The following is a 57,671-nucleotide window of genomic DNA, read 5'->3' on the forward strand; positions in this document are numbered from 1 at the left end:
AGGCGCCATTTCCTTTTTACACGCAGGTACGATTAGTTCCGCGACGGATTCACGTGTCGCTGTTAAATCTCTGGAAATTGCTCGGCATTCAGTTTCTCATCAATCTTGATCAACGGTTTCCCTCGATGCGCTTCCTGCGGCGGTTTTGGGAGCATTATTTGAGCTTCATCATACGTGGCAAAGAAATCTACTACGAGTTTGAGGTCGTCAAGGACGCTTCTGACCGGTTGAGGTAGTCGCATTTTACGTGTTGGGAAATTTAATGCCGAATCTGCATAAGAAATCGGAAACCGCTGCTTGGGAAGGCCTGGTTTTCTCTTCATGTCACTTCATCAAACATGGCGTTTCTTCGGACTATTGGTATTGTCTGACCAGGAGTTGCCGATACGTGGAGCCCCACTGGCATGTTGCTTGACTTCGCTAGGGGCGATTGATAGACTCCGGCTGGGTTATTAGCCAAGGAGCGCCGACCGTATGCCGAAAGCACTGACGCAGGCAACGCTCGAGTATGGTGAGCCGCTGACCCCTGAGGAGCTCTTGCAAATTCCTATCTTCCAGGAAGTCGCTCGCACGTTCCTCGAGAAGAATCAAGGGTCAGTCGTGCGACGGCGGTTCAAGAAGGGCGAGATCATCTGCCGGGAAGGGGAATATGGCTCAACCGCCTTCTACCTGCTGAAAGGCCGTTGCGAAGTGTTTATTTCGTCACCGATCGCTCACGTCAAGAGCCGGAAAGAGGAAGGACGCGGCACGGGCTTCCTGGGGCTTGTTCGCAAGTTCACCAGCGCGTTGGTTGGCCGTCAAGAGCGTCCCCGTGAGGACGGCGTGAGGCAGCAATACATTCCCCTTGATGCTCCATTCGATGTGACGCTGGCTAATCCCGTCGGCATGTTTGGTCCCGGCGATCTATTCGGCGAAATGACTTGCTTGAGCTTTTACCCACGTTCGGCGACCGTGCGCGCCGCTGAGGATTGTGAGCTGCTGGAGATGTTGCGCAACGTGCTGGATTATCTTTACAAGCGCACCAAGACGCTCAAGCAACAACTGGATGATGCCTACCGCTTGCGGGCTATGGATAATCATCTGCGCAGCGTGCCGATCTTCGCGCAGTTGAGCGATGAGTTCATGGATCATTTGCGCCGGCGCGTTGAATTGCTGCGTTTGGAGCCAGGGGAAGTCATCTGTCGAGAAGGCGAGGTGGCCGATAGCTTCTATTTGGTTCGGCTGGGCTTTATCAAAGTGTCGCAACAGCGCCCTGGCGGCGAATTGGTATTGGCCTATCTAGGACGCGGGCAATTTTTCGGCGAAATGGGCTTGCTCACCGGCGAAGCGCGAACGGCCACGTGTCAGGCGCTGGATCACGCTGAAGTTGTCAAAATCAGCAAACAGGACTTCGGCCTGATGCTGCAACGATTCCCTGATGTTCGCGCCCAACTGGAAGCCGAAGCCGCTCGCCGCAAGCAGGCGACACAACTGATTGCGCAATCAGCGCCGGGCGTGCCGCTGGACGAATTTTTAGAGCAAGGATTGATGGAGGCGCAAAACGTGTTGCTCATTGATCTGGAGCGGTGCACACGTTGCGATGATTGTGTGCGCGCCTGCGCCGCTGCGCACGATGGCATCACACGGCTTGTTCGGGATGGGCTGCGCTATGACAAATATCTGGTGGCGACCTCCTGTCGCTCATGCCTCGATCCTGTCTGCATGATCGGCTGCCCGGTCGGTTCGATCCGTCGTCGTGAGACATTGGAAATCGTCATCGAAGATTGGTGTATCGGCTGTGCATTGTGCGCCAAGCAATGTCCCTACGGTAATATCAACATGCACGAATTTGAGCAGTTGGCGCCGGACCCAGAGCACCCCGGTCGCCAGAAAGCGGTTGTGGAAAAGAAAGCCACGACTTGCGATTTGTGTTTGGGATTAGCCGAACCCAGTTGTGTCTATGCCTGTCCGCATCAAGCGGCGTTGCGCGTCAACCCGCGTGAATTTTTCTCTCAACAACTGATCTCGCTTCGCCGCTCACCATAGGTCATCGGATGCTGATTGATCAGACTCACAAGGTGTGGATTCGCTGGACGGTGCTGCTGGCCGTCATCGCCACAGCCGCCTACATTCCGTATCATCTACTGTCGCTCAATGGGCCGTCTGGCGGCAGTTGGCCAGGCTTGATCTATGGCATCGCGGGATCGGCATTGATGCTCTATGCGGGGTTGCTCAGTCTCCGTAAGAAAATTCCTACGTGGCGCATCGGGCGAGCCGAAACGTGGATGCGCGGCCACCTGTGGCTGGGTTTGTTGAGTCTGCTGTTGATCTGCTTTCATGCCGGATTTCGTTTTGGCGGACCATTGACAACGGTGTTAATGTGGTTGCTGATAGGAATCATCCTCAGCGGCGTCTGGGGGCTGGCGCTGCAACAATTCTTGCCACGCCTGATGATGACTCAGGTTCCGGCGGAAACGATATATGAACAGATTGATCACGTCGTTGAGCAGTTAATTCAGGCGACCGATAGTTTGATTGAAGAAGTTTGCGGGCCGCTTGGCCTGCCGACGGAGGAGGCGGCGACCACGACGGTGGCTGCCGCCGTCGTTAAATCGGAAGGAGTGGTTAAGGGCAGGGTCGTTAAGAGTAAAACGAAACGAGCGAGCGGTGAACCCGTTGCCGGCAGTGAGCCATTGAAAGAATTTTACCTGACCGAGGCGCGACCCTTCCTTCAACATGGATCGGCTCGTCTGAGTCGGCTCGGTCAGGCCAAGCCGGCTGCTACATTGTTTGATCATCTGCGGACGTTGCTGCCGACGTCACTGCATCAGACTGTTGATGAATTGGCCGCCGCGTGCGATGAGCGGCGGCAACTGAGCTTGCAGGTCCGCTTGCACCATTGGTTGCATGGGTGGCTGTTTGTGCATGTGCCGCTCTCCATGGCCGTGTTGGTGCTCACCATCTGGCACATTGTCATGGCGCTGCGGTATTGATCCGATAATGGAGACACGTGCTGAGCGAGTCGGTCAGGTTTCATTATGGCGCGCGAACGAACGACGAAAGAGTTAGCCGAACGCATTGACTTGAACTATTTCAAGCGACCTCATCCGCTGCGTGTTCGGCTGCGGCAGACGATCATCGCGTCGGCGCTGCTGGCGGCCCTGTGGTTGATGGTGGAAACAACGCGAGGCCGTCAGCAAGCCTACTTACCTGGCCCGGTTTCTCTGAGCCACAAGATGTTTGAAGGTGATTGTCAGCAGTGTCATGCGCCAAACCAGCAAGGTATCTATTGGCGGCGCGTGTCTGACCAAGCGTGCTTGCGGTGTCATGATGCGCCGGCTCATCACGCGACGCAGACCTTCACGCCCGGCTGCGCCAGTTGCCACGTTGAACATCAAGGCGACGTCGTCCTAACCCGCATGAGCGACCGCCATTGCACGCAATGTCACGCCAGCTTGAAGACGACCGGGGCGTCGTCTCATGCAACTGCCTGTTTAGCTGTTGGGCATACGATTGAGCCAGCGGTTAGTGACTTCAGCCGTCGTCACCCTGAATTTGCCGTGTTGCGGGCGCGTGTGCCAGACCCGGCCAGGATCAAGCTCAATCATCAGGTTCATTTGAAACCGGACTTGAAGCATCTGGACAAACTCAAAGATCGCTCTCATGTAATTATTCGCGATGGCCGTGCGACGTTGGCCTGTAGTTACTGCCATCAACCTGATAGCCAGCGAGCTTACATGCAGCCGATCAATTACGAAAAGCATTGTATGGAGTGTCATCGGCTGGAGTTCAGCGCTCGCTTGCCGGGCGTGGTTGTGCCGCATGAGAAAGTCGAGGTGGTGATCGAGCACGCGCAGGATCGGTTGAGCCAATATGTAATCGAGCACCCCGAAGTGATCAATCAACGCCAGATCGAGTTGATTCGTCGGCTGCCGGGCCAGTCCCGATACGAGCAACTGCCGACGACGCCGCGCGCGTGGGTTGACCGGGAGATGGAAGATGTCAAGAAGTTGTTGTTTCGCAAGACCTGCGTTGAGTGTCACGAGCTGGAGATGAAAGAGCAGGCGTTACCGGCAGTCAGACCGCCCAATATTCCGGTTCGGTGGATGGTGCATAGCGCCTTTAGTCATCAGGCGCATCGCGCGCTGAGCTGCGTTGCCTGTCATACACAAACGCCGTCGAGCCAAAAGACGAGCGATGTGCTGATGCCCGGTATCGAGTCGTGCCGACAATGCCATAGTCCCGCTGGCGGCGCCGATTTTCGCTGCGCTCAATGCCATACGTATCATGACAAAAGCAAGGAACGCTCGCTGGAAGGCGCCGCCACGATTGAACAATTGCGACGCTGAGCGATGTTGGCCGAACCCCGATTTCATCGCCATCACAGCGCAACGAGCAAGGAAAAGATCGAGTGTAATACCATTAGTCCGGAGAAAAGCCATTCTTGAGCCAGAAGCCAGGGGCAAGGAGCCAGGGGCATAATACCAATAGTCTAGAGAAAGGCCGTGTTTGAGTCACTTTATCGCGTGTCGAGAGCTTTCACAAACTTTCGATAAACGCGCGGATTTGCTCAACGCCGCGTTCCAACGCCTCCATCGAGTTGGCGTAGGAAATGCGCAAGTAGCCTTCGACGCCGAATGCGGAACCCGCGGTCAAGGCGACGTGGAAGTCTTCGAGTAATCTGAGTTGAACTTCATCCGATGTCTGCAGTGGCCCGTTGGCCAGCAAGTGTTTGATATTGACAAAGGCATAGAACGCGCCGTCCGGCATGTCGCAGTGAATGCCCGGCAGTTGATTCAGCGCCGGTATGAGGTAATCACGCCGGCGGCGGTATTCGTTCAGCATTGCTTCAACTGGTTCACGCGGGCCACGCAAGGCAGCCAGGGCGGCCTTTTGTGAGATAGACGTGGGATTGGATGTAGAGTGACTGGCCACCTTGACCATCTCGTCAATCCACGCTTGTGGACCGAGCGCGTAGCCGAGTCGCCAGCCGGTCATGGCATAGGTTTTTGATAACGAGCCGCAGATCATGAGATGGGATCGTAGCTCGTTGGGCAACTGACCGGCGCAGAACCGAACAGCGGGTGGATAGACGAACTCACGGTAGCATTCATCAGCGATGATATAGAGGCCGTGCGCCACAGCCGTTTCTACGATCTGCCGATAGGTTTCTGGAGGGATCACCCGTCCGGTCGGATTGCACGGGGAATTGAGGATCAGCAGGCGTGATCGGGGCGTGATGTGAGCCTGCACCAGGTCAGCGGTCAGATGAAAGCCCGTTGGTTCCGTATCAATGTAGACGCTGCGGCCTTGGGCAAACGCAACGATTTCAGGAAATGTGACCCAATAGGGCGAGGGAATGAGCACCTCATCGCCAGGGTTGATCAGCGAAACGATCGCGTTGAAGATGGCCTGCTTGGCTCCGGCTGTGGCAATGACCTGAGCTGGCGTATACTCGACCTGATATTCTGCATAAAGAGATTCGACAATCGCTTGTTTCAGCTCCGGAATGCCGGCAGCCGGCGTGTATTTTGTGAAGTTGTCGGCAATCGCTTGTTGAGCGGCCTGCTTGATATGGTGAGGCGTCGGGAAGTCTGGCTCGCCGGCGCCCAGGTCAATGACTTGAATGCCTTGAGCGCGCAGACGGGCCGCCGCTTGAACGACCAACAGCGTTGAGGAGGGTTGCATGTGACTGACACGCTGCGAACGGGGGAAAGGGGTTGACTGACTCATCATTGGTGATCCTTATTGGTTCTTGCTTGATTACAGGCGACATCGGCGTGGGAAAAGGTTGACTGACTCATCCTCGGTGATCCTTATTGACTCGGTTTGAGCAGATTCAATGACTGATATTTCTCGCGCATGCGTTGCTGAACAACGTCGGGAACTAGCCCGTCCACCGAGCCGCCCAATAAGAAGACCTCTTTGACCAACTGCGAACTCAGATACGAGTATTGTTCAGCCGTGAACAGGAAGATGGTCTCGGTATTCGGATTCAAGCGCCGATTCATCAGCGCCATTTGCATCTCGTATTCATAATCGGAGATGGCACGGATGCCGCGAATAATCGCAGTGGCTTGCTTCAACCGAGCGTATTCAACCAACAAGCCCTCGAACGAATCAATCGTCACGGCTGGCCAGCGATTCACCTGTTGGAGCATGGCGATCCGTTCCTCAACCGTAAAGAGTGGGGCTTTGGTCGAATTTCTCAAAATAGCGATGATCACCTCGTCAAATAGCTTGACGGCTCGATCAATCACGTCCAGATGCCCGTTGGTGACAGGATCAAATGATCCAGGATAAATGGCACGTCGTTTCATGGTCTGACCTCTCAGGCCAACCGGTGGGGCTTCTTGTGAAGCCTCATGCCGGCGGTGGCGGCTTGATCCTCACGCGAAATCCCCGATTGGCGGTCCCAAGTGTGAATGGCTGTATTGCATGAGGCAGCATTTTAAGATACTCTATTGGCACACAGCAAATTTTTTGAGGACAGACGAGCCATGATAGATGAGATACGAGCAACATACGAACCGCTGAAGCTCAAGTTTGATGAGCTGCGGAGGTTTCTTTGACGTTGAGTCCAAGCGGGAGCAGTTGCATCGGCTGGAGCAAATCATTGCCCAACCCGATTTCTGGAACGATCAAGCGCGCGCGCGCCGCCTGCTGACCGAGCGGAGCCGGCTGCAGGCGGATATTGAGCAGGTGGAGCGGTTCGAACGGATGCTCGGTGACATTGACGTGCTGTTTGAATTAGCTGGCGAGGATGAAACGCTGCTGAATGAATTGCGTCAGACAGTAGCTCAGTTGCAGCGCGAGTTGGCCGACGCGGAGGTTCGCTCCATCTTGTCCGGCGAGATGGATCGTAGCAACGCCATCGTCACGATCAAGCCCGGCGCCGGCGGCACTGATGCTCAGGATTGGGCTGAGATGCTGTTGCGGATGTATCTGCGCTGGGCCGAAAAAGCCGGCTACAAAACAGAATTGCTGGACCAACAGCCAGGTCAAGAAGCCGGGATCAAATCAGCAACGTTTCGCGTCGAAGGCGATTACGCCTACGGGTATTTGAAGGCCGAAGCCGGCGTCCACCGGCTGGTGCGCTTGTCACCGTTCAACATCGCGCAAAGCCGCGAGACGAGTTTTGCCTCAGTGTTTGTCACACCGGAGATTGCCGATGATGTGCAAATTGACATCAACGAAGCCGACCTCAAGATAGACACATTCCGTTCCTCCGGCGCCGGCGGCCAGCATGTCAATAAGACGGAATCGGCCGTTCGCATCACGCACTTGCCGACAGGCATCGTTGTCTCCTGTCAGAATCAGCGTTCGCAGCATCAGAACCGCGAGGTGGCAATGCGGGTATTGCGCTCGCGGCTGTATGAGCTGGAGATGGAAAAACGCGCTGCTGAAAAAGAGAAGCTGGAATCCACCAAACGGGAGATCAGCTTCGGTTCGCAGATTCGCAGCTACGTGTTGCATCCTTACAAGCTCGTCAAAGACGTGCGAACCAAGTACGAAACGAGCGACGTGGATGCTGTGCTCGATGGTGAGCTGGATGGTTTCATTCGCGAGTACCTGCTTTCACAGCGCAACGGCGCTTCTGTTGTGACCGAACAGGTCTGGTCAACGCAATCGAAGTAACATGGCAAGATCGGCTGTTAAACTGTCGCCTAGCCAACCCACGCCACCCTCTGCGACCAGCCATCGGCGTGCTGATGAGCTGGTCGGAATTGGGCTGCTGGTGATGTCGTTGGCCTTGTTGTTGAGCTTGATCAGCTTCAACCCGCAGGATGCCGCCTGGAACGTGGCTGCGCCAGCGCATCAAACAAGCAATTGGATTGGCAAAGCTGGCGCCTACGTGGCTGATGTGGTTCTTCAAACGTGTGGTTTGACCGCCTACCTGTTGCCATTGTTTTTCCTCTATCTGGGCTGGCTCAAGTTGCGTAGCCGCGATGTCCGGGCTGTGATGACCCGTTCGCTTGGGTGGATGGCTTGCTGTCTGTCGTTGGCTGCCTTGCTGGCATTGTTCTTCCCCAGCACGTTTGTATTTGAGAATATTCGGGTCGGTGGACTGCTCGGATTGCTCGTCGCCACGGGACTGGCCTCGTACTTAAACACGGTTGGCGCCGCGTTGGTTTTGGTGACGGCGCTCCTGCTAATGCTGATTGTCACTGCCAATATCTCGTTTGTCGAACAAGTAGACCGGTTGCTGCCGCGCCTGTCTCAGCTTGTGAGACGGTGGAAGCTGCCGACGCTCTCACCGTCTACCTGGCAGACTCTCACTGAGCAGGTTGAGCATGAGCTGTTGCTTGATGAATCACTTGATTCGGCTGTGAGTCCGCCACGAGTCAGAACTGAGCAATCACCATCAGAGCGAACAAAGCCCGCACAAGCAGCCTCGCCGCCCATCGTGCCATCAGGGGCAGCCAAAGCGTCAACCCCGCAGACCAAGTCTGCAACGCCGTCGCCGGCCGCTGATGTACCTGTTGCGGGTGACGTGGCCAGCAGCGCCCAGGCCGTGCCGTCACCTGTTGAAACGCCGTTGAAGACGGAAGTAGCCCAGATGTTGTCAACGGCAACCATACAGTCCAGGCCCGAAGAGAAGCCCTCGGAGGCTGCTCACAAAGCAGAAAGGCTGACCAAATCGGCGAAATCGGCGTTCATACTGCCATCGGTCAATCTGCTCAAAGAGCCAGTTCATACTCCTGAGTCAACCGAGCAGGAGCAGCAAGAGCTGCTGCGACGAGCTCAACAGTTGGCGTTGCGTTGCAGTGAATTTTCTGTGACCGGACAGGTACAGCAAATCAGTCCAGGACCAGTGGTCACTACATTTGAGTTCAAGCCTGACCCCGGCGTCAAGTATAGCCGCATTACCAGTCTGGCTGATGATTTGTGTCTGGCGCTGGAAGCCGAGCATATCCGCATAGACCGCATCGCCGGCAAGTCAACGGTTGGCATTGAGGTGCCAAACAAGCATCCTGAGATTATTTATTTGCGGGAACTGATCGAATCGCGCAAGTATCAAACGTCACGTTCCAAGCTGACCATCGCGCTGGGGAAATTGATTGACGGCAGCATTTACATCACTGATCTGGCGCGCATGCCGCATCTGCTGATTGCTGGCGCGACCGGCGCTGGCAAATCCATGACGTTGAACGCCATCATCTGCTCCTTGTTGTACAAGGCCACACCCGATGAGGTGCGGTTCATTTTGATTGACCCGAAGCGATTAGAATTGGGCCTCTATGAAGGTATTCCTCACCTGCTGACGCCGATCGTCATGGACCCCAAACGAGCGGCCAATGCGCTGAAGTGGGCTGTCAGTCAAATGGAGGATCGGTACCGGCTGCTGGCCAGCGTCGGCGTGCGCAACATTGATCAGTTTAACAAAGAAGTGCAAACCTCAGGCGGACGATTGTTGCTCAGCGATGAATCGGAGCGCGCTGAACTGAAGCCGCTGCCTTACATTGTCATCATCATTGACGAATTGGCCGATCTCATGATGGTTGCCTCCAACGACGTTGAGACCTCTATTACGCGACTGGCTCAAATGGCTCGCGCTGTCGGGATTCATCTGATCCTCACGACGCAGCGCCCCTCGGTTGACGTGATCACCGGCTTGATCAAAGCCAATTTCCCCTGCCGGATTGCCTTCCGCGTCGCCAGCAAAATAGATTCGCGGACAATCATTGACACCAATGGCGCTGAACAACTGCTGGGTCGTGGCGATATGTTGTTCTTGCCGCCGGGGACGGCACGGCTGGTCCGGGTTCACGGCGCGTATGTAGACGAGGCAGACATCAACGCAATCGTGGATTTCGTCAAGTCGCAAGCCGCGCCGGAGTATGACGAGAGCATCCTGATGTCCGAAAAAGAGCGTCAAGAGCTGGCTGAGGGTGCCAGCGGTGCGCGCGATGAGCTGTATCATGAAGCATTGAAGATCGTCGTGCAGATGGGACGCGCATCAACCTCTGTGCTACAACGCCGCTTGCGTATCGGCTATGGTCGCGCTGCCTCGATCATTGATGCGATGGAGCGCGATGGTTTTGTCGAACCGGCCAATGGCATGAAGCCGCGCGCCGTCACCAGCGCCGCGAAGGAATTTTACGCGCGGTTGATGGAGATGGAACAAGAGCAAGCAGAGTGACAACCCACAGTATTCGCGCGGGCTTGACCGTGCAATGCAGGCATCGTGTCCACTCATCCACAGAGAGACTCAACACGCTGATCGGTAAGAAGTGCGCCTGTTGATCGTGTTCGCTCACCCGCAGGTAGAGCAGCGAGCGGGCCGGTTTCAGTGGCTGCAACTGTCAACCGGGCGTCGGCTCATCAGCTCAGCCGCTTGAGCAGTCGCGCATGTTCGTCCCACATCTGAGTTGGCAGGCGGTTGCCCAGCCGCTTGAAAAACTCACCGATGGCGCCGGCTTCTTCTTTCCATGCCGCGCGATCAACGGCAAGCAGTTGTTGGAGCGTTTCTCGGGAAATATCCAGGCCTTCGCAATCGAGCGCGGCCGGCGTGGGGATATACCCTATCGGTGTTTCCACCGCCTCGCCGCGATCATTGACGCGGTCAATGATCCACTTCAGCACACGCAAATTTTCGCCGAAGCCAGGCCATAGGAATTTGCCACTCTCGTCTGTGCGGAACCAGTTCACATGGAAAATTTTTGGCATCCGCCAAGAGCGGGCGCCCATCGTCAGCCAGTGGCGTAGGTAATCGCCCATGTTATAGCCGCAGAATGGGAGCATAGCCATCGGGTCGCGTCGTACAACGCCGACGGCGCCGGTTGCTGCCGCTGTCGTTTCCGAAGCCATGCCAGCGCCGACAAACACGCCATGCTGCCAATCAAATGACTGGTACACAAGCGGTGCCAATCGAGCTCGCCGTCCGCCAAAGATGATCGCTGAAATCGGCACGCCCTGCGGGTTCTCCCATTCGGGGGATATGCTGGGGCATTGCGCCGCCGGCGCGGTGAAGCGAGCGTTGGGGTGAGCGGCTTTGCTGTTGTTGCCGGGTTTCCAAGGCTTGCCGCGCCAATCAATGGCTTGCTCTGGAGGTTCGCTCATACCTTCCCACCACGGCGTTCCATCCAGGGTCAGCGCCGTGTTGGTGAAGATCGAGTTGGATGACAGCGTCAACATGGCGTTCGGATTCGTCTTCATGCTGGTTCCCGGCGCTACGCCGAAGAATCCGGCTTCCGGATTGACAGCCCAGAGTCGTCCGTCCGCCCCAATTCGCAACCACGCAATGTCGTCACCAACTGTCCAGACTTTGTAGCCGTTGAGCGCCGCAGGTGGGATCAACATCGCCAGATTCGTTTTTCCGCAGGCGCTGGGGAACGCGCCCGTCATGTAGGTGACTTGCCCATCCGGCGCTTCGACGCCGACGATCAACATGTGTTCAGCCATCCATCCTTCGTCACGGCCTTCCACGCTGGCAATGCGCAGCGCATGACACTTCTTGGCAAGTAACGCATTGCCTCCATAGCCTGAGCCGATGCTCAGGATCAGCCTCTCATCAGGCAGGTGACAGATGTAGCGACGTTCCGGGCTCAAATCGCCCAGCGAATGCAGCCCTCTAACAAAATCGCTCGAGTTGCCCAAATGCTCCAGCGCCACCCGACCCATCCGTGTCATGATGCGCATATTGACCACGACGTAGGGACTATCCGTAATCTCCACGCCGACGCGCGCAAACGGCGAACCCACAGGCCCCATCAGATACGGCACGACATACATGGTTCGGCCTCGCATCGAACCGTCGTAGAGCTTGCAGATACGCTGGCGAACTTCCTCCGGCGACATCCAGTTGTTGGTTGGGCCAGTATCCTCTCGATGCGGCGTGCTGATGAACGTCAGATGCTCGGTCCGTGCTACATCAGTTGGGTCACTTCGGTGCAAATAGCAGTTGGGATATTTCTCATGATTGAGCGGGATCAATGTCCCGGCGTCAGTCATCTCCCGAATGAGCTTGTTGTATTCTTCGTCGGAGCCGTCACACCAATGAATGCGATCAGGATGAGTTTGTGTGGCGACCTCGTTAACCCACCGCGTGAGCGTCGTGTTTGTTGCCATGAGTAGCTCCTCTTTGAGCCGGTTATTCTAGCGAGGCCATCGAAGTTAATCAAATTGCCTGCGCCCTGGGTTCCGCTCAGGACGAGCGACGAGCAGGCGAGGCCCGCTGGGCGATTTGGCGAGTGTCCACACCGGCTTGCTACTTACCAGCCCATCCCCACGCGCGGTGGGGAGAACGATACTGTCCGATTTGGCGAGTGTCCACACCGGCTTGCTACGCGTTCAACAATCACGTTTCCAGGAAGAGTGACTCTGGGTCTTCGATGAGCTGTTTCACCCGCATGAGGAAGCGCACGGATTCCCGCCCATCCACAATACGATGATCGTAGCTGAGCGCGACATACATCATCGGGCGAATGACGACTTGCCCGTTCATCGCAATCGGCCGCTCTTCGATCTTGTGCAGGCCCAGGATGCCGACCTGTGGCGGATTCAAAATCGGTGTGCTGAGCATCGAGCCATAGACGCCGCCATTGCTGATGGTGAATGTTCCGCCGCGCAGGTCGTCGAGCGTCAGGGTTCCGTCTTCGGCTTTTTGCGCGAATCCCTTGATGGCTTTTTCGATCTCAACAATTGACATGCGGTCGGCGTCGCGAAGCACCGGCACGACCAAGCCCTCTGAAGCGCCAATCGCCACGCCGATGTCGTAGTAACGCTTCAGCACGATTTCGTCGCCTTGAATTTCAGCATTCAGTTGTGGAATCTCTTTCAACGCGCCGATCACCGCTTTGACGAAAAACGAGACGATCCCCAATCCGGTCCCGTACCGCTGTTTGAAAATTTCTTTGCGGCGGTTGCGAATATCAATGACAGCGGTCATATCCACTTCATTGAAGGTGGTCAGCATGGCCGCCGTGTGCTGAGCTTCGACCAGACGACGAGCAATCGTTTGTCGCCGGCGAGACATGCGCACACGTTCTTCCAGCGCAGAGCGATCAGTGGTCGGCGATTGAAGGGTTGGCTGTGGCTGGCGCTCGGTGGTGTGCAGTGGTGGTGGCGGCGGCGACGGCGATGGCGGCAGTCCTGCCGCGATACTCAGATTGTGCTCGTAAGCGTATCGTCGAGCAGTGGGCGTGGGACGCGCGGCAACGATGATCGGCGGCGGTGGTGATGGCCCCGCTTGTGCAGGCGGCATGGCGGCTGGCTCGGCGACAATTCTTGAGTCATCTTTCATTGGCGAGGTGAGTGAGGCAACCGGCATCTCCTCGACGATGCCGAGCACATCACCAATACGAACATCTTCGCCGGCTCGGCGCTCAATGCGGGCGAGGATGCCAGCGTGTTCCGACCCCACTTCCAGATTGACCTTATCGGTTTCCAGTTCTACGAGCGGTTCACCAGCCGCAACAGGTTCGCCCTCTTGTTTCAACCAACGAGAGACTGTGGCTTCGACAATGGATTCGCCTAGCTCAGGCACAAGGATTTGAATCGCCATAGGCTGTTCTCCATACTCAGGTCATTTTTAGCCAGACACGCTCATCTGTGCTTACACTCGAATCAAGGCGCAGTGCCTGCTGAATCAATGCCTGTTGGTTCATGATGTGCCAGGCCATCGAACCTTCCGAAGGGCTGGCGCTGGCCGGACGACCAATATACCGTAGCGGGCAACAACCTTCGATCAGCGCCAGCAGACGCGGCCTGGCGAACGTCCAAGCTCCCATATTCTCCGGCTCTTCTTGCAGCCAGACAATCTCTTCCACCTTGGCATATTGTTGTATGAGCTGGCGAAGCTCTATCGTCGGAAACGGATAAAGCTGCTCGACGCGGGCGATGGCAATGGACGCGTTGTCAGATTGTGACCGGCTGGCCATCAGGTCCACATAGACTTTTCCACTACAGAGAATCAGCCGGCGGATGCGTTCGGGTTGTTGCCGAGCGTGTGGGTCGTCAATGACCGGTTGCCACTGACCTTGCACAAAATCACGCGGGCAAGAGGCCACCAGCGGATGACGCAACAGGCTCTTGGGCGTCATCACGATCAGCGGCAGTGGGTCCGTTTCTAGCAGATGCGCCTGCCGGCGCAACAGGTGAAAATACTGCGCGGCGCTGGTACAGTTGGCCAACCGCAGATTGGTTTCGGCTGCTAGTTGGAGGAACCGTTCGATACGGCCTGAAGAATGATCCGGCCCTTGGCCTTCATACCCATGCGGCAGCAGCAAGACAAGTGATGGCGTTTGTCCCCATTTGGCTCGAGCTGAGACAATGAACTCGTCAATCACCACCTGAGCGACATTGATGAAGTCGCCGTATTGCGCTTCCCACAGCACGAGCCGCCGGGGCGCTTGCACGTTGTAACCGAACTCAAAAGCCACCGTCGCGACTTCTGACAAAGGGCTGTTGTGAACTTCAAACGCTGCGTTGGCTTGCGGCAGCGCTTGCAGCGGCACGAAGCGTTGACCAGTTTGAACGTCATAGAAGACGCAATGACGCTGACTGAATGTGCCCCGTTCGACATCCTGACCGGTCAGTCGAATCGCGATGCCATCGGCCAAAATCGTCGCAAACGCCAGTTGTTCGGCCCACGCCCATTCAATCGAGGGGGTATCCAGCTCGTCCAATAGATGGTGTCGTCGTTGCATCGCCCGCGCAATTTTCGGATGGAGCTCAAACCCCGTTGGCGCCTCCAGCAGCGAGTGGTGAAGCTGGCGCAACAGCTCCAGCGAAACGGCTGTCTCCACGCGACGCGCGGCTCCGGGTGGCGGTGGCGCCGGCTTAGGTTCGACCAGATCATGTTCAGGTTTGAGTGATTCCATCACCTGCTGAAGGGCATCCATGTGACGCCGTACCATGCTATCGGGCGTTTCCGCCGAAATCAGTTGACGTGAACGCAGCCTTTCAGCCCACTGCTGGCGAACGGTTGGATGACGAGCGATACGCTGATACATCAACGGTTGCGTGAAACTCGGCTCATCCCCTTCATTGTGGCCATGACGGCGATACCCAACGAGGTCAATGAGGAAGTCCTTGGAGAAACGCGCGCGAAAAGCGACAGCCATTCGCGCAGCCTCAATGCAGGCTTCTACGTCATCAGCATTCACATGAACGATAGGAATTTGGAACCCTTTGGCCAGATCGCTTGCGTAAAGCGTGCTGCGGCCAGACTCAGCAGGCGTTGTATAGCCCAATTGATTGTTGGCGATGATGTGAATCGTGCCGCCGGTGCTGTAGCCGGCCAGACGCGACAGATTCAACGTTTCGGCAACGACGCCCTGCCCAGGGAACGCTGCATCGCCGTGAATCAAGATAGGCAGCGTCTTCATACTATCAAATTGCGGTGCGCCCGCCGCCTCAGCCCTGGTGCCCGCCGCGCGAGCCATGCCTTGGATAACCGGGTTGACAAATTCCAGGTGGCTGGGATTCGGCGCCAGGCTGATGGTCAGATCAACCTGCTGGCCCTCGCCAATCGCCCGCCGCGCGCCTTTGTGATATTTGACATCGCCTGTCCAGCCGGCATATTCACGAATATCATGCGCGATCGGGTCTTTGAATTCGGCCAGGATTTGCCGGTAAGGTTTGTTCAAAACATGGGCCAGAACGTTTAACCGACCACGATGCGCCATGCCAATCAGGATGTGATGAATTTCCAGTTCGGCTGCCTCACCCACCAGTTCATCCAAAATCGGAATCAGCATATCCAGGCCTTCAATGGAGAAGCGCGTCTTGCCAGGGAAGACGCGGTGAAGGAATTGCTCGAAGGCTTCCACTTGTGTGAGTCGGTCAAGCAACTGAATCGGATCGAACGGATCATAAGGGGGACGAAAGCGTCTGGATTCGGTCATCTGACGAAGCCACTGGCGTTCTTCCGGGACACGCAGGTGAGCAAAATCGTATCCGCTGCTGGAGCAATAAATCTGACGCAAGGCGCGTATAGCATCGAGCGCAGTAGGCGATTGCTCACCGAGCGGGCCGTCAATAATCTGACCGGGAAGCTGTTGCAGGTCATGTTCAGTTAGGTTGTATGTTCCGAGTTCCAGCTCAGGATCGCCGCGCGGGGGACTGCCAAGCGGGTCTAGTTGAGCCGCGAGGTGGCCGAACTTGCGAATCGCTTGAGCCAGGTTGACAGCGGCCACAATTTTTTCGGGAACGGCCGCGGCCACCTGTTGCATCCCGTCGTCGGCCGGTTGCCAGTGATCGAAGACGGCGCGAATCGCCGGATCAACCGAGAGTGGATCATGACGGTATCGCTCATAAAGTTCGAGCACGTAACCGGCATTGACCCCGTGAAATTCTTTCCAGAGATTCATGGCCGATGAATCATAACGCAAACCGAATCCATGTCAAAGCGGGCCAACGACTGCGTTGTGCCATTCTTTCTGGGTTGACGCGACGGGTTCATGTTGATCGCAAGAGATGCTTGACAGCACAGCGAGATCCTACTGGCTGTCATTTGACAGCGTTCAAGCAAAATAGTATGTTCACTGCCTATCGGCATATCACAGGATTATTGGCTGTGCAATGGAACCAGACTTCAAGAGAAGCAGGACGTGATATATGTTGAGGGTTCATAATACACTGACGGGAAAACTCGAAGAATTTAAACCGCTGGACGGGCACACAGTGCGCATGTATTCATGCGGATTGACTGTCTATGATTATGGCCACATCGGTAATTTCCGCACGTTCGTCTCCGTGGACGTTCTACGGCGGTATTTGAAATACAAGGGCTACAAGCTCATCCACGTGATGAATTATACCGATGTGGATGATAATACGATCAACCGCGCACACCGCGAAGGCGTCTCGCTACGCGAGTTGACCGAGCGATATATTGAAGCGTTCCTTCAAGACATGAAGACGCTCAACCTGGAGCAGCCGGAGATCATGCCGCGCGCCACAGAGCATATTCCTGAAATGGTGGAGCTGGTCAAACGGCTGCAAGCGAACGGTCACACCTACACCGCCGACGGCTCAGTTTATTATCGTATCGCCACATTTCCTGAATACGGGAAACTCTCCAAGATCAACCTGGCCGGCAATCGGCCTGGGGCGCGCATTGATGCCGATAAGTATGACAAGGAAGACGCTCGCGATTTTGTGCTGTGGAAAGCGCGCAAGGAAGAGTATGAAGCTTACTGGGAGACGGAGATTGGCGTTGGGCGACCCGGCTGGCATCTGGAGTGCTCGGCCATGTCCATGAAATATCTGGGCGAGACGTTTGATATTCACTGCGGCGGCGTTGATCTGATCTTTCCGCACCACGAGAACGAAATTGCCCAAAGCGAGGGCGCCACGGGACAGCCTTTTGTGCGGTACTGGTTGCATACCGAATTCCTCCAAGTTGAGGGCGAGAAGATGTCCAAGTCGCTGGGCAATTTTTATACGGTGCGCGATTTGGTTGATCGTGGGTTTGATCCGATGGCCATCCGCTACGCGCTGTTGTCGGTGCCATACCGTAAGCAACTGAATTTCACTTTTGACGGACTCCGCGCAGCCGAGAATACGCTGCGGAGTCTGCGCGATTTCCGCTGGGCCTTGCGGCAGGCGCACTGCCAGCCCGGTTCGCACCCGGCTATCGCGGCAGCCGTCCAGAAAGCGCAGGATGACTTCGAGGCCGGCATGGATGATGATTTGAACACGGCGCAGGCGCTGGCGGCCATTCATAAGCTGGTGCGCGATGTGAACATTGTGCTGACGCGAGGCGAACTGCGCGATGATGATCGCCACGCCGTCCTTCAGGCGCTCGACCGCTTCGATACAGTGCTGGGTGTGCTCGGAGAGGAGCAGGCGCAGATGCTTGACAGCGAGATCGAGGCCTTGCTACGAGAACGCGCGCAGGCCCGCGCCGCCCGTGATTTCGCTCGCGCCGATCAAATCCGCGATTTGCTGACGGCGCGCGGCATCATCCTCGAAGACACCAAACAAGGCACGCGGTGGAAGCGCAAATAGATGAACAAGTGGCTTTGGCTTGGACTCAAAATGGTGGTCAGCGCGGCCCTGCTCTTCGTGGTGCTGCGCCGCGTGGAAGCAGCTCAACTGCGAGCCATTTTGCATCAAGCGCACGTCGGTTACTTGGCCATCGCCGTCGGGCTTTATTGCCTGGGGCAACTGATGTGCGCGTATCGTTGGAAAATCCTGATGCAGCCGGTTGGACTGAACCTCTCATACGGACAAGCGGCGAGCTTGTACTTTCTTGGTATGTTCTTCAACCTATTCTTCCCAACGATGGTTGGCGGCGACGTGGTGAAAGTCTATTACGTAACGCGGGAAGGCAGCGATGTGCCGCGAGCCACCGCCAGCGTGTTGATGGACCGTATCAGCGGGCTCTGTGCGCTGCTTTTGTTGGCGGTCGTAGTGGCTGGCGTCGCTGACGTGCGCTTCCTGCAGACGCCGCTATTGCCGCCCTTGCTGGGAATCTTTTTGTTGTTTGGTGCAGCCACCTTCACGTTGTTTCACGAACCGGCCTATCGGTGGCTTGCCAGTCTGTTTGAACGGTGGCGCGTGCGCAGGCTGGTGAACTTGACCGAGCAATTTCATCAAGCGTTCGCTTCGTATCGGCAATCGGTCGCTCCCGTCATCTTCGCCGTCGTGCTATCGCTGGTGTTTGATGTGGCGCTGATCAGTTTTGCTTATGTGGCCGCAGCGGCCATCGGCTGGCCGGTCGCGTTCAAGTATTTTTGTGTGTTCATTCCACTGATCGCCTTGATTGGCATGATTCCCATCACAGTGTATGGATTTGGCCTGCGTGAGTATTCATTCGTCTTCTTTTTCTCGCAGGTTGGCATGTCACAGGAGGCGAGTTTGCTACTGGCATTTCTGTTTTTCTTCATCGTTGTTGTAGCCAGTTTGCCGGGAGCTATCATTTACGTGGTTTACCGTACAAGTGGCGCAGCTTTGCCGATACCAAAGACACCTCACACAGAACCCTCGAACCATTGCTTGCCTGCCACACCGATGTACGATAACATTGCTTCCCACCAACAGGAGCGATCATGAAAGTAGTGGTTGCTAGCGACCATGCCGGTTATGAAGTCAAAGAGAAGATCAAGAAAATTCTCGACGACATGAACCTCACTTATGAAGACCTTGGAACGGATTCAACTGAGGCCGTAGATTATCCCGATTTCGCTGCGCGTGTGGCCACGGCAGTATCTGAAGGTCAGGCCGACCGCGGCGTACTCGTGTGTGGCACCGGTATCGGTGTATCCATTGCAGCCAATAAGTATCGCGGCGTGCGAGCTGCTCTGTGCCACAATGCCGAAACGGCGCGATTGAGCCGTGAGCACAACGACGCCAACGTGCTGGCCGTAGGCGCACGAACGACCCCGTTGGAAGACATTGACGCGGCGGTTCGTACATTTTTCACTACTGAATTTGCCGGCGGTCGCCATGCCCGCCGTGTGGAGAAGATCAATCAAATTGAAGAGAACAACGGATTGTCCACAAACGCGGAGAACATGTCATGAACGAGAGATTCAATCGCCCACTGTGTGAAGTTGACCCCGAAGTCTACCGGGCCATTCAACAAGAAATACGGCGGCAAGCCGGCGGCCTGGAATTGATCGCTTCGGAAAATTTCGTCAGCGAAGCCGTGCTCGAAGCAATGGGTTCGGTCTTCACCAACAAGTATGCCGAAGGGTATCCAGGCCGACGCTACTACGGCGGCTGTGAATTTTCCGACGTGGTCGAATCACTGGCGATTGAGCGAGCCAAGCGACTGTTTGGCGCTGAACACGTCAATGTTCAACCATACTCAGGTTCACAAGCGAACATGGCGGTCTACCTGACCGTGTTGAAGCCCGGCGATACGATCATGGGAATGAATCTGTCGCATGGCGGCCACCTGACACATGGGCACCAACTGAATTTCTCCGGCAAATACTTTAACGTGATCCCGTACGGCGTCGACAGAGAGACCGAAAGAATTGACTTCAATGAATTGGCGCGGCTGGCTCACCAACATAAACCGAAAATGATCGTCTGCGGCGCGAGCGCCTATCCACGTGTGATTGACTTTGCCCGCATTGCTGAAATTGCCAAGGAGGTTGGGGCAGTGGTTATGGCCGACATCGCGCACATTGCCGGATTAGTGGCTGCCGGCTACCATCCCAGTCCGATTCCCTATTGCGAGTTTGTGACCACAACAACGCATAAGACGCTTCGCGGCCCACGCGCCGGCATGATCATGTGCAAAGAAGCTTACGCCAAGGAACTGGACCGCGTCGTCTTTCCCGGCATTCAAGGTGGGCCGCACGTTCACATCATGGCTGCCAAGGCGGTCGCGTTCAAAGAAGCGTTGCGTCCGGAGTTCAACGATTACCAAGCCCAAATCATCAAAAACGCGCAAACACTAGCTGAGGAACTGGCCCGCGCCGGTTATCGAATCGTTTCCGGCGGCACCGACAATCACCTCTTGTTAGTAGATGTTTTCTCCAAAGGCATCACCGGCAAAGCGGCTGAAAAAGCGTTGGACGCCGCCGGTATCACGGTCAACAAGAACACTATTCCATTTGACACCAATCCGCCGCTTGTGGCCAGTGGCATTCGGTTGGGAACGCCCGCGCTGACGACGCGTGGCATGAAAGAGCCGGAGATGCGCATCGTGGCCGGATTGATCGCTGAAGTGCTGGATCAGATTGATAGTGAGCAAACACGACAATCAGTTCGCCGTCGCGTGCAAGAACTCGGCGAGCAATTCCCCTTGTATGCCCATCGGCTCGACGCTGACTTCGCCTGATAGCCTCGACTCACTGGCTCAAGGCTCAATGAGCCAGTGAGGCGTGCTCGAATAAGAAAACCTGAAACCAACGGTAAAGCTCATCGTTTGATCGGGTGAAACTGTTTATCAGGAGGTGTATATGAAGGGCAAGATATTATGGCTCAGTTTGTTTTTGCTATTAGTGAATAGCTTCGTTCCCAACGTGATGGTATCCGTGCCTGGACAAGAATCGAGCACTCAGGCGAAGGCCAAAATTTCCGGGCGGGTGCTCACGGCATCGGGTAAGCCGTTACCCGGAGCAACTGTCAACATCGGTGGGGCCGGTGGCGACAAGGCCTTTGCCAAAACCGATCAGACCGGACACTACACCCTGGAAGTTGAGCCGGGTACCTACAGCGTTTGGGCCGAGCACAACGGCTACGTCACGGTGTGGTACAAGCTCGAAGGCGCCACCGGAAAGCACACGCCGTTAACGTTGGAGGCCGGCCAGAGCGTGTCCAATGTGGATTTTCGACTAAAGAAGGGCGGCGTCATCACGGGGCGCATCCTGGATGAATACGGTGAACCCTTGATTGGCCAGAGGGTGATGGTCATCCCCAAAGACAAAGAGGAAAATCGCCCGACCATGTCGTCTTGGATACCGATGATGACTGATGACCGGGGTATCTATCGCATCTACGGGCTGAGCGCGGGTTCCTACTATGTCGGTGTGCAACGGGAAGAGCAGAAAATTGTGCGCCTGGGGGCTGGCCTAGCCCGTATTCCAGAGCAAGCACAGACGACGTACTACCCTGGTGTGAGCCTGCTGTCGGAAGCAACTGAGGTGCTGGTGACCGAAGGGGCAGAAACGACCGGCATTGATTTCAAACTCAAACCCACTCGTGCAGAAGGGCTGCGGATTTTTGGTCGTGTGACCAATCAATCCGGACAGCCAGTGGATGGGGCGATGGTGTGGATCATGCCGTCGGAGCGCTCCGGACCCATTATGCCAAACCAGGTGTTTTGCGATGGGAACGGACAGTATGAGATCAAAGGATTGCAACCCGGCAAGTATGTCGTGCAAGCGGTCAACACACGGATGTTTACCCAGCAAGAAGAAGGGACGGTTGCGCCCTTAGCCAAGGAGGTGACACTGGATAAAGAATCCCTCGAGTTAAACTTTCAATTTGAACGGGCGGCTGTGGTTTCCGGGCGCATTGTGCTTGAGGGGAATCGTGTGCCTCAAGGTGTGACGGAGTTTTATATAACCCTCCGCCCGTTCGGCGATACCCGTGTTTTCGGCAGCTTCCGTCCGGGCATCCCCGACAAGGGGGGCAACTTCACCATTAAATCGGTGCCAAGCGGCCAGTACCGTATTGAGGCATATCGGCGAGAGTCGCCGTATTATGTGAAGTTGGTCCTTGTTGGTGACGTGGATGTGCATCAGACAGGGCTCGTCGTTGAAGCTGGTAATGATGTCAGCGATGTTCTGATTATGCTATCGGAGGCCGGGGCTACACTCAAAGGGCGAGTTCTTGCCCAGAAGGGGCCGTTGCCGGGGGCATCGGTTTTCCTCACTGCTGTCGAGGCGTTGACCCTGCAACATCCTGAACTGGCCTTCACCACCAGTGCGGTGAGTGATCAACGTGGCCAATTTCAGATCAAGGCAATCCGTCCCGGGCGTTATTTCGTTTTCACCTTGAACGAAAGTCCACCGTGGAAAGGAACTGACGGTATGGCTGAGTTTTTGCGGAACCATCGCGAGCAGATTCAAGTCATCGAGCTGAAGGATGGTGAGACGAAGGAATTGGACCTGAAACCCCTGTTGATTAAAACGCCCTGAGGCACGCAACAACTGCCGACCGACGGAACAACGCGCCGCTTTTGTGACATGTGCCGAAGATTGCCCTCCAAAAGCTCGTTGTGACCGCCGACCGACAGAACGACAGGCCACTTTGTGACTGCCTGCTCGTCCACACGCTATGAAGCGACCCGGTTGGATGATGTTTTCCGTGGTCGCCGGGAGTGCGGGTAGTTGAAAAGAGCGTTATTGAGCGGATAAGATGTTTGTCTCTTGAGCGGAGGTGAATCATGTTACAGACCTTGCCACAACGGACGATTGTCTCTGTGAACCCAGCCACCGGCCAGGTCCTGGGCGAAGTGCCTATCTGTTCAGCCGAGCAGGTACAGCAGGCCGTCGCCTCGGCTTGGGCCGCTTATCCGGCTTGGGCCGGCTTGCGGTTTTCTCAGCGCGGAGACATCGTTCTTCGCGCTCGTCAGTATATTCTTGACCACCTGGAAGAGATCGTTGAGCTCGTCTACAAAGAAACCGGCAAACCAAAGACGGAGGCGCTTTCCTCTGACGTGATGGCCGTGCTGGACCTGATGACTTACTATGCTCGGATGACTGAGAAACTGTTGCGCTCGGAACGCATTCCGTTGGGCAAGTACGCAGTGATGGGACGATCATCGTATGTCAATTACAAGCCCCTGGGCGTCATCGGGATCATCTCTCCGTGGAATTTTCCGTTCACGATTCCGGTCGGGGAGGTGGTCATGGCCTTGATGGTGGGCAATACGGTGGTTTTGAAGCCGAGTGAGTATACCCCCCTGGTAGGACTGAAAATCGGCGAGATCTTTCGAGTAGCCGGACTGCCTGATGGTGTCTTGAATGTCGTGTGCGGCGATGGCTCAACGGGTGCTGCTTTAGCTGAGGCCAATGTTAGCAAAATCTTTTTCACCGGGAGCGTGGCCACAGGCCGTAAGGTGATGATGGCTGCTGCGAAGAATCTGACTCCTGTTGTCCTTGAACTGGGTGGAAAAGACCCGATGATTGTCTGTCGCGATGCCGACCTGGACGTAGCGTCGAGCGCGGCTGTCTGGGGAGCTTTTGCCAATTCGGGACAAATCTGTGCCTCGGTTGAACGATGTTACGTGGATGAAGCTGTGGCGGATGAGTTCATTGCAAAGGTGGTTGAGAAAACGCAGCAGTTGCGCCAGGGGCCAAGCGATCACTTGGATACAGATATTGGCTCATTGACCAATGAGAATCAGTTGAAGATTGTCGAACAGCAAGTCAACGACGCCATCAGCCGAGGCGCTCGAGTGCTTTGCGGCGGTCAGCGGAACCAGGCGCTTGGCGGCTATTATTTTCAGCCGACCGTGCTGACAAATGTGGATCACTCATTCGCGATCATGCGAGAAGAGACGTTTGGGCCGGTTTTGCCGATTATGACATTTAAGACAGAAGATGAAGCGGTCTACTGGGCCAATGATAGCTCGTATGGGTTAACAGCCTCGGTGTGGACCAGGGACATCAACCGCGGCAAAAGGCTCGCCGCTCGACTACAAGCGGGTACGGTGATGATCAACGAATGTGCTTATACCCACGCTCTTCCCCAAACACCCTGGGGTGGCGTTAAACAGAGCGGAGTTGGCCGGACCCATTCCAAATGGGGATTACTTGAAATGGTTCATATTGAACATATTCACGTCAATCGAATGGCTCACACCAAAGACCCCTGGTGGTATGGGTACTCTCCCTCGCTTTATCAGGTGTTGGTGGAGTTTTCTCGGAAATTCACCTCTCCCTCCTGGCTTGACAAACTAACCGTGCTGCCCACTTTACTTCGCGGGCAGCGACTGAGGAAACTTTGAGCCCGCTGTCAATTCGCCGTGAGTTTACAAGAATGGAAGCCGCATTGCTGAAACTTACTGCCGACAATGCCGTTTTATGGTGTGCCCCATCGGCAACGGTGATGGCAATCCCGATGCGACGGGGTAGCATCGGAATTGGATATGATGGAACAGACTCGTCAACAAGGTGATATTATTCACCTGTTGGATTTCAGGCCTGAAAGAAGATACCTGATCACGGGCATATTGACTTCCCTCATTTTGCACGGTGGTTGGATTGGAAAGGCAGCCTACGACGCCTGGCGAGGAGTGCAGCAGTGGCGCGACCTATTATCTATTGAGGTCGTGGACGAGCCGGGGCGGAGCTTGGGGCGACGTCGCTTAAGCATGATTGAGTTGACGCGACCACTTTACTACCCGCCCGGCCTGGTCAGCCCGTTGCCTGGTACGACAACTCAACCACCCAAGCCCGCAGCCGACAGGCGTCGCCCGTCTCCTCGTACCGAGACAGAGGACGCTGAACGACTGCAGGAGCAACAACAAGAGACTGTAACTTCAGGTGAAGCTACTGACGGCCAAGTGGCTGCAGATCAATCACAGATTCTTCAGGAGCAGATCCAGCGATTTCAACAGCAAGCCCGAACGCTTAACATCGGCCCACTACGTGAGCAAATAGCCAATATCTACAAGGCTCAACAAGAAGGCCAGCTCACCATCGGGGAGATTAGCGTCGCCGTTAACTTCAAGGTTCGGGAAGATGGAGCGTTTACGCATGTCCGGCTCATCGAGTCTTCGGGCATTACAGAAATTGACAACGCTGCGCTATTAGTTGTTGATGAACTCAACAAACTGCGTGCTTTAGCTCCGCTGCAGAAGACCGATTCGGTGACACTCCGTTTATCCATTGCTCAGGAGGTGGTCCTGCGGACAATCGTGGCAGCCTCTTCAGAGGCGGAAGCAGCCCGACAAGTGCGGCATCTGAACGATCTGCTAGCAGCACTGCGGTTGTTGAGCACGGCGCAAAAAAGGACTCAAACGGTACACTTTTTGTCCAAGATCGTTATCACTCAGGAAGGGTCGAACATCGTGACGGTCGCTCGGATTGATCGGGCCGAAGCCAGTCAACTGCTGAAAAGACAGCTTGGCTCAGGCAGCGAGTAAGGGAGGAGGTGTTTATTCTTTTGTTAAAACTTAATCTCCTGTGTTTGTAGAACTTACAGGCAATGGCGCATCAAAGAATTTTCTTGACAGCAACTAGGATTATGAGTAGATTATTTGATTTGTTATAAGCGGAACTAGAGAACCCAAGTAAGCACACCAAGCATCTAAGTGGGCGGTTGTGCGGGAAGATGGCAAGGATCGTTCCAAGTTGTAGGATTGGGGGCAGTGGTATAAGTAAGCGAGAATCCCTTAAGTGAACCCTCTGAATGCATCGGTCGGTGCATGAATGAGGAGGTTATGTAGGCCCCGGCGAGGGGCCACACTATAGAAACTATGGCAACATTATTGGAGACTATGGACGAGACGTTTGACATGCCGCTGGAAGATTTGTCCTTGGAGGAGGAGTTCGAGCGCGACGGGCAAGTCCTAGACATTGACTATTCGGAACCGGAAGTGCTCGAAGACGGCTTGGCATTGTCAGATGAAGATCAAGAGTCACTGGCTGAACGGGAAGCCATGATTCTGGAAGAGACAGAGGCTGACGCCGAAGGACTTGACTCAATCAAGACCTACTTCCGCCAAGTGGCAGCCGTGCCTCTGTTAACGCAGGAAGGAGAGGTCGAACTAGCCAAACAGATTGAGCGTGGTCAGCGGTTGGTGCAGAAATCGCTTTCCCGTTCACCAATTTGTGTGGAAATGATCCTCCAGCTCGGTGACCAACTGGAGGAGGATGAGCATGTTCAGATTCGGGATATTATTGATGTGGAGGGGATCGTCGAAGAAGGCCTAGAGCAGGTTCGGCTGGAGGTCATTGAAAAGATCCAGGATATTAGGAAGCACTACAGAAAAGCCCTCAAGCAGTATGAGAAGCTTCGGGCTATGCCGAAACGGTCACCCAAACGCAGACGCCTGATGCATCAATTGGGCCACACCTGGGTGAAAATGTCTCAACTGGTGCGCACGATAACCTTCACGCCACAATACCAGGAAAAACTGATTGAAGGCGTCAAACGGGCACGCGAAGAGCTCACGGCTGCTGAGCAAGAAGTGGCTAAGCTCACTCGCAGCCAGGCGCGCGCAAAGAGCAAAGCAAGCCAAGAAGCGATAGCAACCCGGTTGCGTGCAGCCAAGCGGAAGTTGAGGCAATTAAGCCAGCAGTATGGCATTGACCTGGTTGATCCTCAACGCACGCTCGAACGAGTGGAGCGGGGGCGTCGCCAAGCCGAACAAGCGCGACAGGCGCTGACGGAGGCCAATTTGCGGCTCGTTATTGCCTTTGCTAAACGGTACATGCACCTGGGACTGCCGCTACTGGACCTGATTCAGGAAGGCAATATCGGATTGATGAGGGCGGTGGAGAAATTTGATTATCGTCGAGGCTACAAATTCTCGACCTATGCCGTATGGTGGATTCGCCAAGCGATTCGACGGGCTATTTCTGACAAGAGTCGGACCATTCGACTGCCGGTTTATGTGACAGATACCTTGGAAAAAGCGAAGCAGGTTTCGCGCGAGCTGAAAGAGAAACTGGGACGTGAACCGATGATGAAAGAGATTGCCCAAGAAATCAGCGTTGCGCCGTCAAAACTGCGCGACTTGATGGAAGCAGCGCAAGTGCCTGTTTCCTTGGAGACACCGATGTTTGATGATGAAGAGGTGCGACTGGGGCATCTGGTTCCTGATGATGCTGCGCAGACGCCCGATGAGACCGCTATTCGCACCAATCTTCAGTTGATCACCAATGATACGTTATCGAAGAACCTCACGCCGCGCGAGGAGGCGATTATTCGTATGCGATTTGGTTTGAATCCGGCGGAGGAAGAGCATACGCTTGAAGAAATTGGCCGCCGGTTGGGGGTGACACGGGAGCGGATTCGACAGCTCGAAGCGCGGGCGCTGGCCAAGTTACGCCATCCGGAAGCAAGCGCCAAACTGAAGTCATTTGTGAGCTAGGTTATGGTGGAAGCAGCTTATAGAACGAATACACGCGGACAACAGGCGGTGGCTGTGCCATCTGCATCTAGAGGGGAGTATATCATCCCGATTGAGGGGGTTTTGGAGGTCGTACCGCAGGGGCATGGTTTTCTTCTTTCGCCTGACAACTCCTACTTGCCAAGCCCAGAAGATATTTATGTGGCCCCATCGCAGATCAGGCGGTTTAAGCTTCGCACCGGGGACATCGTCAGAGGCGAGTGCCGCCCGCCACGCGATGGAGAAGAGTATTTCGCGCTGGTGCGCATTCACTCGGTCAATTTTGAGCAACCAGAAAAGCGCCTCGAAACAATGGCCTTTGAAGACTGGGTGCCACTTTATCCGCAAGAACAGTTGCGATTGGAGACAACTCAGCAAAATCTGGCTGGGCGAGTGATTGATTTGCTAATGCCCATCGGCAAGGGGCAACGTGGGCTGATTGTTGCACCGCCGCGCACCGGCAAAACGATGATTCTTCAGTCGGTGGCCACATCCATCACCACCAACCATCCAGAGGTCACGTTGTTCGTCTTACTGATTGATGAACGACCTGAAGAAGTGACTGATTGGGAGCGTCGGGTTAAAGGAGAGATCATCAGTTCAACCTTCGACGAGCCAGCCGAGCGTCATGTGCATATTGCCTCGATTGTCTTGGAGAAGGCCAAACGGTTGGTTGAGTATGGGCACGATGTGGTGATCCTGCTCGATTCGTTGACGCGACTGGCGCGCGCCCACAATACGATCTCCGAACGGTCGGGGAAAACCTTGTCTGGCGGTGTTGAATCCACCGCATTGCAGCAGCCTAAGCGATTTTTCGGCGCGGCCCGCAACCTGGAAGAATCCGGCAGCTTGACGATCCTAGCGACGGCGTTGATTGACACCGGCTCGCGGATGGATGATGTGATTTTTGAGGAGTTCAAAGGCACAGGCAACATGGAACTGCATCTGGACCGCGAGTTGGTTGATAAGCGCATTTTCCCGGCCATTAACATTCACAAATCAGGGACGCGAAAAGAAGAACTCTTGCTTGACCCGGAAGCCTTGCGACGAGTGATCGCCCTGCGGCGCGTGTTGACCACGTTGTCGCATGTTGAAGCCATGCAGTTAATGTTAGAAAAACTGAGCAAGACAAAAGACAATGCTCGATTCCTCGCATCTATTAACGTTTGATCTGGATGAGAGACTGAACCGTTGGGGCAACACCGAGTGCTGAAGAAGCGACGGCTTTTTTCCCATCTTTATCGTGGATTACGTAGGCAAACTGGATGATTTTTTGTATACTTCTGTCCCCCCTGTGATTGGTGGTGGTTAAAACTTCAATTCAAAGGAGACAACATGGCTGAAAAGAAACCAATGTCTAAGGCACAATTAGTCGAGCATGTTGCGACTGGGGCAGGCATTAAGAAAGCAGATGCCAAAACACTTCTTGATAACCTCGCTTCACTGGCTGCCAAAGAAGTGAAGCGCTCCGGTCAATTCGTTTTTCCGGGCCTCGGCAAGCTTGTTCTGGCTAAACGGAAAGCTCGTATTGGCCGGAATCCTCGAACGGGTGAAGAGATCAAAATCCCGGCCAAGACGGTGTTGAAATTTCGTATTGCCAAATCCTTGAAGGATTCTGTATTGCCAAAGAAATGACACACTGGCTGGTCGGATTTTCACTGGGATGATGATGCCTACAGGGAGCCGTCAATCCTGAAGATTGTCGGCTCCTTTTTGTTGATGGGGATTCCAAACCTGTTGACTCATCTGAATTGAAACTTCAGATTCGACAACGCGGAATAGTGACGCTGGCCAGATAGGTATGAAAACACCAGGTGACTCATGTTGACTTCGGGAGTTGACTGACGTTGATGGCTGAGCGCCAGCTCTTAAGCCCAGTTCCTATGAATTGATTTGCAACCAATGTGCGCCGGTTGTTTTTGTTGAGGTGTTAGCTTTTGGTGAGCTGCATCGTTGCGACGGTTGAACAGAGACGATTTTACTGAGAGTCCTATCAGCAAGACGGCGTGGCAGACGTCGCAGATGTTCGGTGCTAACGGATATTTGATTGCATTGCGCATGCGGTATTGATCCATCGGTGGCAGGCGTCGCAGGTGTTCGGTGCTAACGGATATCCACCGCCGGGTTGCCCAGGCTGGCTAGGTGGAGCCTGGTCTTGGCCTCTATGACACACGTGATGAGCGTGTCGTAAAGCTTGACGAGGAGCAACCCACGTCGTCAATATCTACGCGGAGAAAAAGCTATGAGGCAGTGTGCAAAATTGGTGAGGCAGACTCGCTTATTCATCTTGATGATCTTCATGGTGGCGACGGTCATCGGGTATGCTTACGCCCCTGAGCCGATGCAGGACAGAATGAGCCTTCGTCTGCCGGAATTGGGCACAGACAATGGATTTGCGCTGGCCTTATTTTACGGCAGTGACATTGATGGCAGTCTGGAAACCTGTGGCTGACCGTCTCACCCGACTGGGGGGCTGGCACGGCGTGTCGGCTACATTGAAGCGTTCAAAGCCCATTTTCCTGGGGTCGCTGTGATGCAACTGGATGCGGGCCACATGTTTTCGGATAAGCTCCTGCCGGATAAGATGCCCTCGCCCGAAATGCTTGTCAGGAACAGTTGGGTTGTTCGTGGGTATGATCTGGTTCAGCACGACGTGGCCAATCTTTCTTATCGCGATTTGTATTATGCGCAGGATTTGTTCGAGGTCGAAACGTATCAGCGCATCCGGCGACAGACGCCGGTCATTGATCGCTTCATTTCTGCTAACGTTCGTGCCACGGACGATGCGCATGTGACGCCACGGCCCTATATCATCAGGGAGCTAACGGGGGAGCGATTCCCAGTGCGGGATAATGGTCAACGGACGTGGCGGGTCGGTGTTGTGGGCGTGACCGAACAGCCCAACCGCGATGCAGCGCCAGTCAATGGATTGATCGTTGAAGACCCGTTGGTTGCTTCGCGACGCAGCATTCTGGAGGCGCGGGCGCGTTGTGACTTGCTGGTCGTGCTGGCTTATGTTTCGGATAGCAAGGCGTTCAAGCTGCTTGATCTGAATCCCGAAGTTGACGTGGTGATTATACCGCGCAGTCGGTGGACCCGCACCTATCAGAACGACCGCACTCGGCTCGTGTACGCTGATCCGCAGACAAAAATTCTCGGTCAGTTGCGCGTCTCGGTTGATCAGCAAGGCCGCGTAGTCAACATTGAGGATCGTCCGGTTTTATTGGACGACAAAATTCCGAGTGATCCATCTATTGAAGAGTTTGTGAAGAAGGCAGCCGCAGACATAGAGCAGACGGTCAAGGGGTGGTTGACGCCAATGGCGAATCGGCCGAAGACGCCGGTGGCAGCCGGCCTCTTTGTGACGGCGGAAACATGCGGAGCGTGTCATCGTCGTGAACATGCCCTGTGGGCTCAATCGGCGCATGCTCGCGCGTTCGTTTCGCTGGAGGAAAAGCGTCAGCAGTTTGAGCCTCAGTGCATCGGCTGTCATGTGACGGGGTATCAAGTCGGAGGGTTTCGTCATGCGCTCTGGACGCCTCATTTGGTGAGCGTTCAATGCGAAGCATGTCACGGTCCCGGCCAGCAGCATATTGCTGATCCGATGAAACCTTACGGGAAAGTCGTCACTCCGCAGGCCTGCCAATCGTGCCACACGCCGGAGGAGAGTCCTGGCTTTGATTTTGCCACGGCATGGGAAAGGATTCGACATTGATGGGGATCAAGATGAGGGATTGGCCGCAGCGAGCATTCGTCATGACGATAGGTTTACTACTGGTTTGTTGCTTTCTGCCGCAGATGTTGCTGCGTGCTCAACACAACCTGCCGTCCGCTGAAGGGGTTCTCGTTGTTGTCACAGACCCGCCCGGCGCAGAAGTGATGCTCGATGGTGTCGTGCGTGGGGTGACGGAGCCGGAGCGTGGATTGGTATTGAATGGTCTGAAGTCCGGCGCATATACGCTGGTGGTTCACAAACAATGGCATCGGTCTGTGCAACGCCGAGTGGTGATTGAGCCGGGTAAGCGGACGGTCCTCAATCTGGCGCTTGGGCGACCGATTGGGTTTCTCAGTGTTCGCGCCAGTTTGCCTCATGTGCGAATTGAGGTCAAAGGAATCGGCGTATATCAGCAGGAGCTTCATCGGCAAGAGGTCCCTGTGGGTAAATATCAGGTCAAGATCGAAGGCCCTGGCATCCCTGTCCGTGTGCAGACTGTAGACGTGACGGCTGGTGTAGAAACTGATCTGTTTTTCGATCTCGGTCCTGAGGCTCAACCGAGTAAGCCGGAGATCAAAGTCACGCCGATTGAAATTCCGAACCGTGGTCGCGCGGACCGTCCGTTGTTAAAAGCCGGTGATCGCTACGGCGTGCTCGTTCGAGGGTATTTAATTCCGGAGGTGGTGGCGCTTCCGGGTGGGTCATTCCTGATGGGCAGCGACTCAGGTGGAGAGGACGAAAAGCCGGTTCATGAGGTTTACCTCGATCCGTTTGATATGGGGCGCGTGCTCGTTACCAATGCTCAGTTCAAGGCCTTCTGCGATGCGACAAAACGCGAGTACCCAGCCGACCCGCCTGAATGGGGCAATTACTTCAACGGCTATCCTGACCATCCTGTGGTGAATGTCAGTTGGGAAGATGCCATGGCCTATTGTGAATGGCTTTCAAAGATCACGGGAGCGAAGTATCGGCTGCCGACAGAAGCCCAGTGGGAGTATGCTGCCCGCGGTGGGCTGACAGGTAAGAAATATCCTTGGGGTGACGACGACCCGAAAGGCCGCGCTAACTATTTGGAAGGGCAGATTCCATTTGGTGTGCCGACGACGCGCGTGGCCAGCTATGCACCGAATGGATATGGCTTGTATGACATGGCTGGCAATGTGTGGCAGTTGTGTTGGGATTTTTATGATGTCAGCTACTATCGCAGTGGCAATACCCGAAATCCTCAAGGGCCTCCTGAAGGCGGCAATAGAGTCGCTCGTGGCGGCGCTTGGCTTTACGGTCCGTCGTCTCTTCGGTGCGCTGTTCGATTGCAGGTCTCTCCGTTTATGCAGCATGAGACGATTGGTTTTCGGGTCGCGCTGGTGCGCTCCTGAATGCTGAATCCTCGCATCGGTATGGGCATGTTCTCAGGTTTCTGAAGGCTCCAGATAAACGGCCCGCGCCGCTGGCTGCCACATCAAGAGGGTTAGCATGAGATGGATGGATTGGAGGCTATCATGATGGACACAGTAAGCACGCCCCGAACACAAACAGTCCCACTGTCTCGCAAGGAAATATCAGCTTGGGGCTGCCCAGGTGAACTAACGCGCGCCGCCGCCATACTGGTCTATAAGGCAGTTCGTCAGCAAACCGAGCGACTCTGTCAGCCACTCGCAACGGAAGACTATGTCATTCAATCCGTCCCTGACGTGAGTCCTCCGAAATGGCATTTAGCGCATACCACTTGGTTTTTTGAAACGTTCTTATTGGTCCCGTTTGTGCCACGCTATCATGTTCATCACCTTCAATACGGTTACCTGTTCAATTCATACTACGAGACGGTCGGCACGTTTTATCCACGAGCGCAACGGGGCTTGTTGGCTCGCCCGACAGTCAAAGAGGTCTATGCATATCGAGCCAGTGTGGACGAGCAGATGGGCGAAGCGATTGAGACAGTGGCTGAGGAGCACTGGAAGGAGTTTGCGAGACGGCTGCAACTCGGTTTGAATCACGAGCAGCAACATCAAGAGCTATTGCTGACGGACATCAAGCATAACTTTGCCGTCAATCCGTTGCGACCAGCCTATCATGACGCGCCGGCGCAACCGCAGCGGACGCCCTCGCCGTTAACTTGGTTGGAGTATGCCGGCGGCGTTGAAGAAATCGGCTATGACGGCGATGGCTTCGCGTTCGATAATGAGACGCCTCGACATCGTGTCTATGTTGGCGAATACCGGTTGGCCTCGCGATTGGTGACCAATGGAGAATATCTGGCTTTCATGGATGCCGGCGGATACGAGCGTCCCGAACTCTGGCTCTCGGATGGGTGGCGAGCCGTGAAGGAAAAAGGTTGGAAGGCGCCGCTCTACTGGGAGCAGATAGATGGAGCATGGTGGGTGATGACGCTGGCCGGGATGCAGCGGCTTAACGAACATGAACCTGTCTGTCATGTGAGTTACTACGAAGCCGACGCCTTTGCGCGGTGGGCTGGCAAGCGGCTTCCGACGGAAGCTGAATGGGAGCTGGCCGCGCGCCATCAGCCGATTCAGGGCAATTTTGTCGAATCTGGTCACCTGCATCCGATCGTGGCGGAGCCGGGCGCGACACAGTTGTATGGCGATGTCTGGGAGTGGACGCAGAGTTCCTATAGCCCGTATCCTGGCTTCCAACCTCCTGCCGGCGCGCTTGGTGAATACAACGGCAAATTCATGTGCAACCAGTTGGTCTTGCGTGGCGGCTCCTGTGCAACGCCAATATCACATATTCGACCGACGTACCGGAATTTCTTTTACCCGGCCGACCGCTGGCAATTCATGGGTATTCGGCTTGCTGAGTGAAGCTGTACGAGGGTTAGGTTAAACATCGAACGAGTGGCGCTGGCAATTCATGGGTGTTCAGCTTGCTGAGTGAAGCTGCTTTCCGTAACGCCGTGCACCACTGTTGTGCTGTGCCATAGACGTTCATGCAGGATGATGTTTCCTCTGCCAGATCAACAGCGCGTAGACGGGAATGTAGAGCAGGCAGACGAAAATAATCTCGGATGGGGAGCGATCCCGAACGAAGTATAACAGCACGGCGGCGCTAACCAGATAGAACCACGCAGCGGAGAACTTGACGCACAAAAACGGTAACAGCCAAAGAAAGTACCAAGGATAATGCGGCGTGCTCAGCAGCATGAAAGCCCCCATCAGGAGCAAGCTGCCGTTGACGTGCTGCTGGACTCCTTGCCGATGCAGCACGCGCCAAGCCAGCAGGCTGAGAACGATGATGGCCATGACCACATAGACTTCTGTTGGCATGGGTACGATCAACCGCGCGACTTCCAATGGGAACAGACGTTGACCACTGATGAATCGCTCTTCTCGCAGATAAATCGGCAACGAGCCGATCACACCCATGCCAACGCCTAAGTAGGGCAGATAAGCCAACCCCACTGCGGCCATCAGCGTCACCGGCAGTTTCCAATCCCACTTCCTGTAAAATGCCGGCGCGAGAATAAACGGATAGAGTTTCACCAAGCCGGCCAGGGCCAGAAACAGGCCGGTCAACGCTGGTCGCTCTCGCAGACAAAACAACCAGGCCGCGACGATGAACATGATGGCGGCTGCATCAACGTGGCCGCTATGTGAAAACTCCCACAATGGCAGCGGATGCCAAGCGTAGAGAATCACGCGATTGGCATCCAGCGACAGGGCTCTTAGAATGGCAATCAACATGACGATCACCAGCCCATCGAGGACCACAAGCGTGACTTTCATGCCGCGCAGGCTGTTGCCAAACAGTGTGTATGAACCTAAAAAGACAACTTGCGCTGCCGGTGGATAAATGGTGTGAGCGTAGTCCTTGCGGTTGATTTTCGGGTAGATGTCAGGATCGCGGAAGCGCACGAGAGCTTCGTCAGCGGGGATATAGCGGTAGGGATTGATTCCATGCGCTTGCATCTTTCCATCCCAGACGTAGCGGTAGATGTCGTCAGATAAAACCGGCTCGGTGAGCAGGAGAGCGATTCTGAGCGCGACGGCCACGACTAGGATGATGCGCAAGGATCGCTGTATAGGATTTCTGTTGTGCCAGACCATCCAGCACGCAGCTCCGTAGAGCGCAAGTCCAACAACATAGATAACCATGAACCCCGCGTAGCTGCCGCTGTAATTTGCGATCGGCCAACTCAGAGAGACAACCAACAGACCCATCCCCAGCAGGCTTAAGTTCCCAATGGAGGGTTGAGCGTAAATCACGCGTGATCCGAACGCAGAATGCCCGGTCTTCATCATTCTTCCAATTGCCTCAAAACCTCGCGAGTATGGATCAGATGACCGCTGTCTTGCTTGATCAACTGGCGAAGCTTTTCTACGTCTTCGATCTCGTCAACATCAAATGAAGTCGGTAACAAATGGACGGACAATCCAAGCTTTCGGATTCGCTCCAGTGTGTCGGCCAGAACATGTGCTGTGCTCATTGGGACATAGGAGAACACATCGTGAGCTTCTTTCATGCCAATTAAGTTGTAGCCGCCGTCTTCTGCCGGCGCCAGCACCGTGTCCACGTGTGTTAATGCTGTGAATGCTTCCTCGACCCATTCGCGTCGCATCTGTGGAGCATCAGAACCCATGACGACTACGCGCTGGTAGCCTGCTGCAAGCAGTCTCCGAAAGATATTGAGAAGGCGCTCGCTCAGCCGCGCGCCTTCTTGAGGGAAACAACGGCTACCGGCGCGAACCACGGATGCAAAGTGAGACGAGGGGGGCGTATAGGCCCAATAGAGCGGGCGCGGGTTGTTACCAAACGTCGCTTCGAGGTCGCGGATGAAGGCTCGATATAAGCGACATGCTGGCTCGTCACCGAAGTGCTTTGCCAAACGAGTCTTCACCTGACCGACTTCGGGATATTTTGCGACGATGACGAGCGCCTCCGCTGACTGTGCGTCCATATTGATCATCTCTTTGGTTGGCGACGGCGACATTGTAGCAAATTGGCAAGCGCGCGTCTTGCAGCAAATAGCGTTTTGTCACCCGCTTTCGGAACTCCGTATCAATCAACAATGGCGGCGCGCGTCTTGCAGCGTCTCGCGTTTTCTCGCCCCGGCCTATTTGACAGACTGCACAACGAGGCTTATGATAGCCCTCTATATTTTGCGTTCAAGGAGAGAGGTTGATGGCAGAAAGCAATACCCAAATCAATGTCGAACGAGAAGCGATTGCGGCGCCGCGGCCTTCGATCAACCTGATAGATCGCGTCCTGGGCTACCTGAGTTCGGTTCGGCTTGGTATTACCCTGATGTTGGTGCTGATCTTTTTCTCCATCTTGGGCACTGTCATCATGCAATACAATATTGATGGCTTTGAGAAATACTATGCCTCATTGACGCCGTCCGAACGCCAACTCTATCACACGTTGGGATTATTCGATTTGTACCATACATGGTGGTTCAACACCTTGATGATTTTGTTTGCGCTCAATTTGGTGCTGGTCTCGATTGACATCTTTCCTAAAGCATGGCGATTTGTTGCTGAGCCGGCGGTGCGGGTTACGCCGTCGTTTGTGCGGTCGCAGCCGGTTCATCGTTCATTTCAGTTGAGCAGTGAGCAGGGCGTGATTGAGCGGGTGACTGAAGCGATGCGCGCGCTCCGCTACAAGGTGCAGGTCACACGGGATGAAGCCGGCGTGACGGTCTTTGGTCAAAAGGGTGTTTGGAACCGATTCCTGGTGTTTGTGGTTCATATCGCCGTCATCATCATCTTGGCAGCGGCGTTTGTTGGGAGCCGTTGGGGCTATGAGGGCGTGATCCCGTTGGCGCCGGGTGAGTCAACTAATACCATGCGTATATCCGGCGCGCCGATCCTGGGCATTCCTGATCGCACTCATACGCTGCCGTTCCAGATGGAATGCACTAACATTCGCGTGGACTTAAAAGATCCTGACGGACCGCTGGCGCAGGGCAATTTTCGCAATTGGTATACGGACGTGACGTTCATTAAGGATGGTCGGCGAGAGCCAGCGACAATCTATCTGAACCATCCGTATGATTACGAAGGCTATCGGTTTTTCCAAGCCAGTTTTTCTCCTAATGGTGGCGAAGCTAGCGACGTTACTGTTGATATTCAAGCGCCCGATGGCACGGTCCGCACAGTGAAGCTGGAACGCAATAAACCTGTTACCGTTGACGGCATCGGTCAAGTGACGTTCACCAAATTCCGCGCCAACGTACTGAATGACGCTCCCGAAGCGCAGGATTACAGCCGACCCGTCGCCAACTTGGAGATCGTCAAACCAAGCGGTGAAAAGACCTCAACGGCGGCGTTCACGGCTGAAACGTTGGAGCTGATCAAAAAGCAGAGCGCCATGGCGGAGATGGTCGCCCGCCTCCCTGTTGATGGACACACGTTTGTCCTGAAGGAATTTTCGCGGACCCCAGCATTCCATGTGCTGCAGGTGCAGTATGACCCGGGTGTGGACTGGACATACTTTGGCTACTTCTTGTTGTGCGCCTCGCTCGTGGCGGTGTTCCTCTTTTCGCATGAACGGATGTGGGCCGTGATTGAGAACAAGCCGGATCAGCCGCCTGCCTTGCATCTGGGTGGTCATACCAATCGGAACCAGTTGAGCTTTGAAAACAAGTTCACTCGTTTTGTTGAGCAACTGGGGATTCCGGGCGCTGCGGAAATCACCGACAAGAACAACACGGCGCAGGCCGCGCCGGCTGAGGCTGACGAGAAAAATCCTACTTGATTGCCCGTGCATCAGCCGGCACAATCGCAATGCCGAGTTCTTGAAGTTGCGCTTCGGAGACTTCGCTGGGCGAATCAATCATCAGATCGGTTGCATTGGCTGTTTTGGGAAAGGCGATGACTTCGCGGATGGATTGCTCGCCGGCCAGTAACATCACCAATCGGTCGAGTCCGAGCGCAATGCCGCCGTGCGGTGGCGCGCCGAATTCCAGCGCGTCCAACAGGAATCCAAATTTTTGTCGCGCGCTTTCTTCGGTCAATCCGATTGCGCGGAAGACCCGTTGTTGCACGTCGGGTCGGTGAATTCGAATAGAGCCGCCGCCCAATTCAACGCCGTTGAGCACCAGGTCATAGGCTTTGGCCCGTACCGACGCTGGGTCACTTTCCAGTCGGTCGAGGTCTTCGTCCATCGGCGAAGTGAATGGATGATGCATGGCGTTCCAGCGGTGATCATTCGGGTCCCATTCAAACATGGGAAAATCGGTGATCCAGAGAAAGTTGAACAGCCGTGTGTCAATCAGTGATTCGCGTCGCCCGATCTCCAATCGCAACGCGCCGGCAGCAGATAATGTGTCGTCTTTGCGTCCACCCACCAGCAGAATGGCATCGCCTCGCTGCGCTCCTGCTGCGCGCGCGATGCTTTCGACGCCGATGTCGCCGAGTGATTTCATCAGCGATGATTTAGTTTCCGGCTCTTCCAACTTGATCCAAGGCAGACCGTCCACGTCGTATCGCCTGACCAGTTGAGCGAGTTCGTCCAACTGCTTGCGCGTGTAGCGGGCGCCGCCGGGCACGACGATTGCTTTGACCAAACCGCCCTGCTCAACAGCGCCGGCAAACGGCGTAAACGCGCTTCGTCGGAACGGCTCGGTCAGATCAACCAATTCAAGGCCAAAGCGAGTGTCGGGCTTATCGCTGCCATAGCGGTCCATTGCTTCGGCATAGCTCAGACGGGGAAATGGCGTTTCGACGCGGACGCCGATCAGGGCGCATAGTTGCTGCATGAGGGGTTCGATCAACCCGATGACGTCGTCGCGGGTGGGAAACGCCATCTCAATGTCCAATTGAGTGAATTCCGGTTGTCGGTCAGCGCGCAAATCTTCATCCCGGAAGCAGCGCACAATTTGGAAATAGCGGTCGTAGCCGGCCATGATTAACAATTGCTTGAACAGTTGCGGCGATTGGGGAAGGGCATAAAAGTGCCCCGGATGAAGCCGGCTCGGCACGATGAAATCGCGGGCGCCTTCCGGCGTCGTCTTAATCAGCATAGGCGTCTCGATTTCCAAGAAGCCTTGCTCATCCATATAGCGGCGAATCGCCAGTGCGACGCGATGACGCAGGATGAGATTCCGCTGCATGCGTGGACGACGCAGGTCCAGGTAGCGATATTTGAGTCGGAGTTCCTCACTGGTCTCGGCTTTGCTGTCATTCGCAACAGGAATCGGCGGCGTTTTAGCGGTGTTATGAATGAAGAGCTCGTCGGCGAGCACTTCGATCTCGCCGGTTTCGAGTTTAGGATTGACCGTTTCGGGTGGACGATGCGCAACCTGACCACGCACAGCGATCACGTATTCGCTGCGAAGCTGCTTAGCCAAGCTGTGTGCCTCGGCGTTGCGTTCTTCATTGAAGACGATCTGCGTGATGCCAAAGCGGTCGCGCAGGTCAATGAACGTCAGTGGTCCTAAGTCACGGCGGCGATGTACCCAGCCCGTCAGTACAACTTCCCGTCCTTCATGCTCGGCACGCAGCGCGCCGCAGGTATGAGTTCGTTTCATTTGGGATAAACTGGTTGACATAGCTCTCGATGATAGAACGCGCATCACCGACCGGCATGCCCCTGTTGGGCGTCGGCGCCGATGGATGCGGCTTATGAATTTTTCGACATCTGACCGGATTCGTTCAAATACGCATCCTTCAAGTAGAGATAGCTCTGGCAAGCCATTTCCATGCGCATGATGTCATCGTCGTTTAATGGACGAATGGCCTTCGCCGGTGAGCCCACAGCGAGCATGCGCGGCGGGATGACTTGCCCTGGGGCAACCAACGCTCCGGCAGCAACGAATGCCTGTTCTTCAACGACAGCGCCGTCCAAGACAATAGCTCCCATGCCGATCAGTGCACGGTCTTTCACCGTGCATCCATGCAGCACCACGTTGTGCCCGACGGTCACATAGTCACCGACAACCACAGGATAAATGCCTGTGACCACATGGAGCGTCGAGTTGTCCTGGATATTAGAGTGGCTGCCAATGCGAATAAAATACAAGTCGCCGCGAAGAACCACGCCCGGCCAAATCGAGCTGTTCTCACCGATGTGGACATCTCCAATGACGGTTGCTTGCTCATGAACAAAAGCAGTCTGTGCAATCTGCGGGTAGATGCCGTTAAACGGATGAATCATACGGGCGGAAACCCTAACACACCGGCTTGGAAGCTGGCAAGCTCGGTGGGTTGGGATAACAGTTCGGGGATGCACTGCAAAGGCGCAAAGGGTACAGAGAAAACTCGCTGAATATGGGATTGCCTCAGCACGCGGCGCGGCCGCTCGGTGAAATGCTAAGATTGCACGTCCAGCACATCATAGCGCGTGAGGATGCCAATGATCCGGCCATACTCCTGAACCAGCACAGCCGGAGAGTTTTTCAGACAACTGATCGCACGTTCCGTTTCCAGGTTCCCGCTGAGCACGGGGAACGGCGCTTCCATCACCTCGCTGACCGGTGCGTTGATCAATTCGCGGTTCTTGACGACTTTGCTCAGCAGTCGGCTTTCGCGCACGCTGCCGACAGATTCGCCGCCTTCCAGCACGGGCAGTTGCGACAAGCCATAGGTGTTCATCTTTTGCAGGGCATCGCTGACCAGATCAGTGGGCGCGACAGCAACCAGACTGGGCGTCATCGTTCGATCCTTGGTCTGCACCAGCAAGCCGAGTGTCATTTTGTCGAAGCCGAACATACGTTTCTCTCTCATCCACTCATCGGAGTGGAACTTCGTCAGGTAGCGTTCGCCGGTGTCACAGACGATGAACACGACTACATCGTTCTTAGAAAGTTGCTTGGCTATTTTCAGGGCCACCCAGGCATTCGTGCCGGTGCTGCCGCCGCAGAAAATACCTTCTTCACGACCGAGTCGTCGCGCCATGTGGAATGAGTCTTGGTCGGTGACATTGATAATCTCGTCAATGTATTCCATGTGGACGTTGGCCGGGATAATTTCTTGACCGATGCCTTCGACCAGATAAGGTGACGCTTCGGTCAATCGGCCGGTCTCTTTGTAGGTTTTGAAGACAGAACCATACGGGTCGGCGCCGATGACTTTAATTTTCGGATTTTTCTCTTTCAAGTATCGCCCGACGCCGCTGATAGTGCCGCCGGTGCCGATGCCTGAGACGAAATGGGTGATGCGACCGTCAGTTTGTTCCCACAGCTCTGGCCCCGTTGTTCGGTAGTGCGCTTCGGGATTAGCCGGATTGCCGTATTGGAATACGAGTATGGCGTTGGGAGTTTCTTCAGCGATACGCCGGGCCACGCTGACGTAATGATCGGGCGTGCCCGGCTTGGCCGCCACTGGTGTGATCACGACATCGCCGCCCAGTGCTTTCAGGTAACGGACTTTTTCTTGACTGCACTTGTCTGTCATGACGAAGATGGCTTTATAGCCGCGAATTGCGCAGACCAACGCCAATCCAATGCCGGTATTGCCACTGGTGGCTTCGACGACCGTGCCGCCCGGCTTGAGGCGACCTTCACGCTCAGCGGCGTCAATCATGGCAATGCCGATGCGATCTTTCACACTCCCACCAGGATTGTGAGACTCCATCTTGGCTAGCACGAGTGCATCTATGCCACGAGTGAGTTTGTTGAGCTTGACAAGCGGCGTGCGTCCGATCAGTTCCAGAACGCTATTTTTATAATCCATAGGCTTCCTCTCAGGCGATTGGCTTAATCTGGTTGGCTTAGCGTAGACAATCATGCGACAAAACGCAAGCTGCGTGAACGCGTCAACGTTGGTTGGATTGAGTGGACGTTTAACGCAAGCTGCGTGAACGCGTCAACGCTAGTTGCATTGAGTGGACGTTTAAGCTAGTCTGTTGCCTCAATTCAACAAAGGAGCATCAACATGGAACTCTTTCCGCCGATTGAACCCTATAACGAATTCTACCTGAAGGTGTCCGAGTTGCATACCATTCATGTTGAGGAATGCGGCAATCCGCAGGGCAAGCCGGTCGTCTTTTTGCATGGCGGGCCGGGCGGGGGCATTGATCCAATCTATCGCCAGTATTTCAATCCGGAGAAGTGGCGCATTGTGCTCTTTGATCAGCGTGGTTGCGGCAAGAGCACGCCATTTGCCGAACTGCAAGAGAATACGACGTGGGACCTTGTCTCGGACATTGAGCAAATTCGTATGCGCTTGAACATTGATCGTTGGGTCGTGTTCGGCGGCAGTTGGGGCAGTACGTTGGCGTTGGCCTATGCAGAGACGCATCCGGAGCGGGTCAAGGGGCTGATCCTGAGAGGCATTTTCTTGCTGCGTCGGAAAGAGCTGCTCTGGTTTTATCAAGAGGGAGCGAATTGGATTTTCCCCGACGCATGGGAGCATTATCTGAAACCGATTCCGCCGGAGGAGCGCGGCGACCTGATGCAGGCCTTTTACAAGCGTCTCACCAGTGATGATCCCGAGGTGCGATTGGAAGCCGCCAAGGCCTGGAGCATCTGGGAAGGCAGCACGAGCAAATTATTTCCCGACCCGGCGCTCATTGAGAAGTTTGGCAGCGACGAATTTTCTTTGGCGTTTGCGCGAATCGAGTGTCACTATTTTGTTCACGGTGGCTTTTTGCAGACAGACGATCAGTTGCTCCGGCATGTGGATCGCATCCGGCACATTCCCGGCGTCATCGTGCAAGGTCGCTATGATGTGGTATGTCCGATGACTTCAGCCTGGGACCTTCATCGGGCGTGGCCGGAAGCTGAGCTTCATATCATTCCGGATGCCGGCCATTCGATGACCGAGCCGGGCATTCGAGCCAAGTTGGTTGAGTACACCGAAAAATTCAGTGAGCTATAGGAGTTTGGTTATGCTCTCCAGTAGCGTCTGTTGCCGAAACGGAAAATCCGCAGACAGAGTGGCCTGGAGCGCCTTGCTGCGCATGGTTGCCGGCTGGTTTGTGGCAGGGGTATTGAGCACCGCTTGTGCCGACACCAAACAGTCACCCACAGCATCGTCTTCACCGGTTGCAGCGCCGCCGGCGGCGCAAACCAGCGCCGATGGCGCGATTCAACCGGCTGTCTCTACTCCACCATCAGGCGCGCCGGCCATGCAGACGATGGAAGTTGCCAAAGCCGTCATGGTGACCGTGCAGTTAGACTTCGGTCCCCGTGTCCCCACCATCGCCGAGGCGCTTCAATACATTGAACGACGCTATGTGCCTGATGACGGGCAGGGCCGCACGTTTGCCATCCTCGATGCTTACGGCGGGCCGACACCGGACGGAAAACTACACATGTCCATGCACGTGAGCAGCGAAAAGCCGGGACTCGGTTCGCTCGTCTTCAAAAAGACAGGCGAAATCCTATGGCAAGCTCGTATCCTGCCCGGCGCGCGCGTGGGCGGTCCGAAGAATCTCGGCATTTTGATTGACAATGGAGCAGGCAAGTCGCTGGTCGTGGATGGCTCGAACAATCCGGCGTCGGTGCTGGATGCCCGGATTCAAGGCTCCAACACGCTGGTCCGGGATATATGGCCGGACGGCGCCGAACGTGAAGTCACGTTCATCTACAGCGCCTGCGGTTGCCCGGTCAAAGCAATGGTTAAACGTGTTGGCGACAGAACAGTGCGCACCAAGGAACTGCCGGTGATGTTCCCCGATGATCCACCCGCCATGCAAGTCATCTCGCAGCTCATGCGGTGGTGATCATTCATCGTTGGTTTCACCAGTCGCTGCTGCGCTGGCTACGATGGCAGTTCCAGAGATCATGGGGTGGTGATCATTCATTGTTGGTTTCAACGCCTGCGGCCAGTTCTCTCAGATAAGCCACAAACTGCTCGATTTCCGAGGTCAATTGGGCACTCACCTGGTTGATCTTTTGGACGAGCCGGGCAATTCGATCCGGGTCCAGCTCAAGCCCGTAGATGTTTCTGACGACATGGCGGAATCCAAGATATTCTGCAAGTTGTTTTTCTAATGACAGACTCATCACGGCGGGTCTGACTTGAGGGACATCCAACGCCATGCTTTGAAGAAGTCGAATCTGCCAATCGAACGTGCGTGGCCGACCGCCATTGATCTCCACGGCAATCTTCTCAAAAAGCCGTTCACAGCCGGTATAAAAAATTATGAAGCTGCAAAGCAGCACTTTCCAGAAAGTGGCCATGATCTTCCGGGGGAGCCGACTGCGCTTTTTCCCACACGTGTTGGAGTTCTTGAGCAACTCTGCGCACAAAGCGCAGTTCATCTTCAATCTCTGCAGCCAGTGTCAGCCAGCGTTCATGTTGCTTCATAGAGCGCCACCCCCTCCGCTTTGATTCGACGCTGAAAATAGCCGTAGCAGCTCTCAAGCGGTTTCAGGTCAACTGGAATATCGGTCAGCTCCCTCACCTCGGCCAAGGCATGGAAGTATTCTGCTGGGTCTAGCCGTTCGACTGCCAAATCAATATCCGAATCAAGCTGAAGTCGGTCTTTTACAACCGAGCCAAATAAGATCACCCGTCGCACGCGGTATCGTTCAGCCAGAAATTGGGCAATGCGTTGAGCGTAAGCCCACGCTTGCTGCTGGCGTCGCTCGGCGGCTTGCCGTTTTTGTCGAAGCCGTCGCCGCCAGCCTTCAATTTAGGATTTATATCGTTCGACGTTCGATTCCGACATACACATGCTTATCGTTCCCGCCTGCCTCAGTGGCCTGGGTTGGGTTTGGATATCGTATTGGCTTCGGACTTGTCGTCACCTTTGCTGTCGCGGCCGTGGCCACTGGTGCCACCGTCAGGCGGGACCCTCAAGCGTTGAGCGATTGAGTCATCATTTTCCGCAGCACTGTTTGCAAGATGCCGCCGTTCCGATAGTAGTCTACTTCGACGCGGCTGTCTGCCCGAGCCACAGCCGTGAAAATGATTTCGCTGCCATCGGCGCGTCGCGCTCGAATCGTGATTTCTTTACCCGGCGTCAGCGTGGCTACACCTTCGATGTCGTAGATTTCTTGACCGGTCAAGCTGAGCGTCTTGTAATTTTCGCCCGGCTTGAATTGGAGCGGCAGCACGCCCATGCCGACAAGATTGCTGCGATGGATGCGTTCGTAACTTTCCGCGAGGACGGCTTTCACGCCCAGTAGGAATGTGCCTTTGGCCGCCCAGTCGCGCGAGCTGCCTGCGCCATATTCCTTGCCGGCAATGACCAGCAGCGGCGTCCTCTCCTGCTGATACCGGAGCGAAGCTTCGTAGATCGTCATCTGCTCGCCGCTGGGCAGATGAATCGTCACGCCGCCTTCCGTGCCGGGGACGAGCAAATTCCTCAGTCGGATATTGGCGAACGTGCCACGAACCATGACTTCATGATTGCCGCGACGCGCGCCGTAGCTGTTGAAGTCTTTTGGCTCAACGCCACGCTCGATCAGATAACGGCCAGCCGGTGTCGTAGTGGGAATTGAACCGGCCGGCGAGATATGGTCTGTGGTGACCGAATCGCCGAGCATCACCAACACCCGCGCACCGTGAATATCGGCCAGCGGCGCTGGCTCCGGCGTGAGGTTCTGGAAAAACGGCGGTTGTTGAATGTAAGTCGAATCCGCGTCCCACTGGTAGAGGTCGCCTGTAGGAGCCGGCAATGCCGCCCATTGTTCATCGCCCTGGAAGACGCTTGCATATCGTTCTTGGAACATGGCCGGGCTCAGGACACTGCTCATCGTCTGACGAATTTCGTCCTGCGATGGCCAGATGTCGCGTAAGTAGACGGGCTGGCCGTTTTGATCGTGGCCGATAGGCTCGTTGTTCAGATCAATGTTCACTGTTCCGGCCAGCGCATAGGCGACGACCAGCGGAGGCGACGCTAGGTAACTCATCTTGGCGAGCGGATTGATGCGCCCTTCAAAATTCCTATTGCCGCTCAACACAGCCGCGACGACCAGGTCGTGTTCTCTGATTGCTTTAGCCACAGGCTCTGGTAGTGGCCCACTGTTGCCGATGCAGGTTGTACACCCATAGCCGACCAGATGAAATCCCAATGCATCCAGATAGGGCGTCAATCCGGCTTTCTCCAGATAATTCGTCACCACACGTGATCCGGGCGCCAGGCTAGTTTTCACGCTCGGCTTGACCTTCAATCCACGCTCGACAGCTTTCTTGGCCAGCAATCCGGCACCGAGCATCACCGATGGATTCGATGTGTTAGTGCAACTGGTAATCGCTGCAATGACCACTGAACCATCCGTCAGTGTATCTTTGTTACCGTTCATCTGAACCTCAATCTGAGGCGATGTGGCACGGTTTTTCAGGAACGTCGGGAGCACCTCGTGCACCGACGATTTCATGTTGCGCAGCGGCACACGATCCTGAGGCCGGCGCGGCCCAGCGAGCGATGGTTCAACAGTGTTCATGTCTAGTTCAATTGTGTCGCTGAACATCGGGTCTGACATCTGATCGGTGCGCCAGAGTCCTTGCTCTTTGCAATAGCGTTCGACCAGATCAATCAGCTCATGACTTCGTCCGGTCAAGCGCAGGTAATTGAGCGTTTCGTCATCAACCGGGAAGAAGCCCATCGTCGCGCCGTATTCCGGCGCCATGTTAGCCACGGTGGCGCGGTCGGCCAGACTCAACCGGCTCAAGCCCGGCCCGTAGAATTCGACGAACTTGCCGACAACACCCTTCTGGCGCAACATCTGGGTGACGGTCAGTACCAGATCGGTGGCGGTCGCCCCTTGCGGCAATTCGCCGGTGAGCTTGAAGCCCACGACTTCAGGGATGAGCATGTAAAGCGGCTGAGCCAGCATGCAGGCCTCAGCCTCGATGCCGCCGACACCCCAGCCGAGCACGCCCAGTCCATTAATCATCGTCGTATGCGAGTCAGTGCCCACGAGCGTATCAGGGAAGGCCACCATCCGGCCATCCAGATGGCGGAGCTGGACGACGCTGGCCAGGTATTCTAAATTCACTTGGTGCACAATGCCCGTGCCCGGCGGAACCACGCGGAATCCCTCGAAGGCTTGCTGCGCCCAACGCAAGAACATGTAGCGTTCGCGATTGCGTTCGTATTCCAACTTCACGTTCGCTTGGAAGGCTGTCGCTGAGCCAAAGAAATCAACTTGAACCGAGTGATCAATCACCAAATCAACCGGCACGACCGGATTGATGCGTTTCGGGTCGCCGCCAAGTTGGTGCACGGCGGTCCGCATCGCTGCTAAATCGGCAACGCAGGGCACACCGGTGAAATCTTGCAGAATGACACGTGCCGGGATAAATGGGATCTCGCGCGCCTCAGGCTGAGGTTGCCAGCGCGCTAATGCAGTGACGTCATCTTCGGTGACCAGATGACCATCACAATTTCGTAGAACATTCTCCAGAAGAATTTTGATTGAGATGGGCAGGCGCCCCAGATCGGACAAGCCCAGCTCCGTTAGGCGATGAAGACGGTAGTAATGAATCGAACCATGCAAAACTGCGAGTGCGTCAAACGGGTTATGCATTTTTATAACCTCCCATTGGTTATTCGTCAGTTGTTGGAGTAAACGTAAAGTAGCACAAATCAGCGGCGATGTCATCGGAACAACGCCCGCTTGCAAGCGCGTGCAACGAACCAATAACGTGATGCTGCGCGGTCAACGCGCTGGAGACCACGGCCGCCTCGCCTCCTCCGACCCTTTTGATCTGCGAGACTCATGCTTCCTGATGAAAAAGTTTTTTGTCGGCGTGAAGGATTTTTCCCGTTGATTTACGTCTTTTATGACGAGGGCAGAACATGCGCTCACATGTTCCGATGGAGCTTCTTGTGAGAGAACTGAAGGCCAACCAGCCGCCAAACGACGCGAGTGCTTGCCGGTCATCCACCGCGTTTATTTGGATTTTGGATGAAACAGGGAGCAGATATGAAAAGGGGAGCAGGTTTGACTGACATCAAATCGAAGTTGGGATGAAACAAGGGAGCAGATATGACTGACATCAAAGTCGCATTCTGGAATTTGCAAAATCTGTTTGACATCACAGCATCGCCAATCGCCGCGGACATGGAATTTACGCCGGCTCACGGGTGGACTCAAGCCGCGCTCGACGCCAAAATCAACAACCTCGCCCAGATCATCAATCTCATGCACGGCGGGCAAGGGCCGGATTTGCTCGGGATATGCGAGATTGAGAATGAAGCGTTGGTCAACCGGTTGATTGCGGCGACCGGTCGGACCGACCTCAAGGTTGCCGCCTACCAGGATAGCCCTGATATTCGCGGGATTGATGTCTCACTGATTTACTCCGATCGAGTCTTTCAACAGGATCAAGGAGCTGCCAGTCACCTTGTGCACCTGCGCTATCCGACCCGTGATATTTTTGAAGTGCCGCTAACGGTCAAAGCGAATCAAGCCAAGCTGCGCGTCTTGGTGAACCATTGGCCGTCGCGCCGACAGGGTCGGTGGGAGACCGAGCCACTGCGGATCACCGTGGCTGAACATTGTGGTCGGCTGATTGATCAATATCTAAAACTAAAGCGCGACGATTTCCTCGCGTTGCCCAATACGCCAGCCAGTCTGACTCATTTGAACACACTGTGGAACCGAAATGTGATTGTCATGGGAGATTTCAACGACGAGCCGTTTGATCGAAGTCTGCTTGAATATCTGCAAGCGACCAAAGACCTCGATCTGCTCGAAGAGGCTATCAAAAAGGGCAGCGGCGGCAATCAAATTCCTACAGCCAAGACCTATCTTGGCAAGAAAGCGTACTTGTTTAACTGTATGTGGGCGAGCTTGGGTCAATCTGACACAGGTTCGTTTTATTTCGGTGGCGATCAGGATACGCCGAAGCCATCACATACGATGAACCTGTTGGATCAGTTCATCATCTCGCGTGGGTTGTATTATGGCGAACAAGGGTTGAAGTTGAATCTGCCGTCAGTGGAGATTTTCACGCCGCCGATGATGACCACGCCAAGCGGTCGTCCGCGACCATTTGATCGCCATACAAAGAAAGGCTACAGCGACCACTTTCCAATCCAGTGTGTGATCCAGATTGTGTAAGTGAGTCACCAGCGGGGCCTTCCCAGTGGCACTGGCAATCCGCGTAAGGCGGTTGATCCAGGCCATGTGAGCTGAGTCACCAGCGGATGATTTGGCGCTACCCTGCATCTCTATGGCACGAAGCATTTCACTTGGCATGCTGACTATCAGCGCTTACTGTCCAAACAAATCCCAAGGAGGAACTATGCAGAGCAGTCGCACTCCATTTCATTGTTTCGTTCCACCGCACATCCTCGATCACATGATCGAATCACCAGACCCGCAGATTCGCCGCCAGGCCGTTGATACCATCGCGGTGGGAGCAGAAGCGCGAGCCATGCGGGCAACCTTACGTACGCTGCCGATCATGGCTGCGATTCCTTCACCGGCAGCGACCAAGTATCGTCTGATATATGACATGAAGCAAAAGCGGTCTCCACTGCCCGGCAAGTTGGCGCGGTCTGAGGGAGAGCGGAAAGTGAAAGATCAGGCTGTCAATGAGGCTTACAACAACGCGGGGCACGCTTACGATTTTTACAAGAAAGTATTCAATCGGAATTCAATTGACGACCAGGGGATGGCGCTAATCGCATGTGTGCACTACGGTCGCCGTATCAATAACGCGTTTTGGAATGGCGAGCAGATGCTTTACGGCGATGGCGATGGAACCATCTTCGTTGGGTTCACCAAGTCATTGGATGTAGCTGGCCATGAAATGACGCATGGCGTCCTGATGTATGAATGCAATCTGATTTACCAGGGCGAGCCGGGCGCGCTTAACGAGCATTTCGCCGATGTGATGGGCACGCTGATCGAACAGTGGCGCAGGAAAGAAACGGTCGAGCAGGCCAACTGGCTCATCGGTGATGAAATCATGGGGCCTGGCGTCACGGCCAAGGCGATCCGAACTATGAAAGCTGAGAGAGCTTACGAGAATGATCCGATCCTGGGCACTGACCCACAGCCCAAACACATCAAGCACAAATACACTGGACAAGCTGACAACGGCGGTGTACATATCAACTCCGGCATTCCCAATCATGCTTTTTACCGAGTGGCGATCGAGCTGGGTGGGTATGCCTGGGAAAAAGCCGGCTCGATCTGGTACAAAACAATGAGAAAGCTACACGCCAAAAGCAATTTCCAAGAAGCCGCTCAAACCACTTATCTGGTGGCAGGGGCAGACTACGGCAGGGGCAGTAAAGAACAAAAGGCAGTGAAAGCCGCTTGGGCGGCTGTAGGGATTTACGTGTGACCGTTTGCGGTCACTGACACACAAGGTGAAGCGATGAAGGTGACTTTCCGACAATCTGGGGGCTTTGCAGGGCTGACCATGGAATGCGAGCTGGACACAAACCAGTTGCCCGGCGATGAGGCCAAAACGCTGCGCTCGCTGGTCAAGCGGAGTAAGCTGGAGACAATCAAAAAAGCTCGACCGGCTAAAACCCCTGACGCGATGACCTACGAACTGACGGTCGAAACGAGCGAAGGTCTCTATCATGTTTCCTTCGATGACCTGAACGTGCCTCAGGCCGTCGAACCGCTGCTCAGTTTTTTGCAGCGTCGAGCCAAGCCCCGTCCGCCGAGATAAGGCTGCTCAGTGTTGGTTTACCACGTCGGCGCTCCGCCGGTGCCGGTAGTGGTGTTTTTGCAGTCTGCAAGTCGTTCCCTCTTGTCGCTTGGTTGTATTGAGGAACAAGTGATGAAGCAGTCAGATCTTCGCCGATTCAAAGACCTTCCACCAAAACGACGCGCGTTGCAGGCGCTCCTGTTCGGCGCTGAACTTCATAAAGCACGCCCAAAGAAAATGGCGAAAGGTCAATTGCCGCACGCGTTGAAGACTGACGCGCTTGGCGTCGCCGGTCCTGTGCTGGAAAAATTGCATGGCGTGGCCAGGCCGGTGACGAAGACGGCCCCGACGCTGCATGGCATACTGAAGAAGAAGGCGACGAAGAAAGCTAGCGATGTCGTCTTGTCGCCGCGCGAGCGAAAAGCGCACGCGATAGCCGCGCTGCGAAAAACCAAAGGAGAGACCATCCACGACGTGGCATTGCGCCAGTTGGCCGTCGGCATGTTTGATCGTGATCCGCTGGCTCGCGCCTGCGCCGCCTATGCCTACTGGCAGGCCACGCAGGCTGATCACGTCGTTGTTCCTATCTTGCGGAAGGTCTTGAAGGAAAGTAAAACGCTGGAGGAATTCGAGGTCGCGGCGCATTGTCTGGCCAAGATCAATCCCAAGCTCGTGAAGCGATACATGGGGCCGGCCAGATACGACAAGCCGGTGAAGATGAAGCGTCGAGTCAAAGCTTTGACAGCAACCATCCCCGCTTCTATGACAGTCATCATTCACGGCACGTTCGCTGCTCCGCAAGACGACGACACGAGACCGCGATGGTACGCTCCCGGTGGCGATTTTCACCAGTACGTCAAGCAGCATCTTTACGCCGATGTGTACAGCGGCGCCGATTATTTCTTCTGGAGTGGGCGCTACGCAGCCACCGAGACCGGCCTGCGCAATATCTGGAGAGAAGCGGCCAAGAAGCTCCTCCAGTGGTGTCAGGCTCACCCGGCGCAGATGTACCGGTTCCTGGCGCACAGCCACGGCGCCAATGTGGTCAATATGGCGACGGCGATAGGACTGCAAGCCTGTACGTTGATCCATCTGAGTCCGCCGGTGCGGCCTGACCTGCTGCCGGTCATGGCGAACATCTCTAGCCGACGCTTCTTCACAATTCGACCTCGAATTGATCTGGTGGTGACCATTGACGGCGGGTGGCAGGATTACAAGAACACGTCGGTCAAGACGTTCGAGACTCGCAAAATTTGTTCACTGATTGGCCATGATGATTCTCATGATCCGACCATCTGGCAGCAAAAAGCGATGCCGCAACTGATCCAAGGTGTTTGCTAGGAGAATCGCCCGCGAGTTCCCGATCGTCACGACGGATGAAAAGTTTGTGGGAACCGTCACTGCCCAACCCCACCGCGCCTTGAGGAGGCGCCACCGCTGCTGCATCGGCTCGTTCATGCTGTCCAATCGCTGGCTACGAACACGCCCGTCTCTGCGCGTCTGCAACGCGCCACTGCTGCTCGCGCGGCTGTTGCGGGACGTTGCACGTCTGGCAACGTTGTCCGGGGCCGCTTGCACGGCCTCCGAATCCTAACCAACCATCATGACGGTGTCATAGAAATTGGCACGGCAAATCGGAGCGTGCGGCTTGGGAATTCTGCTCCTGCTCTCCATGTCGCTTCATCAAACATGGCCTTTCTTCGGGCAATGGCACTAAATTGGTCACCTTGGTGGACTCCTCATACCGAGGGCGGTTCGCTTCATCAAACATGGCCCTTTTTCCGGACTACTGGTATCAACCTCATCAATTGGCTACAACCGGCGCCGGTGGTGCTGCTGTGTGACGAAATGGGCACAAACTGGCTGGGCGCGGGCGGCACAGGCCGTGACCGGTTCAACGCGCTCAGAATCATTCAATTTTCCGGGGCCTGAGCACGCGCTGGTCAAGGCTCAGCAGCATAGGAGTTCAGCGCGCTCGAATTTGTTCAATTTTTCGACGCACCTCTTGAGCATCAGGGGCGTTAGGCAATTCGTTCAAATAAGCTTCAGCATGAGCCAAAGCTTGATGCTTGTTTCCTTTTCGCAGATAGAGGTTGGCCAAGTACAAATGCACAAAAGCGCCTTCTGGTGGGAAACTGAGCTCAATTGCTTTCTTCAAGCATTGTTCAGCGCGGTCCAATTCTCCTGTCTGCATCAGGCTGACTCCAGTCCAGGTCAATGCCTGCCAATGAGTCGGCGCCAGTTGCAGGGCTCGATCCAGATGGACGAGCGCCGCTCTATACTCGTGTTGTTGGGTGAGCAGGTAGCCTAAGTTGATATATGGTTCGGGCAGTGTTGGCTGAGAGCTGACAGCCCGCAGGAATTCCGTATAGGCTTCTTGCAGCCGACCCATCCGGAGATACTGCACGCCAAGATCATTGCGTGCTTGCGTGAAGTCGGCATGGAGTTCCAGCGCCCGTTGCAGGTGCTGAATCGCTTTTTCTCGTTGACCTTTGGCCGATGCTTCAACGCCTCGTTGATATTCACGCCGGGCTGATTTCGGGATGTTTTTTTGCAGTTCAGCCGCCGATATGACGCCTGACCTCGGATGCCGAGCGACGTGATGCTCTTTGGGTCGCAGGTAGACGTCACGAGTTTCGATGGCATCTCGGTCATAGTAGAGCTCGATTCGCTCAATCGTCGTTTCGTATTGTTCGTCCGCTTCGACGACCAGCTCATAGGTTCCATTTGGCAAGTCCTTCAACTCGAAGAAGCCCATCCCATCGGTGTAGCCTTCGCCGATGATTTCGTGTGTGCTTCGGCGGAGGATGAAGCGGATGTTGCGGTCAATTTCGCGTCCGCTGGGCTGACGGATGCGTCCGCGAATCAAGTGCCGAGGTCGTTGCTGCTGAGTCCGGTCAAGCGGATTGCTAGGGGGATTATCGGTGTTTTGTTGCAAAGGCTCTAGGGAGGTTGGGCTAGAAACGAGCAGCAGCAAGATCGCCAAAACAACGCTCATACGAATGACCCGTCAAAAAAGAGAACGCGCGGGTGACGCCGCGCGGCTGTTAGCTATCAGCGCATATACCGGCCCAATGTCCAACGGCTGCCTTCCATCTGATCGTTTGTTGTGCATTGTCGCGCATAGCCGGGTGCTTCAGAAAAAGAGTATTGCGTCTACAATGAAGCCCTTTAAGCTCAAAACAGGGGCTTCAATTTTGTATAGGTGGTCGCCAAGTCTTCAGGCAAAACCCGCGTTTCGCCAATGGTGGTCATGAAATTGGTGTCGCCGTTCCAGCGTGGCAAAACGTGCAGGTGAAAGTGATCGGCGACGCCCGCACCTGCGGCGCGGCCCAGGTTCATACCCAGATTGTAACCATGCGGATGATAGACTTGCTCCAGGATTGTTAAGCACCGTTTGGCCAAGTCCATCATTTCGTCGGTCACCGGTTTGGGTGCATCGGTTGGCGACGGCACGTGCATATACGGGGCAATCATCAGATGTGCTGTGGTGTAAGGAAAGAGGTTCATGATCACAAAACTTTCCTGGCCGCGGAACAGGATATAAGCTTCGTGATCTTCACGCTGAGGCGCTTGGCAAAAGATGCAAGCGGACACAGTTTCTGCGGTAGCAACGTAGTGATACCGCCACGGACTCCACAAAAATTCCATGACGTTACTCGTTGATGATTTCTTTCAACGCCTTTCCGGGTTTGAAGTAAGGGGTCCGTTTCGACGGAATACTGACCGGGGTGCCTGTCTTAGGATTGCGGCCTTGTCGTGGGCCACGCGAACGGAAGCGGAACGATCCAAAGCCACGCAGCTCGATGCCTTCGCCCCTTTGCAACGCGGCTACGATATGCTCGAAAACCGTTTCCACAATCACCTGAGCGTCCTTTTTGGCCAATTCGGCCACGCGAGCGACTTCTTCCACCAGATCGGCTTTGGTCATTGTCTTGCGGTCTTTGGCCGGCATGCCGCTGGTCATCGCCGATGTTGCCGATGGTGACTGTTCCGTCTGGATACCCCCCATCATGTTTGGAAATTGCGTTTCATTCATAATGTCCCTGTCTCCCTCAAGCTGACGCGCGTAAATTAGCAAAAATTCTCGGTGATGGCAAGGGAAAAAATCTTCAACTTCAAAACATTCAGAGTGTTTCAGGTGAAGCGACCGATTCGATGAGCCAGCTCAAGTAGCTACTAGAGCCATCCACAATCGGTAAGGCAATGATTTCCGGCACCTCATAGCTATGGCCGTGACGGACAGCTTGCTCCAGTTGGGCAAATCGCTCGCGGGTTGTTTTGGCGATCATCAGCGCTTCAGGATCGCGGCAGACTTGGTTCTTCCACCGATAGATTGAAACAACGTTGGGGACGATGTTGACGCAGGCCGCTAATTGTTTGTTAACCAATTCTTGGGCAATGCTTTCAGCTTCTTCCAGGTGGGCTGCGGTCATCAACACGATGATGGGCTCGGCCATAGTTCCTCCTACTTCAACTGTACAGGCTCATCGTCCGCGTCAATAATCGGACCGGATCATCTACGTTCAGTGCTTGTTTGACATAAAAGGCTTCGCCATGTTCGACATCAATGATGGCTCCATAGTAACGTTGTCGCGCCTCGACGCGCCGAAGGAAACTTTCGGCGCTGAGCATAGTTTCCGGCTCGGCACTGTTCGGGTTATGAAATTGTGATTCGTAGCATTTAATGGCCTCCAGTTTCTGGGCGGCTACGTCAGTGATGTCAACGACAAAACTCGGAGCGACGCGATGGGGGAAGAGAAAATAGGCCACCGCGTTGGGCCGGTGCCGCGCCTGGCCTGCCGCTGGATCGTAATTGACCAACCCGGCCAGATGAGCCGCTGCCGTGACGACCCGACTGGTTTGGGCATGGTCTGGATGCGGGTCGTCCCAGTAGTGGGTGAACACCACAGCCGGGCGGTATTGACGGATGAGGCGCACCACGGCCACGCGCGCTGCGTGCTCATCCAGCAGATGCGCGTCGGCAAGTCCAACGTTATCACGCACCGTCAGACCAAGCACCGTTGCCGCGCGCGCGGCTTCACGAGCCCGAACCTCCGGTGTGCCACGCGTGCCCCGTTCGCCCCGTGTCATATCGGCGACGCCCGTTTTGTAGCCTAATTGGGCTAATTTGATCAATGTGCCGCCCACGGATAACTCGGCATCATCCGGGTGTGCGGCAATCACCAAAACATCAAGCTGGGTGTTACTCATAGTTCATTTAGTGTGATGAAATAGCCGTTGATTGTTTACTGAGCGATGCTGCTTGTGAGGCCTCCGGCTGCTCAACGAAATTGAGCTTTGTTCGGACCAAGTAAATCGGCTTATTCTGCGATTCGTGATAGGTTCTGACCAACATCTCAGCAATCAGTCCCAACAAGATGACCTGAATCCCCAGCATAAACATGATCATGGCCAGAAGCGTCAATGGCGTGCGAATAAAGCTGGTTCCCAGGACAAATTTTTGATAGACAGCGCCAACCGTGGCCAGCATGGACAAACTGAAAGCCAACAAGCCGGCTGTGCCGAACACATAGAGCGGCTTTGTCATGTAACTCATCATGAATTTAATCGTGATCAGATCAAAGATGACTTTCAACGTGCGCCAAAGCCCGTATTTGGATTGACCGGCCGTTCGTGGATGATGTTGTACGACGACCTCTGTGACACGTCCGCCCGACCAGGAGGCGTAGATGGGAATAAACCGGTGCATCTCGCCGTAGAGCCGGAATGCCTTCAGCACATCGCGCCGGTACGCTTTCAGCGTGCATCCATAATCGTGTAAGGGAACGCCGCTAATCAGCGAGATCAATTTGTTTGCAATGGCCGAAGGGAGCTTTCGCGTCAGCCAAGCGTCCTGCCGATCTTTCCGCCAGCCGCTAACCACATCGAACCCTTGCTCAAGCACGTCAAGCAATCGCGGAATGTCAGCCGGATCGTTTTGCAAATCAGCATCCAACGGGATCAACACCTGCCCACTGGCAGCATCAATCGCCGCTGACATCGCCGCCGTCTGCCCATAGTTTCGGGTCAAACCAATGACTTTGACAGAGCGATCCTGGCTGGCTAGTTCTTGCAGGATTTCAAAACTACGATCCGTGCTCCCGTCATCAACGAAGATGATCTCGTAGGTTAAACCCAAAGCATCAAGCGCCGCCTTTAACTTTTGATAGAGTGGCAACAGATTGTCTTGCTCGTTGAAAACCGGAAGGATGATGGATAGGTACGGCCCCATAGTCTCACCAGCGCGGTATAGTAACATAGATTGCCTCGGTTCAAAAGACGCGCAGCCTTTGCTGGCTTCCCCACACTTGATGGTTCCCTCTGTGCTTTCTGGTTTCCTTACGCTTGCCAATCCTGCGCACATTTTGATAGGTCGCACTCACAAGCCGTCACTGGTTTAGGATGGTTCCCCCACGCTTGCCAATCCTGCGCGTTATCGGCCAGAATGCTCCCTTCACATCAACATCCGAGGATAAATCACCAATGATTGAATGGGATCGCTATCGAACCTATAGTGCAAGTATTCTGGAGGCAATCGGGCGGACGCCGCTGGTGCGGTTGAATCGAGTCACCCAGGAGATACCTGCGGAAGTGCTTGTCAAGTTGGAATACTTCAGCCCATCAGGCTCACTGAAAGATCGCATCTATTACCACATGATTACGGAGGCAGAAAAGCGCGGTGAGTTGAAGCCGGGCATGACGATTCTAGAATGCTCGACCGGAAACGCCGGTATCGCGTGTTCATTCGTGGCCGCCGTTAAAGGCTACAAGTGTATCATCGTGATGCCGGAAGGCATGAGCGAGGAGCGCAAGAAAACGGATGTAGCTTATGGAGCGGAGATGGTATATACACCGGGAGGCGAATCGGACGTAGACCTTGCTCTGCAAAAGCTGCAAGAGATTCGCCGTCAGGACCCAGACCGGTATTGGGTTCCTGCCCAGTTTGACAATCCGGATAATATCGAAGCTCATTACTTGACGACCGGTCCGGAGATTTGGCAACAAACCGGCGGCCAGCTCGATGCCTATGTCG

Annotated in this window: 48 protein-coding genes (1 of these 48 running past the window's edge); 28 read left to right on the top strand and 20 right to left on the bottom strand. The window is 55.1% G+C overall.

All coding sequences use genetic code 11. The features are described 5' to 3' along the window. The 4 genes from NZ823_16335 to NZ823_16350 form a co-directional block, all read left to right on the top strand. Window positions 1-236 (top strand): hypothetical protein (locus NZ823_16335; protein ID MCS6806695.1); only part of this gene is annotated, 236 nt, incomplete at its 5' end. A 238-nt stretch (window positions 237-474) separates the two neighbouring features. Next, a complete protein-coding gene (locus tag NZ823_16340; GenBank protein MCS6806696.1) occupies window positions 475-2,025 on the top strand; it encodes a cyclic nucleotide-binding domain-containing protein in 1,551 nt (516 codons plus the stop codon). An 8-nt stretch (window positions 2,026-2,033) separates the two neighbouring features. After that, a complete protein-coding gene (locus tag NZ823_16345; protein MCS6806697.1) occupies window positions 2,034-2,972 on the top strand; it encodes a hypothetical protein in 939 nt (312 codons plus the stop codon). A gap of 45 nt (window positions 2,973-3,017) precedes the next feature. Further along, window positions 3,018-4,328, top strand: a complete 1,311-nt coding sequence (locus NZ823_16350; GenBank protein MCS6806698.1) for a hypothetical protein — start codon at window positions 3,018-3,020, stop codon at window positions 4,326-4,328. 190 nt (window positions 4,329-4,518) lie between these two features. On the opposite strand, the gene NZ823_16355 is transcribed toward NZ823_16350, so the two are convergent. Then, window positions 4,519-5,715, bottom strand: a complete 1,197-nt coding sequence (locus NZ823_16355; GenBank protein MCS6806699.1) for a pyridoxal phosphate-dependent aminotransferase — start codon at window positions 5,713-5,715, stop codon at window positions 4,519-4,521. A gap of 80 nt (window positions 5,716-5,795) precedes the next feature. After that, complete coding sequence (gene coaD, locus NZ823_16360) at window positions 5,796-6,299, bottom strand: pantetheine-phosphate adenylyltransferase (protein ID MCS6806700.1); 504 nt, start codon at window positions 6,297-6,299, stop codon at window positions 5,796-5,798. A 180-nt stretch (window positions 6,300-6,479) separates the two neighbouring features. On the opposite strand from coaD, the gene prfB reads away from it, so the two are divergent. Together prfB and NZ823_16370 are read left to right on the top strand one after the other, a co-directional pair. Continuing rightward, window positions 6,480-7,617, top strand: a protein-coding gene (prfB, locus tag NZ823_16365) for a peptide chain release factor 2 (GenBank protein ID MCS6806701.1) whose coding sequence is annotated in 2 segments (ribosomal slippage) — window positions 6,480-6,548 and window positions 6,550-7,617 — 1,137 coding nt in all. Because the reading frame shifts where the segments join, the coding sequence is not laid out codon by codon here. A gap of 1 nt (window position 7,618) precedes the next feature. Next, window positions 7,619-10,123: a DNA translocase FtsK 4TM domain-containing protein gene (locus tag NZ823_16370; protein MCS6806702.1), complete on the top strand. Its 2,505-nt coding sequence runs from the start codon at window positions 7,619-7,621 to the stop codon at window positions 10,121-10,123. 182 nt (window positions 10,124-10,305) lie between these two features. On the opposite strand, the gene NZ823_16375 is transcribed toward NZ823_16370, so the two are convergent. From NZ823_16375 to NZ823_16385, 3 genes are all read right to left on the bottom strand, one after another. Beyond that, window positions 10,306-12,051 carry a phosphoenolpyruvate carboxykinase (GTP) gene (locus NZ823_16375; protein MCS6806703.1) on the bottom strand — a complete coding sequence of 582 codons (1,746 nt, stop codon included), beginning with the start codon at window positions 12,049-12,051 and terminating at the stop codon, window positions 10,306-10,308. 229 nt (window positions 12,052-12,280) lie between these two features. Continuing rightward, window positions 12,281-13,486, bottom strand: a complete 1,206-nt coding sequence (sucB, locus tag NZ823_16380; protein ID MCS6806704.1) for a dihydrolipoyllysine-residue succinyltransferase — start codon at window positions 13,484-13,486, stop codon at window positions 12,281-12,283. 16 nt (window positions 13,487-13,502) lie between these two features. Next, a complete protein-coding gene (locus NZ823_16385) occupies window positions 13,503-16,295 on the bottom strand; it encodes a 2-oxoglutarate dehydrogenase E1 component (protein MCS6806705.1) in 2,793 nt (930 codons plus the stop codon). A 247-nt stretch (window positions 16,296-16,542) separates the two neighbouring features. Between NZ823_16385 and cysS the strand changes: the two genes are divergently transcribed. The 14 genes from cysS (at window position 16,543) to egtB (ending at window position 33,988) form a co-directional block, all read left to right on the top strand. Then, window positions 16,543-17,937 (top strand): cysteine--tRNA ligase, encoded by a 1,395-nt coding sequence (cysS, locus tag NZ823_16390; GenBank protein ID MCS6806706.1) that lies wholly within the window; start codon window positions 16,543-16,545, stop codon window positions 17,935-17,937. Then, window positions 17,938-18,984, top strand: a complete 1,047-nt coding sequence (locus NZ823_16395) for a flippase-like domain-containing protein (protein MCS6806707.1) — start codon at window positions 17,938-17,940, stop codon at window positions 18,982-18,984. Next, complete coding sequence (gene rpiB / locus NZ823_16400) at window positions 18,981-19,454, top strand: ribose 5-phosphate isomerase B (protein MCS6806708.1); 474 nt, start codon at window positions 18,981-18,983, stop codon at window positions 19,452-19,454. The genes NZ823_16395 and rpiB overlap by 4 nt, the downstream gene beginning before the upstream one ends. After that, entirely contained in the window at window positions 19,451-20,725 is a 1,275-nt protein-coding gene (locus NZ823_16405) for a serine hydroxymethyltransferase (GenBank protein MCS6806709.1), read from the top strand. The genes rpiB and NZ823_16405 overlap by 4 nt, the downstream gene beginning before the upstream one ends. A 121-nt stretch (window positions 20,726-20,846) precedes the next feature. Then, window positions 20,847-22,529, top strand: a complete 1,683-nt coding sequence (locus NZ823_16410) for a carboxypeptidase-like regulatory domain-containing protein (GenBank protein ID MCS6806710.1) — start codon at window positions 20,847-20,849, stop codon at window positions 22,527-22,529. A 248-nt stretch (window positions 22,530-22,777) separates the two neighbouring features. Further along, window positions 22,778-24,343, top strand: a complete 1,566-nt coding sequence (locus NZ823_16415; GenBank protein MCS6806711.1) for an aldehyde dehydrogenase family protein — start codon at window positions 22,778-22,780, stop codon at window positions 24,341-24,343. 141 nt (window positions 24,344-24,484) lie between these two features. Then, the gene (locus tag NZ823_16420; GenBank protein MCS6806712.1) at window positions 24,485-25,483 is read left to right on the top strand and encodes a hypothetical protein; all 999 of its coding nucleotides are present in this window, start codon (window positions 24,485-24,487) and stop codon (window positions 25,481-25,483) included. A gap of 354 nt (window positions 25,484-25,837) precedes the next feature. Then, a complete protein-coding gene (locus NZ823_16425; protein ID MCS6806713.1) occupies window positions 25,838-27,436 on the top strand; it encodes a sigma-70 family RNA polymerase sigma factor in 1,599 nt (532 codons plus the stop codon). A 3-nt stretch (window positions 27,437-27,439) separates the two neighbouring features. Then, the gene (gene rho, locus NZ823_16430) at window positions 27,440-28,624 is read left to right on the top strand and encodes a transcription termination factor Rho (GenBank protein ID MCS6806714.1); all 1,185 of its coding nucleotides are present in this window, start codon (window positions 27,440-27,442) and stop codon (window positions 28,622-28,624) included. Window positions 28,625-28,789: 165 nt separating this feature from the next. Then, window positions 28,790-29,089, top strand: a complete 300-nt coding sequence (locus tag NZ823_16435) for an HU family DNA-binding protein (protein ID MCS6806715.1) — start codon at window positions 28,790-28,792, stop codon at window positions 29,087-29,089. A gap of 607 nt (window positions 29,090-29,696) precedes the next feature. Then, the gene (locus NZ823_16440) at window positions 29,697-29,906 is read left to right on the top strand and encodes a hypothetical protein (protein ID MCS6806716.1); all 210 of its coding nucleotides are present in this window, start codon (window positions 29,697-29,699) and stop codon (window positions 29,904-29,906) included. A gap of 102 nt (window positions 29,907-30,008) precedes the next feature. Continuing rightward, window positions 30,009-31,169, top strand: a complete 1,161-nt coding sequence (locus NZ823_16445) for a hypothetical protein (protein MCS6806717.1) — start codon at window positions 30,009-30,011, stop codon at window positions 31,167-31,169. A gap of 41 nt (window positions 31,170-31,210) precedes the next feature. Beyond that, window positions 31,211-32,545 carry an SUMF1/EgtB/PvdO family nonheme iron enzyme gene (locus NZ823_16450; protein MCS6806718.1) on the top strand — a complete coding sequence of 445 codons (1,335 nt, stop codon included), beginning with the start codon at window positions 31,211-31,213 and terminating at the stop codon, window positions 32,543-32,545. Window positions 32,546-32,668: 123 nt separating this feature from the next. Next, the gene (gene egtB, locus NZ823_16455) at window positions 32,669-33,988 is read left to right on the top strand and encodes an ergothioneine biosynthesis protein EgtB (GenBank protein ID MCS6806719.1); all 1,320 of its coding nucleotides are present in this window, start codon (window positions 32,669-32,671) and stop codon (window positions 33,986-33,988) included. Between the two features lie 123 nt (window positions 33,989-34,111). Here the strand turns inward: egtB and NZ823_16460 are convergent, their stop codons facing one another. Both NZ823_16460 and NZ823_16465 read right to left on the bottom strand, forming a co-directional pair. Next, window positions 34,112-35,278, bottom strand: a complete 1,167-nt coding sequence (locus tag NZ823_16460) for a hypothetical protein (GenBank protein ID MCS6806720.1) — start codon at window positions 35,276-35,278, stop codon at window positions 34,112-34,114. Between the two features lie 143 nt (window positions 35,279-35,421). Continuing rightward, entirely contained in the window at window positions 35,422-36,081 is a 660-nt protein-coding gene (locus NZ823_16465) for a TIGR04282 family arsenosugar biosynthesis glycosyltransferase (GenBank protein MCS6806721.1), read from the bottom strand. Between the two features lie 224 nt (window positions 36,082-36,305). On the opposite strand from NZ823_16465, the gene NZ823_16470 reads away from it, so the two are divergent. Beyond that, window positions 36,306-37,880, top strand: a complete 1,575-nt coding sequence (locus tag NZ823_16470; protein ID MCS6806722.1) for a cytochrome c biogenesis protein ResB — start codon at window positions 36,306-36,308, stop codon at window positions 37,878-37,880. On the opposite strand, the gene aspS is transcribed toward NZ823_16470, so the two are convergent. From aspS to NZ823_16485, 3 genes are all read right to left on the bottom strand, one after another. Beyond that, window positions 37,873-39,654, bottom strand: coding sequence for an aspartate--tRNA ligase (aspS, locus tag NZ823_16475; GenBank protein MCS6806723.1), 1,782 nt, complete (start codon window positions 39,652-39,654; stop codon window positions 37,873-37,875). The genes NZ823_16470 and aspS overlap by 8 nt on opposite strands. A gap of 92 nt (window positions 39,655-39,746) precedes the next feature. After that, on the bottom strand, window positions 39,747-40,280 hold the full coding sequence (locus tag NZ823_16480; protein ID MCS6806724.1) for a gamma carbonic anhydrase family protein: 534 nt from the start codon (window positions 40,278-40,280) through the stop codon (window positions 39,747-39,749). A 155-nt stretch (window positions 40,281-40,435) separates the two neighbouring features. Next, window positions 40,436-41,797, bottom strand: a complete 1,362-nt coding sequence (locus NZ823_16485) for a cysteine synthase (protein MCS6806725.1) — start codon at window positions 41,795-41,797, stop codon at window positions 40,436-40,438. A 195-nt stretch (window positions 41,798-41,992) separates the two neighbouring features. On the opposite strand from NZ823_16485, the gene pip reads away from it, so the two are divergent. Both pip and NZ823_16495 read left to right on the top strand, forming a co-directional pair. Continuing rightward, a complete protein-coding gene (gene pip, locus NZ823_16490; protein ID MCS6806726.1) occupies window positions 41,993-42,943 on the top strand; it encodes a prolyl aminopeptidase in 951 nt (316 codons plus the stop codon). Window positions 42,944-42,953: 10 nt separating this feature from the next. Further along, the gene (locus tag NZ823_16495) at window positions 42,954-43,790 is read left to right on the top strand and encodes a hypothetical protein (protein ID MCS6806727.1); all 837 of its coding nucleotides are present in this window, start codon (window positions 42,954-42,956) and stop codon (window positions 43,788-43,790) included. Window positions 43,791-43,863: 73 nt separating this feature from the next. Here NZ823_16495 and NZ823_16500 read toward each other — a convergent pair whose 3' ends face one another. The 4 genes from NZ823_16500 to acnA form a co-directional block, all read right to left on the bottom strand. Continuing rightward, a complete protein-coding gene (locus tag NZ823_16500) occupies window positions 43,864-44,169 on the bottom strand; it encodes a hypothetical protein (protein ID MCS6806728.1) in 306 nt (101 codons plus the stop codon). Window positions 44,170-44,191: 22 nt separating this feature from the next. Beyond that, a complete protein-coding gene (locus NZ823_16505) occupies window positions 44,192-44,377 on the bottom strand; it encodes a hypothetical protein (protein MCS6806729.1) in 186 nt (61 codons plus the stop codon). Then, a complete protein-coding gene (locus NZ823_16510; GenBank protein ID MCS6806730.1) occupies window positions 44,364-44,621 on the bottom strand; it encodes a nucleotidyltransferase domain-containing protein in 258 nt (85 codons plus the stop codon). Before NZ823_16510 ends, NZ823_16505 begins: the two co-directional genes overlap by 14 nt. A gap of 247 nt (window positions 44,622-44,868) precedes the next feature. Further along, window positions 44,869-47,547, bottom strand: coding sequence for an aconitate hydratase AcnA (gene acnA / locus NZ823_16515; protein MCS6806731.1), 2,679 nt, complete (start codon window positions 47,545-47,547; stop codon window positions 44,869-44,871). Window positions 47,548-48,009: 462 nt separating this feature from the next. Here acnA and NZ823_16520 point away from each other — a divergent pair, with 462 nt between their 5' ends. From NZ823_16520 to NZ823_16535, 4 genes are all read left to right on the top strand, one after another. Further along, on the top strand, window positions 48,010-49,086 hold the full coding sequence (locus NZ823_16520) for a hypothetical protein (GenBank protein ID MCS6806732.1): 1,077 nt from the start codon (window positions 48,010-48,012) through the stop codon (window positions 49,084-49,086). A gap of 184 nt (window positions 49,087-49,270) precedes the next feature. Beyond that, window positions 49,271-50,320 (top strand): M4 family metallopeptidase, encoded by a 1,050-nt coding sequence (locus tag NZ823_16525; GenBank protein MCS6806733.1) that lies wholly within the window; start codon window positions 49,271-49,273, stop codon window positions 50,318-50,320. Between the two features lie 78 nt (window positions 50,321-50,398). Continuing rightward, entirely contained in the window at window positions 50,399-50,656 is a 258-nt protein-coding gene (locus NZ823_16530) for a hypothetical protein (GenBank protein MCS6806734.1), read from the top strand. 111 nt (window positions 50,657-50,767) lie between these two features. Beyond that, complete coding sequence (locus NZ823_16535) at window positions 50,768-51,976, top strand: hypothetical protein (GenBank protein ID MCS6806735.1); 1,209 nt, start codon at window positions 50,768-50,770, stop codon at window positions 51,974-51,976. Window positions 51,977-52,601: 625 nt separating this feature from the next. Here NZ823_16535 and NZ823_16540 read toward each other — a convergent pair. The 6 genes from NZ823_16540 to NZ823_16565 form a co-directional block, all read right to left on the bottom strand. Beyond that, a complete protein-coding gene (locus NZ823_16540; GenBank protein MCS6806736.1) occupies window positions 52,602-53,633 on the bottom strand; it encodes a tetratricopeptide repeat protein in 1,032 nt (343 codons plus the stop codon). Window positions 53,634-53,812: 179 nt separating this feature from the next. Continuing rightward, entirely contained in the window at window positions 53,813-54,286 is a 474-nt protein-coding gene (locus tag NZ823_16545) for an HIT domain-containing protein (protein MCS6806737.1), read from the bottom strand. 4 nt (window positions 54,287-54,290) lie between these two features. Beyond that, complete coding sequence (locus NZ823_16550) at window positions 54,291-54,674, bottom strand: integration host factor subunit beta (GenBank protein MCS6806738.1); 384 nt, start codon at window positions 54,672-54,674, stop codon at window positions 54,291-54,293. A gap of 88 nt (window positions 54,675-54,762) precedes the next feature. Then, entirely contained in the window at window positions 54,763-55,095 is a 333-nt protein-coding gene (locus NZ823_16555; GenBank protein ID MCS6806739.1) for a divalent-cation tolerance protein CutA, read from the bottom strand. 13 nt (window positions 55,096-55,108) lie between these two features. Continuing rightward, the gene (gene bshB1, locus NZ823_16560; protein ID MCS6806740.1) at window positions 55,109-55,849 is read right to left on the bottom strand and encodes a bacillithiol biosynthesis deacetylase BshB1; all 741 of its coding nucleotides are present in this window, start codon (window positions 55,847-55,849) and stop codon (window positions 55,109-55,111) included. Between the two features lie 7 nt (window positions 55,850-55,856). Beyond that, on the bottom strand, window positions 55,857-56,870 hold the full coding sequence (locus NZ823_16565) for a glycosyltransferase family 2 protein (GenBank protein ID MCS6806741.1): 1,014 nt from the start codon (window positions 56,868-56,870) through the stop codon (window positions 55,857-55,859). Between the two features lie 251 nt (window positions 56,871-57,121). On the opposite strand from NZ823_16565, the gene cysK reads away from it, so the two are divergent. Continuing rightward, window positions 57,122-57,671, top strand: the 5' portion of a protein-coding gene (gene cysK, locus NZ823_16570) for a cysteine synthase A (GenBank protein ID MCS6806742.1). It continues 494 nt past the right edge of the window; 550 of the gene's 1,044 nt are visible here — the first part of the coding sequence; it begins with the start codon at window positions 57,122-57,124; its stop codon lies beyond the right edge, outside the window.

The sequence above is a fragment of the Blastocatellia bacterium genome (genome assembly GCA_025054955.1).
In the GTDB taxonomy this organism is placed as follows: Bacteria; Acidobacteriota; Blastocatellia; order HR10; family J050; genus JANWZE01.

Bases quoted from the DNA above. Each gene is read 5' to 3' on its own strand.
- NZ823_16535 (MCS6806735.1), top strand. From the start codon at position 50,768: ATGAAGCAGTCAGATCTTCGCCGATTCAAAGACCTTCCACCAAAACGA.
- NZ823_16525 (MCS6806733.1), top strand. From the start codon at position 49,271: ATGCAGAGCAGTCGCACTCCATTTCATTGTTTCGTTCCACCGCACATC.
- NZ823_16345 (MCS6806697.1), top strand. From the start codon at position 2,034: ATGCTGATTGATCAGACTCACAAGGTGTGGATTCGCTGGACGGTGCTG.
- NZ823_16425 (MCS6806713.1), top strand. From the start codon at position 25,838: ATGGACGAGACGTTTGACATGCCGCTGGAAGATTTGTCCTTGGAGGAG.
- NZ823_16375 (MCS6806703.1), bottom strand. From the start codon at position 12,051: ATGGCAACAAACACGACGCTCACGCGGTGGGTTAACGAGGTCGCCACA.
- NZ823_16370 (MCS6806702.1), top strand. From the start codon at position 7,619: ATGGCAAGATCGGCTGTTAAACTGTCGCCTAGCCAACCCACGCCACCC.
- NZ823_16495 (MCS6806727.1), top strand. From the start codon at position 42,954: ATGCTCTCCAGTAGCGTCTGTTGCCGAAACGGAAAATCCGCAGACAGA.
- NZ823_16565 (MCS6806741.1), bottom strand. From the start codon at position 56,870: ATGGGGCCGTACCTATCCATCATCCTTCCGGTTTTCAACGAGCAAGAC.
- NZ823_16460 (MCS6806720.1), bottom strand. From the start codon at position 35,278: ATGGTTATCTATGTTGTTGGACTTGCGCTCTACGGAGCTGCGTGCTGG.
- NZ823_16530 (MCS6806734.1), top strand. From the start codon at position 50,399: ATGGAATGCGAGCTGGACACAAACCAGTTGCCCGGCGATGAGGCCAAA.
- rpiB (MCS6806708.1), top strand. From the start codon at position 18,981: ATGAAAGTAGTGGTTGCTAGCGACCATGCCGGTTATGAAGTCAAAGAG.
- NZ823_16435 (MCS6806715.1), top strand. From the start codon at position 28,790: ATGGCTGAAAAGAAACCAATGTCTAAGGCACAATTAGTCGAGCATGTT.
- rho (MCS6806714.1), top strand. From the start codon at position 27,440: ATGGTGGAAGCAGCTTATAGAACGAATACACGCGGACAACAGGCGGTG.
- NZ823_16415 (MCS6806711.1), top strand. From the start codon at position 22,778: ATGTTACAGACCTTGCCACAACGGACGATTGTCTCTGTGAACCCAGCC.
- NZ823_16385 (MCS6806705.1), bottom strand. From the start codon at position 16,295: ATGAATCTCTGGAAAGAATTTCACGGGGTCAATGCCGGTTACGTGCTC.
- NZ823_16445 (MCS6806717.1), top strand. From the start codon at position 30,009: ATGTTTTCGGATAAGCTCCTGCCGGATAAGATGCCCTCGCCCGAAATG.
- egtB (MCS6806719.1), top strand. From the start codon at position 32,669: ATGATGGACACAGTAAGCACGCCCCGAACACAAACAGTCCCACTGTCT.
- cysS (MCS6806706.1), top strand. From the start codon at position 16,543: ATGTTGAGGGTTCATAATACACTGACGGGAAAACTCGAAGAATTTAAA.
- NZ823_16470 (MCS6806722.1), top strand. From the start codon at position 36,306: ATGGCAGAAAGCAATACCCAAATCAATGTCGAACGAGAAGCGATTGCG.
- NZ823_16545 (MCS6806737.1), bottom strand. From the start codon at position 54,286: ATGGAATTTTTGTGGAGTCCGTGGCGGTATCACTACGTTGCTACCGCA.
- NZ823_16440 (MCS6806716.1), top strand. From the start codon at position 29,697: ATGAGGCAGTGTGCAAAATTGGTGAGGCAGACTCGCTTATTCATCTTG.
- NZ823_16465 (MCS6806721.1), bottom strand. From the start codon at position 36,081: ATGGACGCACAGTCAGCGGAGGCGCTCGTCATCGTCGCAAAATATCCC.
- NZ823_16550 (MCS6806738.1), bottom strand. From the start codon at position 54,674: ATGAATGAAACGCAATTTCCAAACATGATGGGGGGTATCCAGACGGAA.
- NZ823_16405 (MCS6806709.1), top strand. From the start codon at position 19,451: ATGAACGAGAGATTCAATCGCCCACTGTGTGAAGTTGACCCCGAAGTC.
- NZ823_16420 (MCS6806712.1), top strand. From the start codon at position 24,485: ATGATGGAACAGACTCGTCAACAAGGTGATATTATTCACCTGTTGGAT.
- aspS (MCS6806723.1), bottom strand. From the start codon at position 39,654: ATGAAACGAACTCATACCTGCGGCGCGCTGCGTGCCGAGCATGAAGGA.
- NZ823_16540 (MCS6806736.1), bottom strand. From the start codon at position 53,633: ATGAGCGTTGTTTTGGCGATCTTGCTGCTGCTCGTTTCTAGCCCAACC.
- NZ823_16485 (MCS6806725.1), bottom strand. From the start codon at position 41,797: ATGGATTATAAAAATAGCGTTCTGGAACTGATCGGACGCACGCCGCTT.
- NZ823_16450 (MCS6806718.1), top strand. From the start codon at position 31,211: ATGACGATAGGTTTACTACTGGTTTGTTGCTTTCTGCCGCAGATGTTG.
- coaD (MCS6806700.1), bottom strand. From the start codon at position 6,299: ATGAAACGACGTGCCATTTATCCTGGATCATTTGATCCTGTCACCAAC.
- sucB (MCS6806704.1), bottom strand. From the start codon at position 13,486: ATGGCGATTCAAATCCTTGTGCCTGAGCTAGGCGAATCCATTGTCGAA.
- NZ823_16555 (MCS6806739.1), bottom strand. From the start codon at position 55,095: ATGGCCGAGCCCATCATCGTGTTGATGACCGCAGCCCACCTGGAAGAA.
- acnA (MCS6806731.1), bottom strand. From the start codon at position 47,547: ATGCATAACCCGTTTGACGCACTCGCAGTTTTGCATGGTTCGATTCAT.
- NZ823_16520 (MCS6806732.1), top strand. From the start codon at position 48,010: ATGACTGACATCAAAGTCGCATTCTGGAATTTGCAAAATCTGTTTGAC.
- NZ823_16410 (MCS6806710.1), top strand. From the start codon at position 20,847: ATGAAGGGCAAGATATTATGGCTCAGTTTGTTTTTGCTATTAGTGAAT.
- NZ823_16505 (MCS6806729.1), bottom strand. From the start codon at position 44,377: ATGAAGCAACATGAACGCTGGCTGACACTGGCTGCAGAGATTGAAGAT.
- NZ823_16340 (MCS6806696.1), top strand. From the start codon at position 475: ATGCCGAAAGCACTGACGCAGGCAACGCTCGAGTATGGTGAGCCGCTG.
- NZ823_16355 (MCS6806699.1), bottom strand. From the start codon at position 5,715: ATGATGAGTCAGTCAACCCCTTTCCCCCGTTCGCAGCGTGTCAGTCAC.
- NZ823_16395 (MCS6806707.1), top strand. From the start codon at position 17,938: ATGAACAAGTGGCTTTGGCTTGGACTCAAAATGGTGGTCAGCGCGGCC.
- NZ823_16480 (MCS6806724.1), bottom strand. From the start codon at position 40,280: ATGATTCATCCGTTTAACGGCATCTACCCGCAGATTGCACAGACTGCT.
- bshB1 (MCS6806740.1), bottom strand. From the start codon at position 55,849: ATGAGTAACACCCAGCTTGATGTTTTGGTGATTGCCGCACACCCGGAT.
- NZ823_16350 (MCS6806698.1), top strand. From the start codon at position 3,018: ATGGCGCGCGAACGAACGACGAAAGAGTTAGCCGAACGCATTGACTTG.